This is a genomic window from Micromonospora maris AB-18-032 (assembly GCF_000204155.1).
Taxonomy (GTDB): domain Bacteria; phylum Actinomycetota; class Actinomycetes; order Mycobacteriales; family Micromonosporaceae; genus Micromonospora; species Micromonospora gifhornensis.
Genome location: NC_015434.1, coordinates 2,059,874 through 2,117,378, shown reverse-complemented (window position 1 = coordinate 2,117,378; position 57,505 = coordinate 2,059,874). Strand labels below are relative to the sequence as shown.

Annotated in this window: 50 protein-coding genes and 1 pseudogene (2 of these 51 cut by a window edge); 29 read left to right on the top strand and 22 right to left on the bottom strand. The window is 70.9% G+C overall.

Going from position 1 to position 57,505, the window contains the following annotated elements:
* Positions 1-381 carry the beginning of an NAD(P)/FAD-dependent oxidoreductase gene (locus tag VAB18032_RS09705; RefSeq protein ID WP_013732631.1) on the bottom strand. 579 nt of this gene lie to the left of the window's left edge, so 381 of the gene's 960 nt are visible here — the first part of the coding sequence; its start codon is at positions 379-381; its stop codon lies off the left edge, out of view.
* Between the two features lie 184 nt (positions 382-565).
* On the opposite strand from VAB18032_RS09705, the gene VAB18032_RS09700 reads away from it, so the two are divergent.
* Together VAB18032_RS09700 and VAB18032_RS09695 are read left to right on the top strand one after the other, a co-directional pair.
* Positions 566-1,939, top strand: a complete 1,374-nt coding sequence (locus VAB18032_RS09700) for a glycoside hydrolase family 6 protein (RefSeq protein WP_013732630.1) — start codon at positions 566-568, stop codon at positions 1,937-1,939.
* Between the two features lie 202 nt (positions 1,940-2,141).
* Positions 2,142-2,729 carry a general stress protein gene (locus VAB18032_RS09695; protein ID WP_013732629.1) on the top strand — a complete coding sequence of 196 codons (588 nt, stop codon included), beginning with the start codon at positions 2,142-2,144 and terminating at the stop codon, positions 2,727-2,729.
* Between the two features lie 67 nt (positions 2,730-2,796).
* Here the strand turns inward: VAB18032_RS09695 and VAB18032_RS09690 are convergent, their stop codons facing one another.
* Positions 2,797-3,321: a GNAT family N-acetyltransferase gene (locus VAB18032_RS09690; protein ID WP_013732628.1), complete on the bottom strand. Its 525-nt coding sequence runs from the start codon at positions 3,319-3,321 to the stop codon at positions 2,797-2,799.
* Positions 3,322-3,489: 168 nt separating this feature from the next.
* Here VAB18032_RS09690 and VAB18032_RS09685 point away from each other — a divergent pair, with 168 nt between their 5' ends.
* Positions 3,490-3,966 carry a MarR family winged helix-turn-helix transcriptional regulator gene (locus VAB18032_RS09685; protein WP_013732627.1) on the top strand — a complete coding sequence of 159 codons (477 nt, stop codon included), beginning with the start codon at positions 3,490-3,492 and terminating at the stop codon, positions 3,964-3,966.
* Between the two features lie 11 nt (positions 3,967-3,977).
* Positions 3,978-4,967: a pirin family protein gene (locus VAB18032_RS09680; RefSeq protein WP_013732626.1), complete on the top strand. Its 990-nt coding sequence runs from the start codon at positions 3,978-3,980 to the stop codon at positions 4,965-4,967.
* 217 nt (positions 4,968-5,184) lie between these two features.
* On the opposite strand, the gene VAB18032_RS09675 is transcribed toward VAB18032_RS09680, so the two are convergent.
* A complete protein-coding gene (locus VAB18032_RS09675; RefSeq protein WP_198408927.1) occupies positions 5,185-5,814 on the bottom strand; it encodes a LysE family translocator in 630 nt (209 codons plus the stop codon).
* A gap of 34 nt (positions 5,815-5,848) precedes the next feature.
* Entirely contained in the window at positions 5,849-8,851 is a 3,003-nt protein-coding gene (locus VAB18032_RS09670; protein ID WP_013732623.1) for a non-ribosomal peptide synthetase, read from the bottom strand.
* Positions 8,852-9,188: 337 nt separating this feature from the next.
* Between VAB18032_RS09670 and VAB18032_RS09665 the strand changes: the two genes are divergently transcribed.
* From VAB18032_RS09665 to VAB18032_RS09655, 3 genes are all read left to right on the top strand, one after another.
* The gene (locus tag VAB18032_RS09665) at positions 9,189-10,391 is read left to right on the top strand and encodes an argininosuccinate synthase domain-containing protein (protein WP_081476067.1); all 1,203 of its coding nucleotides are present in this window, start codon (positions 9,189-9,191) and stop codon (positions 10,389-10,391) included.
* 70 nt (positions 10,392-10,461) lie between these two features.
* The gene (locus tag VAB18032_RS09660) at positions 10,462-11,445 is read left to right on the top strand and encodes an aldo/keto reductase (RefSeq protein ID WP_013732621.1); all 984 of its coding nucleotides are present in this window, start codon (positions 10,462-10,464) and stop codon (positions 11,443-11,445) included.
* Entirely contained in the window at positions 11,442-12,176 is a 735-nt protein-coding gene (locus VAB18032_RS09655) for a sulfotransferase-like domain-containing protein (RefSeq protein ID WP_013732620.1), read from the top strand. Before VAB18032_RS09660 ends, VAB18032_RS09655 begins: the two co-directional genes overlap by 4 nt.
* Before the next feature lie 143 nt (positions 12,177-12,319).
* Here VAB18032_RS09655 and VAB18032_RS33170 read toward each other — a convergent pair whose 3' ends face one another.
* Together VAB18032_RS33170 and VAB18032_RS09650 are read right to left on the bottom strand one after the other, a co-directional pair.
* Positions 12,320-12,448, bottom strand: coding sequence for a hypothetical protein (locus VAB18032_RS33170; RefSeq protein WP_013732619.1), 129 nt, complete (start codon positions 12,446-12,448; stop codon positions 12,320-12,322).
* Between the two features lie 47 nt (positions 12,449-12,495).
* Positions 12,496-13,218, bottom strand: a complete 723-nt coding sequence (locus VAB18032_RS09650; RefSeq protein ID WP_013732618.1) for an acetoacetate decarboxylase family protein — start codon at positions 13,216-13,218, stop codon at positions 12,496-12,498.
* A gap of 271 nt (positions 13,219-13,489) precedes the next feature.
* Here VAB18032_RS09650 and VAB18032_RS09645 point away from each other — a divergent pair, with 271 nt between their 5' ends.
* A complete protein-coding gene (locus tag VAB18032_RS09645) occupies positions 13,490-14,311 on the top strand; it encodes a SigB/SigF/SigG family RNA polymerase sigma factor (protein WP_013732617.1) in 822 nt (273 codons plus the stop codon).
* A gap of 55 nt (positions 14,312-14,366) precedes the next feature.
* Here VAB18032_RS09645 and VAB18032_RS09640 read toward each other — a convergent pair whose 3' ends face one another.
* Genes VAB18032_RS09640 through VAB18032_RS09630 form a run of 3 tightly spaced genes read right to left on the bottom strand, consistent with a single transcriptional unit; the run spans position 14,367 to position 17,159 of the window.
* Entirely contained in the window at positions 14,367-14,966 is a 600-nt protein-coding gene (locus tag VAB18032_RS09640; protein ID WP_013732616.1) for a GNAT family N-acetyltransferase, read from the bottom strand.
* A complete protein-coding gene (locus tag VAB18032_RS09635) occupies positions 14,966-16,492 on the bottom strand; it encodes an APC family permease (RefSeq protein WP_043720233.1) in 1,527 nt (508 codons plus the stop codon). Before VAB18032_RS09635 ends, VAB18032_RS09640 begins: the two co-directional genes overlap by 1 nt.
* A gap of 40 nt (positions 16,493-16,532) precedes the next feature.
* The gene (locus VAB18032_RS09630; RefSeq protein WP_013732614.1) at positions 16,533-17,159 is read right to left on the bottom strand and encodes a GOLPH3/VPS74 family protein; all 627 of its coding nucleotides are present in this window, start codon (positions 17,157-17,159) and stop codon (positions 16,533-16,535) included.
* Between the two features lie 145 nt (positions 17,160-17,304).
* Here VAB18032_RS09630 and VAB18032_RS09625 point away from each other — a divergent pair, with 145 nt between their 5' ends.
* Positions 17,305-18,147 carry a helix-turn-helix domain-containing protein gene (locus VAB18032_RS09625; RefSeq protein ID WP_043720230.1) on the top strand — a complete coding sequence of 281 codons (843 nt, stop codon included), beginning with the start codon at positions 17,305-17,307 and terminating at the stop codon, positions 18,145-18,147.
* A 43-nt stretch (positions 18,148-18,190) separates the two neighbouring features.
* The gene (locus tag VAB18032_RS09620) at positions 18,191-18,391 is read left to right on the top strand and encodes a DUF397 domain-containing protein (protein WP_013732612.1); all 201 of its coding nucleotides are present in this window, start codon (positions 18,191-18,193) and stop codon (positions 18,389-18,391) included.
* 160 nt (positions 18,392-18,551) lie between these two features.
* Here VAB18032_RS09620 and VAB18032_RS09615 read toward each other — a convergent pair whose 3' ends face one another.
* The gene (locus VAB18032_RS09615) at positions 18,552-19,778 is read right to left on the bottom strand and encodes an epoxide hydrolase family protein (RefSeq protein ID WP_013732611.1); all 1,227 of its coding nucleotides are present in this window, start codon (positions 19,776-19,778) and stop codon (positions 18,552-18,554) included.
* A gap of 242 nt (positions 19,779-20,020) precedes the next feature.
* The gene (locus VAB18032_RS09610) at positions 20,021-20,749 is read right to left on the bottom strand and encodes a PP2C family protein-serine/threonine phosphatase (RefSeq protein WP_013732610.1); all 729 of its coding nucleotides are present in this window, start codon (positions 20,747-20,749) and stop codon (positions 20,021-20,023) included.
* Between the two features lie 219 nt (positions 20,750-20,968).
* On the opposite strand from VAB18032_RS09610, the gene VAB18032_RS09605 reads away from it, so the two are divergent.
* On the top strand, positions 20,969-23,581 hold the full coding sequence (locus VAB18032_RS09605; RefSeq protein WP_013732609.1) for a glycoside hydrolase family 9 protein: 2,613 nt from the start codon (positions 20,969-20,971) through the stop codon (positions 23,579-23,581).
* Positions 23,582-23,766: 185 nt separating this feature from the next.
* Positions 23,767-24,288: a GNAT family N-acetyltransferase gene (locus VAB18032_RS09600; protein ID WP_086011276.1), complete on the top strand. Its 522-nt coding sequence runs from the start codon at positions 23,767-23,769 to the stop codon at positions 24,286-24,288.
* An 8-nt stretch (positions 24,289-24,296) separates the two neighbouring features.
* Here VAB18032_RS09600 and VAB18032_RS09595 read toward each other — a convergent pair whose 3' ends face one another.
* Genes VAB18032_RS09595 through VAB18032_RS09585 form a run of 3 tightly spaced genes read right to left on the bottom strand, consistent with a single transcriptional unit; the run spans position 24,297 to position 26,993 of the window.
* Positions 24,297-25,259: a TIGR03885 family FMN-dependent LLM class oxidoreductase gene (locus tag VAB18032_RS09595; protein ID WP_013732607.1), complete on the bottom strand. Its 963-nt coding sequence runs from the start codon at positions 25,257-25,259 to the stop codon at positions 24,297-24,299.
* Between the two features lie 41 nt (positions 25,260-25,300).
* Complete coding sequence (locus VAB18032_RS09590; protein WP_013732606.1) at positions 25,301-26,713, bottom strand: NADP-dependent succinic semialdehyde dehydrogenase; 1,413 nt, start codon at positions 26,711-26,713, stop codon at positions 25,301-25,303.
* Between the two features lie 16 nt (positions 26,714-26,729).
* Positions 26,730-26,993, bottom strand: a complete 264-nt coding sequence (locus tag VAB18032_RS09585; RefSeq protein WP_013732605.1) for a DUF6343 family protein — start codon at positions 26,991-26,993, stop codon at positions 26,730-26,732.
* A gap of 180 nt (positions 26,994-27,173) precedes the next feature.
* Here VAB18032_RS09585 and VAB18032_RS09580 point away from each other — a divergent pair, with 180 nt between their 5' ends.
* On the top strand, positions 27,174-28,022 hold the full coding sequence (locus tag VAB18032_RS09580) for a GDSL-type esterase/lipase family protein (RefSeq protein WP_043720226.1): 849 nt from the start codon (positions 27,174-27,176) through the stop codon (positions 28,020-28,022).
* On the opposite strand, the gene VAB18032_RS09575 is transcribed toward VAB18032_RS09580, so the two are convergent.
* On the bottom strand, positions 28,010-28,795 hold the full coding sequence (locus tag VAB18032_RS09575) for an EcsC family protein (RefSeq protein ID WP_013732603.1): 786 nt from the start codon (positions 28,793-28,795) through the stop codon (positions 28,010-28,012). The two genes, VAB18032_RS09580 and VAB18032_RS09575, sit on opposite strands and share 13 nt — an antisense overlap.
* A gap of 191 nt (positions 28,796-28,986) precedes the next feature.
* On the opposite strand from VAB18032_RS09575, the gene VAB18032_RS09570 reads away from it, so the two are divergent.
* From VAB18032_RS09570 to VAB18032_RS09560, 3 genes are all read left to right on the top strand, one after another.
* Complete coding sequence (locus VAB18032_RS09570; protein ID WP_013732602.1) at positions 28,987-29,898, top strand: proteasome assembly chaperone family protein; 912 nt, start codon at positions 28,987-28,989, stop codon at positions 29,896-29,898.
* Between the two features lie 110 nt (positions 29,899-30,008).
* Entirely contained in the window at positions 30,009-30,806 is a 798-nt protein-coding gene (locus VAB18032_RS09565) for an exodeoxyribonuclease III (protein ID WP_013732601.1), read from the top strand.
* Positions 30,807-30,864: 58 nt separating this feature from the next.
* Positions 30,865-31,176, top strand: a complete 312-nt coding sequence (locus VAB18032_RS09560) for an antibiotic biosynthesis monooxygenase family protein (protein WP_043720221.1) — start codon at positions 30,865-30,867, stop codon at positions 31,174-31,176.
* 13 nt (positions 31,177-31,189) lie between these two features.
* Here the strand turns inward: VAB18032_RS09560 and VAB18032_RS09555 are convergent, their stop codons facing one another.
* Together VAB18032_RS09555 and VAB18032_RS09550 are read right to left on the bottom strand one after the other, a co-directional pair.
* Complete coding sequence (locus tag VAB18032_RS09555) at positions 31,190-31,870, bottom strand: class F sortase (RefSeq protein WP_043723628.1); 681 nt, start codon at positions 31,868-31,870, stop codon at positions 31,190-31,192.
* A 303-nt stretch (positions 31,871-32,173) separates the two neighbouring features.
* The gene (locus tag VAB18032_RS09550; RefSeq protein ID WP_126712605.1) at positions 32,174-32,767 is read right to left on the bottom strand and encodes a hypothetical protein; all 594 of its coding nucleotides are present in this window, start codon (positions 32,765-32,767) and stop codon (positions 32,174-32,176) included.
* A gap of 216 nt (positions 32,768-32,983) precedes the next feature.
* Between VAB18032_RS09550 and trmB the strand changes: the two genes are divergently transcribed.
* Both trmB and VAB18032_RS09540 read left to right on the top strand, forming a co-directional pair.
* A complete protein-coding gene (gene trmB / locus VAB18032_RS09545) occupies positions 32,984-33,625 on the top strand; it encodes a tRNA (guanosine(46)-N7)-methyltransferase TrmB (protein WP_223165746.1) in 642 nt (213 codons plus the stop codon).
* Between the two features lie 125 nt (positions 33,626-33,750).
* On the top strand, positions 33,751-36,255 hold the full coding sequence (locus VAB18032_RS09540) for a DEAD/DEAH box helicase (protein ID WP_013732596.1): 2,505 nt from the start codon (positions 33,751-33,753) through the stop codon (positions 36,253-36,255).
* Positions 36,256-36,424: 169 nt separating this feature from the next.
* Here the strand turns inward: VAB18032_RS09540 and VAB18032_RS09535 are convergent, their stop codons facing one another.
* On the bottom strand, positions 36,425-38,038 hold the full coding sequence (locus tag VAB18032_RS09535) for a COG1361 family protein (RefSeq protein WP_043720218.1): 1,614 nt from the start codon (positions 38,036-38,038) through the stop codon (positions 36,425-36,427).
* A gap of 178 nt (positions 38,039-38,216) precedes the next feature.
* Between VAB18032_RS09535 and VAB18032_RS09530 the strand changes: the two genes are divergently transcribed.
* A complete protein-coding gene (locus tag VAB18032_RS09530; protein WP_013732594.1) occupies positions 38,217-38,861 on the top strand; it encodes a hypothetical protein in 645 nt (214 codons plus the stop codon).
* Between the two features lie 221 nt (positions 38,862-39,082).
* A complete protein-coding gene (locus tag VAB18032_RS09525; protein WP_043720215.1) occupies positions 39,083-39,976 on the top strand; it encodes a hypothetical protein in 894 nt (297 codons plus the stop codon).
* Positions 39,977-40,235: 259 nt separating this feature from the next.
* Here the strand turns inward: VAB18032_RS09525 and VAB18032_RS09520 are convergent, their stop codons facing one another.
* Positions 40,236-40,616, bottom strand: a complete 381-nt coding sequence (locus tag VAB18032_RS09520) for a cytidine/deoxycytidylate deaminase family protein (protein ID WP_013732592.1) — start codon at positions 40,614-40,616, stop codon at positions 40,236-40,238.
* A gap of 378 nt (positions 40,617-40,994) precedes the next feature.
* Between VAB18032_RS09520 and hrpA the strand changes: the two genes are divergently transcribed.
* Positions 40,995-45,053: an ATP-dependent RNA helicase HrpA gene (gene hrpA / locus VAB18032_RS09515; RefSeq protein ID WP_013732591.1), complete on the top strand. Its 4,059-nt coding sequence runs from the start codon at positions 40,995-40,997 to the stop codon at positions 45,051-45,053.
* On the opposite strand, the gene VAB18032_RS09510 is transcribed toward hrpA, so the two are convergent.
* Positions 45,020-46,366 carry an FAD-dependent oxidoreductase gene (locus tag VAB18032_RS09510; RefSeq protein ID WP_013732590.1) on the bottom strand — a complete coding sequence of 449 codons (1,347 nt, stop codon included), beginning with the start codon at positions 46,364-46,366 and terminating at the stop codon, positions 45,020-45,022. The two genes, hrpA and VAB18032_RS09510, sit on opposite strands and share 34 nt — an antisense overlap.
* A 65-nt stretch (positions 46,367-46,431) precedes the next feature.
* Positions 46,432-47,370, bottom strand: coding sequence for a LysR family transcriptional regulator (locus VAB18032_RS09505; RefSeq protein WP_043720212.1), 939 nt, complete (start codon positions 47,368-47,370; stop codon positions 46,432-46,434).
* A gap of 71 nt (positions 47,371-47,441) precedes the next feature.
* Here VAB18032_RS09505 and VAB18032_RS09500 point away from each other — a divergent pair, with 71 nt between their 5' ends.
* The 7 genes from VAB18032_RS09500 to VAB18032_RS09470 all read left to right on the top strand — a co-directional run bounded on the left by VAB18032_RS09500 (position 47,442) and on the right by VAB18032_RS09470 (position 55,341).
* Positions 47,442-48,134 carry a succinate dehydrogenase cytochrome b subunit gene (locus VAB18032_RS09500; protein WP_269764246.1) on the top strand — a complete coding sequence of 231 codons (693 nt, stop codon included), beginning with the start codon at positions 47,442-47,444 and terminating at the stop codon, positions 48,132-48,134.
* A gap of 2 nt (positions 48,135-48,136) precedes the next feature.
* Entirely contained in the window at positions 48,137-50,074 is a 1,938-nt protein-coding gene (locus VAB18032_RS09495; RefSeq protein WP_013732587.1) for a fumarate reductase/succinate dehydrogenase flavoprotein subunit, read from the top strand.
* A complete protein-coding gene (locus VAB18032_RS09490; RefSeq protein WP_013732586.1) occupies positions 50,071-50,829 on the top strand; it encodes a succinate dehydrogenase/fumarate reductase iron-sulfur subunit in 759 nt (252 codons plus the stop codon). The genes VAB18032_RS09495 and VAB18032_RS09490 overlap by 4 nt, the downstream gene beginning before the upstream one ends.
* 161 nt (positions 50,830-50,990) lie before the next feature.
* Entirely contained in the window at positions 50,991-52,175 is a 1,185-nt protein-coding gene (locus tag VAB18032_RS09485) for a zinc-dependent alcohol dehydrogenase (protein ID WP_013732585.1), read from the top strand.
* Positions 52,176-52,256: 81 nt separating this feature from the next.
* Entirely contained in the window at positions 52,257-53,321 is a 1,065-nt protein-coding gene (locus VAB18032_RS09480; RefSeq protein ID WP_148272228.1) for a serine hydrolase, read from the top strand.
* Between the two features lie 51 nt (positions 53,322-53,372).
* Positions 53,373-54,512: an MBL fold metallo-hydrolase gene (locus VAB18032_RS09475; RefSeq protein ID WP_013732583.1), complete on the top strand. Its 1,140-nt coding sequence runs from the start codon at positions 53,373-53,375 to the stop codon at positions 54,510-54,512.
* Positions 54,513-54,657: 145 nt separating this feature from the next.
* Positions 54,658-55,341, top strand: a complete 684-nt coding sequence (locus tag VAB18032_RS09470; RefSeq protein ID WP_013732582.1) for a NeuD/PglB/VioB family sugar acetyltransferase — start codon at positions 54,658-54,660, stop codon at positions 55,339-55,341.
* A 10-nt stretch (positions 55,342-55,351) separates the two neighbouring features.
* Here VAB18032_RS09470 and VAB18032_RS09465 read toward each other — a convergent pair whose 3' ends face one another.
* The gene (locus VAB18032_RS09465; RefSeq protein ID WP_043723613.1) at positions 55,352-56,863 is read right to left on the bottom strand and encodes a deoxyguanosinetriphosphate triphosphohydrolase family protein; all 1,512 of its coding nucleotides are present in this window, start codon (positions 56,861-56,863) and stop codon (positions 55,352-55,354) included.
* Between VAB18032_RS09465 and VAB18032_RS09460 the strand changes: the two are divergent.
* Positions 56,862-57,505: pseudogene (locus VAB18032_RS09460) on the top strand (Tex family protein) (it continues 1,820 nt past the right edge of the window). The gene VAB18032_RS09465 and the pseudogene VAB18032_RS09460 sit on opposite strands and share 2 nt — an antisense overlap.

Here is a 57,505-nt window from a genome sequence, read left to right as displayed (position 1 = left end):
GTTCACCAGCACCGGCAGGTCCTGCGACAGGTGCTCGACAAGTGAACGGAGTCCGCCCGGCGCCGCCCACCGCATCGGGCCACGGACCTCGTGCCGCCCCTGCGCGCCGTACGCGACGAAGGTGTCCGTCCACTCCCGGACCAGCCCGGCGGCCTGCCACTGCGCCACCACCTCGGCGAAGTCCGGATCGCTGACGGTGAAGTAGGCCGCGCCCAGGTCGGCCGGACGCCCGTCGAACCGTTTGCTGGCCATCCGGCCACCGGCCACCTGGGCACGTTCCCTGAGCTGGACGGGCACGCCGGCCCGTTGCAGCTGCACCGCGCACGCCACACCGGCGATGCCGGCACCGACCACCACGACGCCGGTCCGCTCCGTAGTCACCCGGTGATCTTACGTACCGGTCCCTGCTGGCTCCGTCGTACCTGGCCGCTGGCCGGGCCGTCAAACATACCTAAAGCCATCGATGCTTCCGGAAGGTCTTCACAATCTCGCAACGGGTGCGTACCTTGACGGACATGTGGGAGCGCTTCCACGCAACTTGCTCGATATATCCGAGGAGCAGACCATGAGAACCCGACGCACGTCCGCCGTGGTCGGCGCGGTGACGGCACTCACCGTCGCCGCCACCGTCGGCGTGGGCGCGCTGCTGGCGGCGCCCGCCGCGGCTGCCGATTCCGCCTTCTACGTGGACCCGCAGACCAGCGCCGCCCGCTGGGTGGCGGCCAACCCGGGCGACTCCCGGGCCGCCGTGATCCGGGACCGGATCGCCAACGTGCCGCAGCCCCGCTGGTACACCACCACCAACACCTCGACCGTGCAGGGCGAGGTGAGCCAGTTCGTCGGCGCCGCCGCGGCAGCGGGCAAGATCCCGATCCTGGTGGTCTACAACATCCCCAACCGCGACTGCAGCAACCACAGCGGTGGCGGCGCGCCCAACCACAGCGCCTACCGTCAGTGGGTGGACCAGGTGGCGGCCGGCCTGCAGGGTCGACCGGCCACCATCATCCTGGAGCCCGACGTGCTCCCCATCATGACCAGCTGCATGGACGGCAACCAGCAGGCCGAGGTCCGGGCCTCGATGGCGTACGCCGGTAAGGCCCTCAAGCGCGGCTCGTCGGCGGCGAAGGTCTACTACGACATCGGCCACGGCGGCTGGCTCTCGGCCGGCGAGGCCGCCAACCGGCTGCTCGCCGCGGACATCGCCAACAGCGCCGACGGCATCTCGGTGAACGTGTCGAACTACCGCAGCACCGCCGGTGAGGTCTCCTACGCCAAGTCGATCATCGCGGCGACCGGGATCTCCCGCCTGAAGGCGGTCATCGACACCAGCCGTAACGGCAACGGTCCCGCCGGCTCGGAGTGGTGCGACCCGCCGGGACGGGCGATCGGCACGCCGAGCACCACCAACACCGGCGACTCGGCGATCGACGCCTTCCTCTGGGTCAAGCTGCCCGGCGAGGCCGACGGCTGCATCGCCGCCGCCGGTCAGTTCGTGCCGCAGCGGGCGTACGACCTGGCCATCGCGGCCGGGCCGCTGCCCACCACGCCGGCCCCCACCACCCCGGGGCCCACCACTCCCCCGCCGCCCACCACTCCTCCGCCGCCCAGCACCCCGCCGCCCGGTGGCGCCGGTTGCACGGTGACGTTCACCCCGAACACCTGGACCGGTGGCTTCACCGCCGAGATCCGGGTGACCAACCGCGGCAGCTCGGTGAACGGCTGGACCCTGGCCTTCACGGCCGGCTCCGGGGTACGGCTGAGCAACGGCTGGAACGGCGTCTGGAGCCAGTCCGGCGACCGGATCTCGGTCCGTAACGCCGACTGGAACGGCAGCCTGCCCAGCGGTGGCACCCTCAGCACCGGCTTCCAGGGCACCTACAGCGGCAGCAGCCTGCCGGCACCGAGCGGTTTCACCCTCAACGGCACCAACTGCACCTGATCGCACCTGCCTGGGCCCCTCGCCACCGCCTTCGGGCATCGGCGAGGGGCTCACGCCTGCGTCACCCTTGTCGGCTGATTCTCCGTCGGCTGTCGCCTCCGTCGGCTTCAGCGCCGGTGGCCGACGTCCGGTTCGCCGGCCCGGCCGACGCGTTACCGCTGCCCTCGGGCGGGAACGCGTGGAGCGACGAAGGAGGAGACCCATGACCACACAGTCGAATCCCCCGGCCTGGCAGCCGGGCGTGACCGGTGGCGGCACCCTCCCGTCGGGGCCGGGTGGCCGTACCGCGGCGCCCAGCGGCGACGGGCACGGTCCGCAACTCGGCCCGCCGACCGTGACGATCGGGGCCTACCCGGACTATCCCTCCGCCCAACGGGTGGTGGACCACCTGGCCGACAACCGGTTCCCGGTGGAACGCAGCGCGATCGTGGGCACCGATCTGACCCTGGTGGAGACCGTGCTGGGTCGGATGACGACCGCTCGTGCCGGTCTGATCGGCGCCGGCACCGGTGCCTGGTTCGGTCTGTTCATCGGCCTGTTGTTCGGCATCTTCACCGTCGGCAACTGGCTCGCGGTGATCCTGGCCGGCCTGGTCATCGGCGCGATCTGGGGCGCGGTGTTCGGCGCGGTCGCCCACGCCATGACGGGCGGCAAGCGCGACTTCACCTCGGCCAGTTCGCTGCGCGCCAACCAGTACGCCGTCATCGTCGACGCGGACGTCGCCGAACAGGCCCGTCAACTGCTGGGCCGACTGCACCTGGGTGGGCGCGCCCCGCAGACCGCAGGTTGACCTCAACCGGGCACGATTCCCACCGCCCCCGACCGGTACGGTCGGGGGCGGATCGTGCCCGCGACGGTCAGTCGGTGGCCAGGCGGGCGTGCAGATGCTCGTCGTGGCGCCGGCCGTCGCCGTAGCGGTGCGACTGCCGCAGGGTGCCTTCGGCCAGGTAGCCGGCCCGTTCGGCGACTCGGCAGGAGGCCGGGTTGCCCACCGCGTGACACAACTCGATGCGGTGCAGTCCGAGTTCGGCGAAGGCCCAGGCGGTGACGCGGGCGACCGCGGCCGAGGCGAGCCCTCGTCCGCGGGCCGCTGGCACCACCCAGTAGCCGATCGAGGCGTCCCCGTCGTGGATGCGGTGCAGCGACACCGAGCCGAGCAGCACGGCCGGATCGGTCGGATCGGCCAGCGCCAGCGCCACGTTCGTGCCGTTCGACCAGTCGGCGCGCCGCCGTACCCACTGTCGGGCGGCGTCCAGGTCGAGACCGTCGCCCTGGGGGTTCCACAGAGCGATCTCCGGGTCACCGAAGGCGTCGAGGGCGGCAGGGGCGTCGCCCTCCTGCCAGGGACGTAGCAGCAGGCCAGGGCCGGTCAGGTTCACCACGTCGGGCAGTGTGGCACACGCTCCTCGCGTACCACCGCTGGAATACGGTCACCGGTCCAAGGCTGTAATTCAAACCTTCAATATCTTCTCCCATGAGCCCTGCTGCCCGCTTTCCGGGCAGCAGTTCAGCGAGATAGTTCAAATTTTAGTTTGTGCTACCGTGGGGGCATGACCGAGAGCCTGAGCCCCGACCGCCTCGCCGCCTGGCGGGGGTACATCGAGGCCAGCCAGCGGTTGCTCACCCGGCTGGAGGAGGATCTGCGCGCCACCAGCAACCTGAGCCTCGCCGACTACCACGTGCTCGTGCTGCTCAGCGAGGTCCCCGGGCAGCGACTGCGGATGGGCGAGCTGGCCGAACGGCTGGTCTTCTCACCCAGCCGCCTGACGTACCAGATCTCCTCGATGCAACGGCGCGGCCTGGTGGCGCGGCAGCCGTGTGCACAGGACGGGCGGGGCAGCGAGGCGGTGCTCACCGCCGCCGGCCTGCTGGCCCTGCGCGAGGCCGCACCGCAGCACCTGCACTCGGTACGCACGCACCTGATGGACGACCTCGACGACGCCGAGATCGCCTGCCTGACCAGGATTTTCACCCGACTCGGCCAGCGGCTGCAGGCCACCGCCAGCCCCGCTCACAGCGACAGTTGAAGGAGCCTCCGATGCCCGCGATCACCGTCGACAACGTCCTCGTCCTGCCCCGACTGCCCCGGCTCGACGAGTCCACCACCACCATCCGCCCGGTCCGCCGGCTGACCACCGCGCCGAGCGGCTTCGAGGGCGAGGGCTTCCCGGTGCGCCGGGCCTTCGCCGGGGTACCGACCAGCGAACTGGACCCGTTCCTGCACCTGGACCAGATGGGCGAGGTCGAGTACGCCCCGGGCGAGCCGAAGGGCACCAGCTGGCACCCGCACCGGGGCTTCGAGACCGTCACCTACATCATCGACGGAATCTTCGAGCACCAGGACACGCACGGCGGTGGCGGCACCATCACCAACGGCGACACTCAATGGATGACGGCCGGCAGTGGCCTGCTGCACATCGAGGCGCCGCCGGAGCACCTGGTGGTCAGCGGCGGCCTGTTCCACGGCACCCAGCTCTGGGTCAACCTGCCCAAGGTGGCGAAGATGAGCCCACCGAAATACCAGGACATCCGGGGCAACCAGGCCGCTCTGCTCACCACGCCGGACGGCGGCGCGCTGATCCGGGTGATCGCCGGTGAGATCGCCGGACACCAGGGACCGGGCTCGACGTACACCCCGATCACCGTGACCCACGTGACGGTGGAGCCGGGGGCGCAGGTCGACCTGCCCTGGCGGCCCGACTTCAACGCCCTGGTCTACGTGCTGGGCGGGCGCGGCACGATCGGCGCCAACGGCCGTGGCGTACGCACCGGGCAGCTCGCGGTGCACGGCCCCGGTGACGCGCTGCGGTTGCGGGCCAACGCCCGGCAGGACAGCCGCACGCCGACGCTGGATCTGTACATCATGGGCGGTCAGCCGATCCGCGAGCCGGTCGCCCAGTACGGCCCGTTCGTAATGAACAGCCGTGACGAGTTGATCCAGGCCTTCGAGGACTACCAGGCCGGCCGGCTCGGGGTGATCCCGGCCGAGCGGCTGGCGCACACCGACGGCCAGGGTTCGCGACCCTGACCCGGTGACGACAGATGGGGGCGCCCGATGCGACCGGGGCGCCCCCGCTGGTCAGGAAACGGCGAATATCCCGGCCACACCGAGCACCACCATCACCAGTACGGCCAACAGCGCTCCCCGCTCCCCCTCCACCGCCTGCTCACGGTGTTCGGTCACAGCGCGCTCCGCCGGGCGCACCCGTACCGTGAGGGCGAGGCCATGCGGTACCGGTGGAGGATCAGAGAAAGACCAGGCGGGCGGCGAGGGCCACGAAGACCGTGCCGGCGATCCGGTTGAGCAGCGTGTCGACCCGGTGCCGCCGGTGCAGCCACTCCCCCAGCCGACCGGCGGCGAGCGCGATCACCGAGTCGACCAGCAGCCCCACCAGCACGAAGAGCAGCCCCAGCACCAGCAGTTGCACACCCGCGCCCCCGGCGTCGGCATCGACGAACTGCGGCAGGAAGGCCAGGTAGAACAGGACGATCTTGGGGTTGAGCAGGTTCGTCATGGTGGCACGCCAGAGCACCGTACGCAGCGGCACTACCGCACGCTCCTGGACCTCCGACGCCGACGAGGAGTCCAACCAGGCCCGGACACCGATGTAGACCAGGTAGGCGGCACCGACGTACTTGATCACGTCGAAGAGCACCGGCACCGCAGCCATCAGTGCCGCCAGGCCGAGCGAGACCAGCACGGTGTGCACCAGCATGCCCAGGGACATGCCGACCGACGCCACCAACCCGGCCCGGATGCCCTGGCTGACCGAGGTGGCCAGGATGTAGAGCATGTCCGGGCCGGGCGTCACGCAGATGACCAGCACCGCGACGAGGAAGACGGCCAACAGGCCAGGATCGATCAGCACAGACACCAACCACAGTGAACGGAGGTTCCGAAGAAAGGCACTACCTTGCCACATCCAACCGATCAAGAAACGCCGCCAGGTCCGCCAACGGGGAACCGGCCGCGAACGCCTGCCCAGCCAGCTCACAGGAGGTGAAGTGCGCGGAGCTATCGGTGAAGAGACGGTCGAAGCTGGCCGGGGCGACCGGGTCGGCGCCCTGCGGTGCCGGCAACAGCATCGCCACCCGGACCAGCCGCTCGTCCGCGTCGCCGGACGCCGCCAGCGCGCTCAGCCGGGACCGGAACTCGGCGTAGCCGAGGTGTTCGGCGCCGGCCTCGGCCAGCCGGGCAAAGATCTCCGCGTACCCGAGACCACCGGGTCGGAGCAGGTGCACCGTGCCGCCGGCCGCAGGTGCCGCACCGAGGACCGCGTCGGCCAGACAGCCGGCCAGCAGATCCACCGGCAGGTGGTCGGTGCGCGCCCCGGTCGGAAAGACCACCCCGGTACGCGCCGCCGCGTAGACCACCGAGTGCGCCAGTGACGCCCGGTTCGGCAGCCCGATCCGACGGTGCGGCCAGATCTCGCCGAGCCGGTAGACCACCGCGTCGACCCCGAAGCCGCGGGCCCGCTCCAGCAGGTGCTCGGCGACCAGCTTGGACTGGTCGTACCCGCCCGGCGGGAGCGGCTCGTCCAGTCCGGGCAACCGGTCCGGGCCGATCGGTGTCCCGGACGTGCCGCGCGCCGCGGCGGACAAGACGCTGAACGTGGAGAGCACGTGCAGCCGGCAGCCGGATCCGGCGGCGGCGAGCCGGACCAGCTCACCGGTGCCGAACACGTTGGGGCGCCGGTGGGCGCCGTAGTCGCGCAGAAAGTTGACCAGTGCACCGGCATGCACCACCGCGTCCACCGCGCCGGCCAGGGCCCGGAAGGCAGTGTCGTCGAGGCCGAGCAGCGGTGCGCCCAGGTCACCGGTGACCACCCGGACCCGCCCCTGCACCAGGGCGTGCTCCAGGGCGGTGAGCGCGTCGGTCAGCCCGTACGCCCGCAGCACCGCCACCAGCCGGGCCGCTCCGGCAGCCGGATCGGCCGCCCGGACCAGGCAGTGCAGCTCGACCTCCGGCCGGGTCACCAACTCGGCCAGTACGTGCGCGCCGACGAAACCGGTGACCCCGGTCAGCAGCAGCTGTCGGGCCACCGTCGGTGCCGGCGGCACGCCGGCACCGACCAGGTCGCTCGGGTCGGCGTCGCGGGCCAGCAGCCCGAGATCCACCGCTGCGCCGGTGTCGCTCTGCCCGCTACCCAGCAGCCGGGCCTGGGCCCGTACGGTGTCGGCCGCCAGCAGGTGGGCCAGGGACACCGGACCGGCCTGGCGCAGGCCGAGCAGTGCGGCGAGCTGGTGGGTGAGCAGCGAGGTGCCGCCGTAGTCGGCGAAGGGCACGCTGACCGAGACCTCGGCGCGGCCGAGCACCTCACACCAGGCCGAGGCGACCAGCTCCTCCGCCGGGCTGCCGGGCGCCTCCACCGGAGCACTGCCGGCGGCCGTCCGGGCCACCTGCTCCAGGGCGCGCCGGTCGAGTTTGCCGTGTGGGGTCAGCGGAATCTCGTCCACCACGGTCACCGCCCGGGGCACGGTCTCCGGGGGCAGCGACGCCCGCAGCCAGTCGACCAGGGTGGCCGGGGTGACGGTGTGGGACTCGTCGGACCGCAGACTCACGAAGGCTGCCAGGGACCGGGCGTCGCCCTCGCCCCGGACGATCACCGCGGCGCCACGTACCGCCGGGTGCGCGGCGAGGACCCGCTCCACCTCGGCCAGTTCGATGCGGACCCCGCCGACCTTGACCTGGTCGTCGCGGCGGCCGTCGAACATCAGCAGCCCGTCCGGGGTGTGGTGACCCAGGTCCCCGGTGCGGTAGAGCAGGTCACCGGCGATCTCGGGGAACGGGTTGGGCACGAAGGCCCGGGCCGTGCGCTCCGGATCACCGAGATAGCCGGCGCCGACGCAGAGGCCACCGATGTAGATCTCGCCGACGGTCTCCGGGGGCACTGGGCGACGTGCGTCGTCGAGCACCACGGCGGCGGTGTTGCCGATGGCGGTGCCGAGGGGGATTCGGCCGGTGACCTCGGTGATCTCGTGGAAGACGGAGCCGATCGAGCACTCGGTCGGGCCGAAGGTGTTGGTCACCCTCAGGTCGGGCAGGAGCTTCCAGAGGCGGTCGAGCACCGCACCGTTGGCTTCCTCGCCACCGATCAGCATCCGGCGCAGACCGGCCAGTTCGGCGCAGAGGTCGGCCCGGAGTTCGAGGAGGCTGACCAGTGCGCCGAGCACCGAGGGGACGAAGTCGGTGATGGTCACCGCGTACCGGCCGAGGATGTGGCAGGTCTGCTCCAGGTCCAGGATGCCCTGCCGGTCGGGCAGGACCACCTGGCCGCCGGTGGTCAACGGCCAGAGCAGTTGCCACATCGAGGAGTCGAAGGTCGGCTTGCTGTTCTGCAACACGATTTGCTCGGCGCCGTCACCGAAGTGGTGTGACATTGCCGCGAGCCGGTTGACCAGACCCCGATGTCTGTTCAGTGCGCATTTGGGAGTGCCGGTGGAGCCGGAGGTGAAATACCCGTAAATCAGGTCGTCCGGGCCGGGGCGTGGGCCGGTCGGAGTTCCGCTCACCAATTGTGTGCGGTCAATTATCAGAACATGGTCGGCGGTGCCGAGGCCGACCAGTGCCGGTGCAGTGGCGGCCACGGCGAGGACGACCCGGGGCGAGAGTTGACGGAAGAGTTCGGCCAACCGGGACGCCGGCCAGCCCGGGTCGACCGGCACGAAGGGGGCACCGACCTTCATCGCCGCCAGCAGACCGATCGGAAACTCGACGCCCTCGGCGATGACCAGCGGGACGAAGTCACCGACGCCCACCCCGCGCTCGACCAGACTCTCGGCCAGCGCCTCGGCATGCTGGTTGAGCTTGCGAAACGTGAGGGTCTGGTCGCGGAAGCGGACGGCCGGCCGGTCCGGGGTCCGTGCCACCGTGGCCTCGAAGAGGTCGATGACCGAGCTTTCGGCCGGCACCGGCAGGATGGGCCCGAGACCAGCCCGGAGCGTAGAGGCGGGTCGTGGTGCGGATGATCGGGCGTCCAACGCTCGTCCCTTCTGCCGTGCCGCCGGCAGGTGTCGCCAGCGCGCACGGTCGAGGACCGGCGATTCACTGGGAATCGTCAGGCCATAGTGGATCTTGGTGTGATATGACCGAAATAATGGTTGCCGATCGTCGGCGAGGATTCGATTTACGCAAATCGAGTTACGTTTTAACATAGACCCGCTTGTCGCGACAGTCCTTGATGAGTGACGGATCAGGTTGCTAGGGTGTGCCGGCCCTGCCAGGAGCCCTTTCGGGCAGTGCTGCCCCATGACGAGAGGCACCGAACACATGCGACACGGGGACCTCGCCGACCAACGCGTCGGCGTCTTCCAGGCCGGTGGCCTCTCCAGTCTGGCCCTCGGTGTGTGGCTGCGGGAGCAGGGCGTGGCCAGTCACCACTACGTCGCCGACCTGGGACAGAGCGACCCGGACGAGATCGCCGACCTGGTCGCCTCGCTGCGCGACGCCGGCCTGCCGGCCAGCGTCGTCGACCTGCGCCCCCGGATGGCCGAGATCGGTCTCGACCTGCTGCGTTACCAGGCGCGACATGACGGCGGTTACTGGAACACCACCGGTGCGGCCCGGCTCGTCCTCGTCGAGCAACTGACCCCGGTGCTGCGGGCCGACGGCTGCACGGTGCTCGCGCACGGCTGCGTGGGCGGCGGCAACGACCAGCGTCGCTTCGCCGCGTACGCTCGGGAGTTCGCCCCCGACCTTCGGGTCTACGCCCCCTGGACCGACCCGGACGCCCTCGAGCGCTTCGCCGCCGGCCGGGGCGCCATGCTCAACGCGGTCAAAGACGCCGGCTTCTTCCTCGACCGGGGCAGCGACGCCGACCGCTCCACCGACGCCTGCCTCGCCGGCGCGTCGCACGAGTCCTCCGCCCTGGAGGATCTGGCCACCCCGGTCGACGCCGGCAGCCTGACACCTCGCTGGAGCGTCTATCCGAGCGAGGCACCGGCACAGGCCGAGACGGTCGCGGTCAGCTTCGACGCCGGCCGGGTCACCGATGTCGACGGCAGCGGTCCCGACCCGGTCGACGTGCTGCGTACCGCCCGGGATCTCGGCGCCCGGCACGGCGTCTGGTTGCGCGACGTGGTGGAACGCCGGATCATCGGCACCCGGTGCCGGGGCGTCTACGAGGCACCCGGGCTGGAGATCCTCGACACCGCCTGGCAGCGGGTGCTGGAGGTCTGCCTCGATCCGCACGCCCGAGGGCTCTACCAGTCGCTCGGGCCGGTGCTCGGCGCGGCGGTCTACGAGGCCCGCTACGCCAGTCCGGTCGCGGCGGCCGCCCGCGCGGCGATCGACGAGCTGGTCCGCCCGGCCACCGCCACGGTTCGGCTGGTCCTGCACCGGGGCACCGCCCGGGTCGCCGGCATCGACGCCCCCGGGGTCGGCCACGACCAGCAGACCCGCTTCGGCACCGGCGGCAACCGGTGGCGCGAGCCGATCGTCGGCCTGCGCTGACGGCATGTCACCGGCGCCTCGGCCCGGTCCCGCACCACCATCGAAGGCAGCGACAGGACAGGAGAGGTCCGTGCAGTACCGCAGGTTCGGTCGGTTGGGCTGGTCGGTAAGTGACGTCGGTTACGGCATGTGGGGCATCGCCGGTGGCGAGGGGGGTTGGAGCGGCGCCGACGACGCCACCGGCCACGCCGCCCTCGACGCGGCGGTCGAGGGGGGTTGCAACTTCTTCGACACCGCCTGGATCTACGGCCGCGGCCACAGCGAGGTGCTCCTCGGTGAGCTGCTGCGCCGGCATCCGGACCGCCGGCTCTACGTGGCCACCAAGATCCCGCCGAAGGACCGTAACTGGCCGTCCACCCGGGAGTCGAGGCTCGAGGACGTCTTCCCGGCCGACCACGTCCGGGAGTACCTGCACAAGAGCCTGGAGAACCTCGGCGTCGAGCGGATCGACCTGTTGCAGTTCCACGTCTGGGAGGACTCCTGGGCCGAGGATCCACGCTGGCAGGACATGGTGCGGGAGCTGCGCGAGTCGGGGTTGGTCACCGGGATCGGGCTCAGCCTCAACCGCTGGGAACCGTGGAACGGCATGGCCGCGATGCGTACCGGCCTGGTGGACGCCGTCCAGGTGATCTACAACATCTTCGACCAGGCCCCGGAGGACGAACTCTTCGGTCTCTGCCAGGAGCTGGACGTGGCGGTGATCGCCCGGGTGCCCTTCGACGAGGGGACGCTGACCGGCACCCTGACCATGGAGAGCACCTGGCCCGAGGGTGACTGGCGCAACAGCTACTTCGTGCCGGAGAACCTCGCCGCCAGCGTGGCGCGGGCCGAGGCGCTGGCCAAGGACGTACCGGACGGGATGACCATGCCGGAGCTGGCGCTGCGGTTCATCCTCGCGCACCCGACGGTCAGCACGGTCATCCCCGGCATGCGCAAGATCCATCATGTGCAGGCGAACCTGGCCACCAGTGACGCGCCCCCGCTGGAGGAGTCGGTACTGGCCCGGCTGCGCGAGCACCGCTGGGACCGCCAACCCACCGCCTGGTCCCAGTGAGCGGCACCCCGGTGATCGCCCTCTGGGCGGTGCCGCGCTCCCGCTCCACGGCGTTCCTGCGGATGCTGATCGAGCGCGGTGACCTGGCCGTCGTGCACGAACCCTTCTCCAACCTGGCGGCCGTGGGGCACTTCGACATCGACGGCGAGCGCGCCGCCAGCATCGGTGAACTCTTCGACCTGCTGCTCGCCCTCGGCCGGCGCAGCGGACAGCGGGTCTTCCTCAAGGAGACCACCGACTACCCCTACGACGAGATCCTGCGCGACCGGCGGCTCTACACCGACGTCACCAACACCTTCATGATCCGGGACCCGGCCGCCGTGGTCGCCTCGCACTACGCGATGAACCAGTCGGTCGAACGCGACGAGATCGGCTTCGAGCGACTGCACGGCATGGTCGAGGCGGTCCGCGCGGTCACCGGGGAGGTCCCGCTGGTGCTCGACGGCGACGAGGTGGCCGCCATACCGGAGGCGGCCACCGAGCGGTTCTGCCAGGTGACCGGGCTCCCGTACCGCCCGGAGGCGCTGCGCTGGCAGCCCGGCGAGCAGCAGGCCTTCGCGCGCACCCGGGCGTGGCACCGGGACGTGGAGGCGAGCAGCGGCTTCACCACCCGGACCACCCGCCACGAGGTACGCCCCGACAACGACCCCTGGCTGGCCGCGCTGGAGGCGTACCACCGGCCGTTCTACCAGGCGCTGCACGCGCTGCGGTTCTCGCCGCACCCGGCCTGAACAGCGCCCGGACTGCAGTCCCGACGACCTTCCACGGCCGGTGCCGGGTCACTCCTCGCTGGCGGCATGCAGGGCGTTCGCGGCCCTGACCCGACTGTGACGACAGATGGGGGCGCCCGATGCGACCGGGGCGCCCCCGCTGGTCAGGAAACGGCGAATATCCCGGCCACGCCGAGCACCACCATCACCAGTACGGCCAACAGCGCTCCCCGCTCCCCCTCCACCGCCTGCTCACGGTGTTCGGTCACAGCGCTTGTCGTCTCGCCGGGCATGGTGCGGCCTCCTCGAGGTAGGGGTGAATGCCGATCCAGCCCCTGGGTTACCCGAATGGGCCTGCGGAAACCCCCGTCGCGCCACTGGACAGCTCCAGTTCGCCCCACACCGTCAGCCCGCCCGGGTAGGCGAACGACGACCGGGGGGCGTAATAGCCCCAGGCGATGGTGAGCGGATTCTCCGGACGCAGCGCGTAGACCGGATGCTCCGGTTCGAGGAACTCCACCGACTCGATCTCGAACCCGCCTACCGGTTCGGAGATCACCGGATAGGTGCTGCTGACCACCTGCCCGTCCAGGGCGGTGAGGTAGCGGTGGTGGCCGTTGTGTGTGGTGGTGCCCGTTTCGCCGACGCGGGCCTGGGCCCGGATCACCGGTACCCCGCCGATCTCCGTCTCGGCCACCACCTTGTCGTGGTCCGACCTGATGGTGGTGCTGCCGGCCAGGGCGGGAGCGCCGCGGGCGAGGGCGTAGTCGCGGACCTGGTCGCTGGAGGCCACGTAATGGGTCCACCAGCCGCCCGGGGTCACCCCGTCCGGAGCGGGCACGTCGGCCAGGGTCACGCCGAGATAGGCAAGTGAGTACGAGCCGAACCCGGAGGTCTGGACGGGGTCGTCCACCACGTACTGGTTCATGAACACCTGCCGGTCCGGATGCGGTCGCAGGCCGGCCGGAACGAGCGCGGCCACCGCGTCGGGATCCGCCGGCAGCCAGCTGAAGTAGAGCGCGCGGCTGTTGACCACGAGGTGGGGAACGGCAGGATCGAGCACGGTGCCTCCGGACAGGGGATGTACCGCGACGCTACGGCTAGTCCCGTGGACGGGACAAGGGCGAAAACTCGACAGTCACCATCTTTCGCCATCCAAACCACCAACCTGTGTCCGATTCATGTCGTTAAGCGACCTAAAATCACTTAAAGACATCGTCCGTTCGGCTAGATTTCCGCTGCCCTATCAGGCTATGGTGACTCCCGAACGTACGAACAGCGCCTAACCGAAGCGTCACGTCTTTATCCGCGGACGAGGTGCAGGGAGGACCACCATGACCGCGCCAACGATCACCGAGCCGGCGACCGCGCCGACGACCGCGACGAAGCTCGACCCGCGAGCGCTCACCGACAGCGCCACCGACCTGCTCAACGCGATGGCCGCGCTACCCGCCGGGCACCCGTCCCGTGCCGCGCTGCGCGACCGGGCCATCGAGGCATGGCTGCCGCTGGCGAACCACCTCGCCCACCGCTACAGCGGCCGGGGCGAGCCGACCGACGACCTGGCCCAGACGGCGGCGGTCGGCCTGATCAAGGCCATCGACAAGTTCGACCCCACGCGCGGCGTCGACTTCGCCGGCTACGCGATCCCCACCATCATCGGCGAGCTCAAGCGCCACTTCCGCGACCGCACCTGGGACATCCGGGTCCCCCGGCGGCTGCAGGAGCTGCGCCTGGCCATCTCGGACGCGAACAGCTCGCTGCTGCAGACCCTGGGCCGCTCGCCGACGGTGGCGGACATCGCCGCCCACCTCAAGCTCACCGAGGAAGAGGTGCTGGAGGGCCTGGAGGGTGCCCGCGCCTACAACGCGGTGTCGCTGTCCACGCCCACCGGCGACGGCGACCGGGCGACCGAGCTCGGCGACATGCTCGGCGGCGAGGACAGCGAGTTCGAGCTGGCCGAGCTGCGGGTGGCGTTGGGACCGGCGCTGGCCACGCTTGACGAGCGCGAGCAGAAGATCCTGACGCTGCGCTTCTACGGAAACCTGACGCAGTCGCAGATCGCCGAGCAGATCGGCGTCTCGCAGATGCACGTGTCCCGGCTGCTGGCTCGGGCGCTGACGAAGCTGCGGGGGCAGCTCGACGGTACGTACTAGGAGGGGGTGGCGACGATGGCCGGGCCGGCGGGCCCGGCCATCGTCGTGTTCACGATCAGGCCGGCTGGCTGCCCGGTTCCCGCCACATCGGCCAGAACGGCGTGCCGTCCGGCAGCCGGAACGGCTCGGCGACCCGGTAACCGTGCCGGGCGTACAGATCCCGGCTGGTCTCGCTGCTCGCCTCCAGATAGGCCGGTACGCCGTTGGCGTCCAGCCAGGCATGGTGGTGCCGCAGCAACGCACTCCCGACACCCGTGCCCTGCCGGTCCGGCCGCACGGCCAGCATCGCCAGATGGTGGTGGTCGGCATGCGGGTGGTTCGCCGCGAACAACTCGTCGAGGTGGGCGAAGCGGGGCGTCCACTCCCCGCACGCGGCGGCCAGCCGGGCGTCGTAGTCCTCCGGCTCGGGCAGCGGATCGCCGACCGACGGCAGCCAGACGGCCACGCCGACCCGGTCCGCGGTGCCGAAGACCAGCCCGTGCCGCAGCGCGTGCGACACGACGATCTCGAACTGGGCGGCCAGCACCGCTTCCCGCTTGGCCTCGTCCGGCACCAGCCACCGGGTCGCGTCCAGCACCAGGAATGCCTCGGCGATCCGTTCGGCCACCCACCGGGCGTCAGCGGGGCCGAGACGATCGATGTCCGCCTGTGTCATCACCGCACCCCCGTCGTGGGCTGCACCGGATCGGTGCCCGCCGGCGGCAGCCCGACTACCGCGGCGGTGCTTTCCGCGCCCAGCCCGATCCGGGCGTACGTGTCGGGTCGGGTGCGCCGCAGCACCACGCCCCACAGCACACCGAGCGCGGCGGCGACCGGGTACGCCGCCGGGAAGAGCCAGCGCAGCGGCGAGTCGGGCTCCACGCCGAGCAGGTTGGCGAAGTTCTGCACCGCCAGCACGATGATCGCGAACAGCGCGATCGCGGCGATGCCGGGCGCGATCAGCCGCCGCCACAGGGTCTCCTGCTCACCGCTGCGCGCGAAGTACACGATGATCGCGATGGCGGTCGTCGCGATCAACAGCAGCACACCGAAGCCGCCACTGGTGCCCAGCCAGAAGAACAGTTGGAGCACCGGGTCCCAGCCGTTGACGGCGTACAGCAGGATCACCGCCAGGCCGAGCGTGCTCTGCGCCAGCGAGGCGGCCCGGGGCGCGCCGGTGACCGGCGAGGTCCGCCCGAACGCCGCCGGCAACACCCGCTCCCGGCCCAGCGCGAAGGCGTACCGGGCGGTCGTGTTGTGGAACGAGATCATGGCGGCCAGCACCGAGGTCAGGAAGAGCGCCTGGCCGATGGTGAGCACGGTGTCGCCCAGGTGCGCCCCGGCAAGGTTGAAGATCAGGTCGATGCTCTGGGCGCCGGCCTCCTCGACGATGCGGTCCGGCCCCACGGCGACCGTCATGCTCCACGAGGAGAGCGCGTAGACCACGCCGATGATCGCCACGGACAGGTAGGTCGCCATCGGCACGGTCCGCTTCGGGTCCTTGCTCTCCTCGCTGAACACCACCGCGGCCTCGAAGCCGACGAAACCCAGGATCGCCAGCACCAGGACCGCGCCGACCCCCGGCACGAAGAAGTTGTCAGGCGAGAAGGCCGCAAAGGTCGCGCCCCCGGCGGCCGGGTTGCTCAGCTGGCCCAGGTCGAACAGCACGATGATGGCGATCTCGGCGCAGAGCAGCGCGGCCAGCACCATGCCGTTGATGTCCACCCGGAGCAGGCCGAGGACCCCCACCAGCGCCCAGGCCATCAGCGCCACGATCCACCACTGCGGGGTGATGCCGAAGAGCCGGTCCAGCACCGGCGTGGCCGCCGCGCCGATGGTGCCGTAGAGCCCGACCTGCAACGCGTTGTAGGCCAGCAGCGCGACCCAGGCCGTACCCACCCCGGCGGGGCGGCCCAGGCCACGCGCGACGTAGGCGTAGAAGGCGCCGGCGTTGGCCATCCGACGGGCCATCGCCACGTAGCCGGCGGAGAAGATGGCCAGCACGGCGGCGACCGCCAGGAAGGCCAGCGGGATGCCGAGCACGCCGATGACCCCGTAGCCGGTGGTGACCACCCCGGCGACCACGGTCAGCGGCGCCGCCGCGGACAGGACGAAGAAGACCACGGAGGGTACGCCGAGGCGGCCACGGGCCAACGCCTCGGAGACGTTGCTTGGTCGCTGCGATGTCACTGTGGAGGACATGGGAGCTCCGGTGTGAGAGTGAGGGGTAGGGGGTGCCGGCTCAGGGAATGCCGCGCAGCACGGCCGCGCCCACAGCGGCCTCGGTGTGCGCCACGAGTTCCTTCAGCGGCGCCGGCAACGCGGGGATGATCAGATTGAGCCGGTGGTGTGCGCGGGGGCCGGCGCTCCACAGCACCTCCCGGGTCAACCCGGCGGAGGCGACGAGGCCGAGCAGCAGCGCGTCGGGCACGCTTGGCGGATCGGGGCGTTCCAGCACCGCGCGCAGCCGGGTGGCCGGCCAGGCGGCCACATTGGGGTCGATCGGTACGTAGCTGACGGTGGTGCGCAGCAGCCGGCGGCTCTCCTGCCGGCGTAGCGCGCCGGCTCGGGCGAGCCGCTCCCCCACCGCGGTCACCGCGGTCTGGGCGAGGAAGCTGAGCCAGGTGCGCACCGACTGGTGCTGGGCCTCACCGATCAGCTGGTCGAGCACGGTGTGCGCCAACGCGTCGGCGGGTGGACGGCGGTCGATCACGCCGACCTGGCCGTTGGCGACGGTGATGTGTCCGTAGAGGATCAGCTCACCGAGCAGGCCACCGGCCAGACCGAGGCCGGTGGCCGCCGGATGCAGCTTCGCCCTGCCCCGGATGTCGTTGTGCGCGATCAGGAAGAACTCGTCGGCGATGAGCACCGGTCCTCCCCCGAATCGCCGTCCATTGTGATCGCTAGCTCGGGGGCAAGCATGCACGTCGGACCCATTCAATGCAACTCCCGTTTTCGACAGTTGCACTCCGTGCTGATGCGACCTGCAGGTTTTCCCGTGACAGACTCGGAGGGTGACTGCGAGCCCCACTGTCCGACGCCGCCGCATCGCCCGGGAACTACGTCAATTGCGCGAACGCGCGGGAATGACCCTGGATGTCGCCGCCCGGCAACTGGACATGTCCAAGAGCAACCTGTCCCGCATCGAGAACGCCCAGATCGGCATCAAGCCGCGCGACGTCCGTGCCGCGCTGGCGCTGTACCAGGTGACCGGAAGCGACGCCGAGGCACTCATCGAGATCGCCCGTGGTGCCCAGCAACGCGGCTGGTGGCAGCACTACAGCGACGTACTGCCGGAGTGGTTCGAGTTCTACGTCGGCCTGGAGGCCGAGGCCGCCACCCTGCGCACGTACGAGGCCGAGGCGGTGCCCGGCCTGCTGCAGACCGAGGCGTACGCCCGGGAGGTCTATCGCCTGACCGCCGGCGAGGAGGACCTCGACCGCAAGGTCGCCGCCCGACTACGCCGACAGAACGTGCTGCGCGGCGATCAGCCGGTCGACCTGTCGGTGGTGTTGAACGAGTCCGTGTTGTTACGCCCGGTTAGCGATCGAGGCGTGATGGCGGGGCAACTGTCTCATTTGGAGGATGTCGCTCAGTTACCGAACGTCACTATCCAGGTACTGCCGTTCGAGGCCGGTGGTCATCCCGCGCTGAACTCCCCGTACGTGATCCTCACGTTCCCCGACGCCGCCGACGCCGCCGTGGTCTACCTGGAAAATCTCACGACAGGCCTGGCACTGGAGGAGGCTGCGCAGGTGCGCTCGTATAGCCTTGTGCACGAGAGGCTGCGCCAACTGGCGCTGGATCCGGCGGCATCCCTGGTCCGCCTCAAAGAGGCCTCTCGCTACTTTACGTGATCGCGTCGCCGCGATCACCCTGAGTATCGATGAAGGGATCGCGATGACCGCGCTCGACCTGTCCCGAGCGAAGTGGCGCACCAGCACCCGCAGTGTGGGCAACGGCAACTGCGTGGAGGTCGCCACACTCGACGGTCATGTCGCGGTGCGGGACAGCAAGGACCGCGGCGGACCGGTGCTGACGTTCCCACCGTCGGCCTGGACCGCCTTCGTCGGCGGCCTCCACGACGCCGACGGCCGCTGACCCGGCCCGCGCCGAGAGACGCACACCGACGTCGGACAGCGGCAGCCCTCACCGAGGGGTACTGCCGCTGTCCGACGTCGACCGTGAGCCACGTCGACGGCGTTTCACTCGGGCGGCGCACGGATCTCTCGCCGCGATGCCGCCGACACTCAGGACATCACTAGCGCAGCGACCGGAAACCGGCGCGCAGTTCCTCGGCGAAGACCTCCGGCTGCTCCCAGGCGGCGAAGTGCCCGCCCTTGTCCAGCCGGTGGTAGTAGACGAGATTCGGATACGCACGCTCGACCCAGCTGCGCGGGGCCTGGTACAGCTCGTCGGGGAAGGCGCTCACCGCAGCCGGTACGGAGACCCCCTTGGTGGCGAAGAAGGAGAGCGGGTTCTCCGCGTACAGGCGCGACGCGGAGACCGCCGTGTTCGTCAGCCAGTAGAGCGTGATGTTGTCCAGGACGTCGTCGCGGGTGAGGCCGACCTGACGCCCGGCGAACGCCTGCGAGATCAGATCCAGGCTACGGGCGTCGTGGTCGAGCAGGAACGCCGCCAGGCCCACAGGTGAATCCGCCAGCGCGGTGAGCGTCTGCGGCCGGGTCGCCATCATCAGGGCGTACGCGACGTGCTTCCACACGAAGTCCAACTGCTCGCTGGCGTGCCTCTCCTCGGCACTGAGACCGGCCGGCAGGGAGCCGAGCGCGTTGGTCGCCCCGGAGATGTCGGACTGGAACAACGCGTCGAGGTCTGGTGGCACCGCGCCGGGCATGTTGGTGTGGATGCCGAGCAGCTCCGCCGGCGCCTGCACCCCCATCAGGTCGGTGATGATCGCGCCCCAGTCGCCGCCCTGGGCGACGAACCGGGTGTAGCCGAGCCGCCTCATCAGTTCCGTCCAGGCGCGGGCGACATGCTCGGGTCCCCACCCCGGCACCGACGGCTTGCCGGAGAAGCCGTGGCCGGGCAACGACGGGATCACCAGGTGGAAGGCGTCGGACTCGGATGCGCCGTACGCCGTCGGATCGGTGAGCGGCCCGATGATCTTCAGCTGCTCGATCACGGACCCGGGCCAGCCGTGCGTGACGATCAGCGGTAGCGCATCCTCGTGCCGGGACCGGACGTGGATGAAGTGGATGTCCAGGCCGTCGATCTCGGTCAGGAACTGCGGCAGGTCGTTCAGTCTCGCCTCGACCTTGCGCCAGTCGTACTCGTTCTCCCAGTAACGCGCGAGTGCCTGGATGGTGGCCAGCGGCACGCCCTGCGACTGGTCGTCGACGGTCTCCTTCTCCGGCCAGCGGGTGGCCGCGATGCGCCTGCGCAACGCGTCGAGCTCCGCCTCGGGAATCTGCACCGTGAACGGCCGGATCTGCTCGGTGCGTACCGGCGCTTCGATCTTGACAGCCATGCAGGCCTCCTGTCCCCGTCGATCAGGATCACGCAGGTGGGATCGCCGACCGTCGCCCTTCGCCGGCGCGCATCCCGCAGACGGCGGCTGTCTCGGCCAGGCCGGTTGTCGAGAACCAGACCGCCTCAGCCCAACACTAGGTCTCACCGCCGTGACGGCGAGCGCCCTCGGAGCAACGTCCCGTCCGTGCCCGCTCACGGTGTTCGGCGGGATGCCGCAAGCGGTACCGCCCTGTGGGCGGCTCAGCCCTCGTCGATCACGTCCGCGACGACGACAGTGACGTTGTCCGGTCCACCGGCCCGCAACGCGAGGTCGATCAGCCGGCGCGCGCACTGCTGACGGTCCGGATATTCGGCCAGCACCTCGGCCAGGGTCTCGGCGCTCACGACGTTTGACAACCCGTCGCTGCACAGCAGCCAGCGGTCGCCGGCCCAGGGCAGCATGGTCGCGTACGTCGGTGAGACCTCCTCGCCCTGCAACGCCTGGGTGACCACGGCCCGGCGGGGGTGGCTGCCGGCCTGGTCGGGGGTGATCAGGCCCTGGTCGACGAGCATCTGCACGAAGGTGTCGTCCCGGGTGATCTGCTTGAGCACGCCCTCGCGGAACAGGTAGGCCCGGGAGTCGCCCACGTGCGCCAACGCCAGGCAGCTGCCGGTACGCGCGAACAGCAGCGCGGTCAGTGTGGTGCCCATCCCCTGCCGCTGCGGATCCTCGGCGACCGCCTGGCGGATCCGGTTGGTGGCCAACTGGATGCCGCTCTGCAACGCGGCGACCAACGCGTGCTCGGGAGTCTCCACGTCCAGCGGTGCCATCGCCTCGATGGCGATCGAACTGGCCAGGTCGCCAGCGGCCATGCCGCCCATGCCGTCGGCGACCGCGACCAGCCAGGCACCGGCGTGCAGGGCGTCCTGGTTACCGCTGCGGATCAGCCCACAGTCGCTCGTTCCGGCAGAACGTAGCTTCAGGGTCATGGGACGCAGCCTGCCAGGCGAAGGGCGCGGTTGTCTCTAGGAGATCGGGACGACCGGGCGTGGCGCGGCGAATCTCACTGGCGAGCGCCCCTGAAGAAGATCGGGTGCGATCGATTGACACGGTCGGCTGTGCCTGGAAACATGCCCGATACCTGGGAGCGCTCCCAGCTTCTTCTTCGCCACCATTCGCCCGTCCCCCGTTCGTCGGAAGGATCCCCCGTGACGCCACCCCGACGTCGTCTCGCGGTACTCGCCGCGGCAACCGCCGTGGCGCTGGCCGGCACCACCGCCGGCACCGCGTACGCCGACCCCCCGGCAGACGCCCCCGAACAGATCAACAACGGCGACTTCAGCAACGGATCGTCGCCCTGGTTCTCCTATGGCACCGGCCCGCTCGGCGTGGTCGACGGCGAGCTGTGCACCACCGTCGCCGGCGGCCTGGCCAACACCTGGGACGCCGGCATCGGCCACGACGGCGTCCCGCTGATCGCCGGCGCCGAATACACCCTCGGCTTCGACGTGCACGCCACCCCGGGCACCTCGGTGACCGCCGTGCTGCAACTCGGCAGCGCGCCCTACACCGGCTACTACTCGGTCACCGCGGCCGCCACGCCCACCCTGCAGCGTGTCGAGCGGACCTTCGTCGCCTCGACCGACGACAGCCGCGCCCAGCTGATCTTCCAGGTCGGCGGCGCCGCCCAGGAGCAGACCGTCTGCCTGGACAACGTCTCGCTGCGCGGCGGCAACCCGCCCGAGCCGTACGAGCCGGACACCGGCCCCCGGGTCCGCGTCAACCAGGTCGGCTACCTGCCGCACGGGCCGAAGAACGCGACAGTGGTCACCGACGCCACCGAGGCGCTGCCCTGGCAGCTGAAGTCCGCCTCCGGCGCGGTGCTGGCCAGCGGCACCACCACCCCGCGCGGTGTCGACCCGGCGTCGGCCCAGAACGTCCACTCGGTCGACTTCTCGTCGTACCGCACCCCCGGGCAGGACGTGACGCTGACCGTGGACGGCGAGGTCAGCCACCCGTTCGACATCTCCGGCACGATCTACGAGCAACTGCGCTCGGACGCGCTGCAGTTCTTCTACATCCAGCGCAGCGGCATCGCCATCGACGGTGACCTGGTCGGCGAGGAGTACGCCCGCCCGGCCGGCCACCTGGGCGTCGCCCCCAACCAGGGTGACACCGACGTGCCCTGCCAGCCCGGCGTCTGCGACTACCGGCTCGACGTGCGCGGCGGCTGGTACGACGCGGGCGACCACGGCAAGTACGTGGTCAACGGCGGCATCGCCACCTACCAGCTGCTGAGCGCCTTCGAGCGGACCAAGAACGCGGCCACCGCCGGATTCGGCGCCGCCCTCGGCGACGGCACGCTGCGACTGCCCGAGCGGGACAACGGGGTACCGGACATCCTCGACGAGGCCCGCTGGGAGCTGGAGTTCCTGCTGCGCATGCAGGTGCCGGCCGGAAAGCCGCTGGCCGGGATGGCCCACCACAAGATCCACGACGAGAACTGGACCGGCCTGCCGTTGCAGCCCGAGGACGACCCGGAGCTGCGTGAGCTGCACCCGCCGTCGACCGCCGCCACGCTGAACCTGGCCGCCGTCGCGGCCCAGTGCGCCCGACTGTTCGCCCCGTACGACGCGGCGTTCGCGCAGCGCTGCGGCACCGCGGCGAAGACCGCCTACGCCGCGGCGAAGGCCAACCCGACCCGGTACGCCAGCCCGACCGACGGCAACGGCGGTGGCGCGTACGACGACAGCAACGTCACCGACGAGTTCTACTGGGCGGCGGCCGAGCTGTACCTGACCACCGGTGAGACCAGCTACCTGGCCGACCTGACCGCCTCGCCGCACCACACCGGCGACGTGTTCGACGCCCGTGGCTTCGGCTGGCAGAGCGTGGCTGCGCTGGGCCGCCTCGACCTGGCCACTGTGCCCAGTGGGCTGCCGACCGCCGAGGTGACCCGCATCCGGGCGTCGGTCACCGACGCCGCCGACCGCTACCTCGCCGAGATCGCCCGGCAGGCGTACGGGCTGCCGATGCCCGGTGAGGCCAGCAGCTACTTCTGGGGCGGCAACAGCAACGTGATCAACAACGCGATCGTGCTGGCCACCGCCTTCGACCTGACCGGGCAGGCGAAGTACCGCGACGGCGCGGTGCAGACGATGGACTACATCTTCGGACGCAACGCCCTGAACATCTCGTACGTGACCGGTTGGGGCGAGCACGCCGCGGAGAACCAGCACAGCCGCATCTTCGGCTACCAGCTCGACCCGAGCATGCCGAAGCCGCCCGCCGGCTCGCTGGCCGGTGGTCCCAACGCCGACCTGCAGGACCCGTTCGTGGAGCAACTGCTCGCCGGCTGCGCCCCGATGTTCTGCTACGTCGACGACATCGCCTCCTACTCGACGAACGAGGTGGCGATCAACTGGAACTCGGCGCTGTCCTGGATCGCCTCGTTCCTCGCCGACCAGGGCGACTCGGCGGCGGTGCCGGCACCGAGCTGCTCGGTGACGTACACCAACTACGGCTCCTGGCAGGGCGGCACCGGCTTCACCGGCCAGCTGACCATCCGCAACACCGGCAGCACCACGCTGAACGGCTGGACCGCCAAGTTCGCCTTCACCGGTGACGCCAAGGTGCGCGAGGCGTGGATGGCCGACGTGAAGCAGTCCGGTGCCACGGTGACCGCGAAGAACGAGTCGTACAACGGCAAGATCGCCCCCGGCGGCACGGCGATGTTCGGCTTCAACGCCACCACCGGCAAGGGCGCCAACCCCGCCCCCAACCTGATCACGGTCAACGGCGCTCCCTGCACCGTCTCCTGATCCCCGGGTGGGGTGCCGTCGGCGACCGGCACCCCACCCGGCCCCACCCCCGTCTTCCCCCACCACCACCCCACCAGGGCCCGGTTGATCAAGAGGTTTTGGTCTGGATTCCGCATCCAGGCGACCAGAACCTCTTGATCACCGGGCCCTCGTGGGTGGTGGGGGTGGGGTGGAGGATGGGGGGGATGGTGGATGTAATGGTGCGGGCGGGCGGGCCGGGGGATGCACAGGCGGTGCTGCGGCTGCTTGATGGCGCTACGGCGTGGTTGGTGGAGCAGGGGCGTACGGGGCAGTGGGGTACGGAGCCGGCTTCTGCCGACCCGCGTCGTGTTGCGCAGGCTGATGGGTGGGCCAAGGGGGGCGGTCTGTGGTTGGCGCAGGTGGGGGAACAGCCGGTCGGGGCGCTGGTGGTGGGTAGCGCCTATGACTACGTGCCACCGGCCACCGAACCGGAGCTGTACGTGAACCTGCTGGTCACCGACCGCGCGTACACCGGTGCCGGCATCGGCGGTCGACTGCTGGCGCACGCCGCCGACCTGGCTCGGGAGCGCGGCGTCGAGCTGCTCCGTGTGGACTGTTACGCCGGTGACGACGGCGCCCTGGTGCGCTGGTACGAACGTCAGGGCTTCACCCGCACGACCGGCTTCACCGTGGAACGTCCCGGCCGACCCCCCTGGCCCGGCCAACTCCTCACCCGCCGCCTCTGACCCCGGGGTCAGGGGTGGGCGAGTTTGGGGAGGACCTGGGTGCCGAAGGCGTCCAGGAAGGGGCGTTGGTCCTGGCCCACGTGGTGCAGGGCGATCTGGTCGAAGCCCAGCTCGATGTAGTCCTCCAGCCAGCCGGTGTGCCGACCGAGGTCGGCGGAGATGTTCACGACCTCGGCCAGCCGGGCCATCGGCACCTGCGCGGAGACCACGTCGAAGTGTTCGGGGGTGGCCAGGTCCCAGCAGACCGGTGGGGCGAAGACGTTGCTGCGCCACTGGTCGTACGCGATGGCTTCGGCCTCGGCCTGGGTGTTCGCCCAGCTCAGATGCACCTGGAGGTGCACCGGGCCGCGACCGCCGGCCTCCCGGTAGGCGTCGATCATGCGGCGGAGGTGTTCGGTCGGCGCGTTCACGGTGATCAGCCCGTCCGCCCACTCGGCGCACCAGCGGGCGGTCTCGACGCTGACCGCGGCCCCGACCAGCGCCGGCGGCTGCTCGGGGCGGGTCCAGAGCCGGGCCCGGTCGACCCGGACCAGGCCGTCGTGGCTGACCTCGTCACCGGCCAGCAGCGCCCGGATGATGTCCACGCACTCGCGCAGTCGCGCGTTACGCACGTCCTTGCGGGGCCAGGCATCGCCGGTGACGTGTTCGTTGGCGGCCTCGCCGGAGCCCAGCGCGGCCCAGAACCGGCCCGGGTACATCGCGGCCAGGGTGCCGATCGCCTGCGCGATGATCGCCGGGTGGTACCGCTGGCCCGGCGCGTTGACCACACCGAACGACAGCCCGGTGGCCTGTAGCGCGGCACCCAGCCACGACCAGGCGAACCCCGAGTGCCCCTGCCGCTCGCTCCACGGTGCGAAGTGGTCGGAGCACATGGCGGCGTCGAAGCCGACCTGCTCGGCGTGGCACACCGCCTCCAGCAGGGCACGCGGATGGATCTGCTCGTGGGAAGCGTGGAACGCGATCGCCGTCATGCCGGCCATCCCTACCCAGGCCGGCAGGAAAGTAAGCCGGACTACTCGGCGTGGGCGCCGGCACCGACACCGGCCGTTCCCTCCCCGATCCACACCGTCTTGACGTTGCAGAACTCGTGCATGCCCTGAGCGGACAACTCCCGGCCGTACCCGGAGTTCTTCACCCCACCGAAGGGCAGTTCGGGGTACGACGTGGTCATGCCGTTGATGAAGACGGCCCCGGCCACCAGATCGGTGGCGAAACGCTCCTGCTCCTGCGGGTCCCGGGTCCACGCGTTCGCGCCGAGCCCGAAGGCGGTGCCGTTGGCCACCTCGATCGCCTCGTCGTACGACGACACCCGGTACAACCCGGCGACCGGCCCGAACACCTCCTCGGCCCACATCCGCATGCTTTGGTCCAGGTCGGTCACGACCGTCGGCGGGTAGAACCAGCCCTCGCCGGTGGGCTTCTCCCCGCCGCAGAGCACGGTGGCGCCCTTGTCGACCGCGTCGCGGACCTGGGCGTCGACCTCGTCGCGGCCCCGCTCGCTGGCCAACGGCCCGACGTCGGTGTCGGCGTCCATCGGGTCGCCGACGCGCAGCGCCGACATCCGGTGCGCGAACGCCTCGGCGAAGGCCTCGTACACGTCGGTGTGCACGATGAACCGCTTGGCCGCGATGCAGGACTGGCCGTTGTTCTGGCACCGCGCCGTGGTGGCCACCTCGGCGGCCAGTTCCACGTCGGCCGAGGGCATCACCACGAACGGGTCGCTGCCGCCCAGTTCCAGCACCGTCTTCTTCAGCTCGCGGCCGGCGATCTGGGCGATGGAGCGGCCGGCGGGCTCGCTTCCGGTGAGGGTGGCGGCGCGTACCCGCGGGTCGGCCAGGATCTGCTCGACCGCGTCGGAGCTGACCAGCAGGGTGGTGAAGGCGCCCTCGGGGAAGCCGGCGCGGCGGATCACGTCCTCCAGCAGCAGCGCGGTCTGCGGCACGTTGGAGGCGTGCTTGAGCAGCCCGGTGTTGCCGGCCATCAGCGCCGGCGCGGCGAAGCGCACCACCTGCCAGAGCGGAAAGTTCCAGGGCATCACCGCGAGCACCGGCCCGATCGGCTGGTAGCGGACGAACGCCCGGGTGGCGGAGACCGCCGCCGCGTCGGCCGGGGCGTCGGCGAGGAACTCGGCGGCGCGGGCGGCGTAGAAGCGGCAGGCGGCGGCGCACTTGCTGACCTCGGCCTTGGCGGCGGCGTACGTCTTGCCCATCTCGGTGGTCATCAGCCGGCCGATGTCGTCGCGTTCCGCCTCCATCAGGTCCGCTGCCGCGGTCAACCACTGCCCGCGCTGCTCGATCGTGGTGCCACGCAACTGCTGGTACGCCAGGTCGGCCCGTTCGATCGCACCGCGCAGCTGCTCGTCCGACATCGGCTCGTACGTCTTGAGCACCTGGCCGGTGAGGGGGTTCGTGGTGGCGATGGTCATCAGGGCATTTCTCCCGTCACTCGAAGAGCGAGTGCCGTGCGCCGGGCTCCTCACGGCGGCGGGCGGCACGGCGGCGTTGGATGACGGCCAGGTCGACGACCGCGACCACCGCGAAGATCACGCAGGCGACGCCGAGCCAGGCCAGTTCGGCGCGGAACGCCAGCACCGCGAAGACGACCATGGTGACGAGCCCGAAGCTGGCCAGCACGAGCCGCAGGTTGAGCGCACTGTTCGCGTGGCCGACCGTGCCGCGGGCACGCCGTGGCTGTGATCTCGTCATCACTCCCACCTACCCGACAGCGCCCGAACTAACCGTCGGCACCGGATCCGGTGCCACTTAACACGCTCACCGCCCCGGCGACAGGGCTCTGCCACATCTCCGACAAGGCGGCACGAACACCACCCGCCCCACGCGTACAGTCACCATGCCATTGCTGCGCGCTACGAGGCTGGGGAAGTCATGCCGGGACGCTGGACAACGGCCGCCGTCTGCCTGCTCGCGTTTGTCGCTTTGGCCTGCGAGGCCGGTTCAGAGGTGACACCAAGGCCGACCGGCAGCGCCCCGCCCGGCTCCCCCAAGGTGGTCGCGGCCCTCGGTGACTCCATCACCACCGGTTTCGGCTCCTGCCTCGTGCTCACCTCCTGCGAACGCAACTCCTGGTCGACCGGGTCAGGGCTGCGGGTCGACAGCCACTACCGGCGGCTGCTCGACCGCAACCCGGGCCTGCGTGACAAGGCGTACAACCACGCCCGGCCGGGCGCCCGGGCCGCCGCGCTGGCCGGCCAGGCGGAGGCGGCGGTACGCGACCGGGCCGACTACGTGACGGTGCTGATCGGGGCCAACGACGCCTGCCGGGGCACGATCGAGGCGATGACCCCGGTGGCCGAGTTCCGGGCCGAGGTGGACCGGGGCCTGCGGGTGCTGCGCGACGGCCGCCCCAAGGCGCGGGTGCTGGTGGTCAGCATCCCCAACCTGTACCGGCTCTGGGAGGTCGGGCACGACGACTCCCGGGCGGCCCGGGCCTGGCGACGCGGCGTCTGTCCGGCGCTGCTGGCCGATCCGACGTCGACGGCACCGGCCGACCGGGCCCGCCGGGCGGCGTTCAAGGAGCGGGTCGCCGCCTACAACAGGCAACTGTCGGCCGCCTGCCGTGCCTACGGCTCCCGCTGCCGGTACGACGGCGGCGCGGTGCACCGGGTCAAGTTCGACCTGGACCTGGTCAACCCGTTGGACTACTTCCACCCGAACACGGCCGGCCAGTCCCGGCTGGCCGAGGTGACCTGGCGGTCCTCCGGCTACGCCGACTGATCGTCGTCCTCGGGAGAACGGCGGGGCTGGGGAATGTGCGGGTTGCCGTGCCGGCGGTAGTGGACACGCGAGCGTTCGGCGAGGTTCTTGGTGGCCGAGGAGTTCGCCCAGGTGCCCAGGATGATGGCGGCACCCGGCACGATCTTGGCGAAGACCCGTTTCGCAGCCCGCACCCCGGCCATCTGGGCCAGCCGGACACCCAGCCGCAGCATCGCCCGGCCGAGTGTCGTCTGGCCGAGTGTCGTCTGGCCGCCACCGCCGAACAGCGCCCCGGCCCGTTCCCGGCCCGCCGCCACCCCCAGGGCCAGCCGGGCACTCGACGTCACCTTGTGCACCTTCTGCAGGACCAGCAGGTCGGCGGCGCGGTCCGGGTGCGCCGGGTCGGCGCCGTACGCGGCGGCGATGTGCAGCACCATGCGGGCCTGCGTCCAGGCGAGCACGCCGACGTCGAGCACCGCGCCGGGCAGCCCGGCGGCGCCCGAGACGGCACCGGAGAGCCGGGCCTGGTTGACGAACCGACGTACCGCCTGCTCGGCGAGGGCTTCGGCGGTGACCTCGGGCCGCTGGGCACGGGCCTGCCGGACCCAACCGGCGGCCTCCGGGCCGAGCCGGCGCACCGCCTCCAACGCGAGATGCTCCGGGGCGTACTGCGGGTCCTGGCGCATCCGGTCCCAGAGGGTGACCGGTGGCGTCTCGGGGGCGTCGCCGGCGGGCCGGGGTCCCGAAGTTGCCGGGGTACCGGGCTGTCCGTCGGCCGCAGCCGGGTCGCTCATCGACTCTCCCTTCCGTGGTGCCGACTCATATGTACCCCGGCCCCGCAACGCCTTATTCGGGCAGGGTCGGGTCGAATCCGGGCCGCGCGGACCGGCGCGGCAGGAATGCGCCAGGATGGCGGGTACGTTCTGGCGATCGGGGAGCCGTGAACGAAGGTGACCCGTTACGCGCAACCAGGGAGGCCGCACCGGTGCTCGATCCACACGAGCTCTACGAACTCACCGACGATCTGCCCGACCTCGGGCAACCGGTCCTGATCCAGGCACTCACCGGTTTCGTCGACGCCGGCAATGCCAGCCGGCTGGCCCGCGAGCAGTTGCTGACCTCGCTGGAGTCCCGTCCGATCGCCCGCTTCGACCTGGACCAACTCTTCGACTACCGTTCCCGCCGCCCGGTGATGACCTTCGTGGAGGATCACTGGGAGAGCTACGACACGCCGGAGTTGGAGCTGCACCTGCTGCACGACGACGACGAGACCCCGTTCCTGCTGCTCACCGGGCCGGAGCCGGACCTGCAGTGGGAGCGGTTCGTGGCCGCCGTCGCCGGGCTCGCCACCCGGCTGGACGTACGCCTCACCGTCGGGCTCAACGCGATCCCGATGGCGGTGCCGCACACCCGGCCCGCCGGAGTGACCGCGCACGCCACCCGCCGCGAGCTGATCGTCGGTTACGAGCCGTGGCTGCAGCGGGTCCAGGTGCCCGGCAGCGTGGGCCACCTGCTGGAGTTCCGCCTCGGTGAGGCCGGCCGGGACGCGCTGGGCTTCGCCGCGCACGTGCCGCACTACGTGGCGCAGGCCGAATACCCGGCCGCCGCCGAGGTGCTGCTCGCCTCGGTGTCCCGCAGCACCGGGCTGCTGCTGCCCCGCGACGGGCTGCGCTCGGCCGCCGAGGCGGTCCGGGTGGAGATCGACCGCCAGGTGGCACAGAGCGAGGAGGCGGCCACCCTGGTCCAGGCGCTGGAGGAGCAGTACGACGCGTACGCCCGGGGTCGGGAAGGCAAGAACCTGCTGGCGGCGGAGAACGGTCCCCTGCCCACCGCGGAGGAGCTCGGCGCCGAACTGGAGCGTTTCCTCGCCGAGCAGACCCGCCCCAACAACGAATGAGGTGTAAGGAAGGGCCCCTTGTTAACGCCTGGTGCAGAGCAGGGGCCCCCTGTTAACAACCTCAGGGGTGGCGGCGCGCGGAGCCGCCCCCGATACGGCAGGCTGACACCATGCGCCTGGCGACCTGGAACGTGAACTCGGTGAAGGCCCGCCTGCCCCGGCTGCTGGACTGGCTCGCCGGCACCGAGCCGGACGTGGTCTGCCTCCAGGAGACCAAGTGCCCCGACGGCGCCTTCCCGGTCGCCGAGGTGGGCGACCTGGGCTACACCGTGGCCAGCCACAGCGACGGCCGGTGGAACGGGGTGGCCATCCTGTCCCGGATCGGCCTGTCCGACGTCACGGTCGGCTTTCCCGGCGAGCCCGGCTTCCCCGAGCCCGAGGCCCGAGCCATCGCCGCCACCTGCGACGGGGTACGCGTCTGGTCGGTGTACGTGCCGAACGGGCGCACCCCCGACGACCCGCACTACGCCTACAAGCTGGCCTGGCTGGCGGCGCTGCGGGACGCGCTGGACGCCGAACTGACCGACGGTAGAGCCCTGGCGGTCTGCGGCGACTTCAACGTGGCCCCGACCGACGACGACGTGTGGGACCCGGCGCTGTTCGCCACGTCGACCCACGTCACGCCGGCCGAACGGGCCGCCCTGGCGGCGTTGCGTGACCTCGGCCTCGTCGACGTGGTGCCCACCCCGATGAAGGGGCCGCACCCGTTCACCTACTGGGACTACCGGGCCGGGATGTTCCACCAGAACAAGGGCATGCGCATCGACCTGGTGTACGCCTCGGCGCCGTTCGCCCGTACGGTCAGCTCGGCGTACGTGGACCGGGAGGCCCGCAAGGGCAGGTCGCCCTCCGACCATGCCCCGATCGTCGTCGACGCCAGCCCCACCCCGAGCGTCGAGACGTTCTGACCGGGGCGAAGGACAACTCTGCGCCGTGGCAGGCGCGGAGCGCGTCTAGGGTGAGGGCATGGCAGTCGTGAAGATCAACGCAATCGACGTACCGCCGGGGGCCGGCGAGGAGTTGGAGAAGCGGTTCGCCGCGCGGGCGCACGCCGTGCAGAACTCGCCCGGCTTCCTCGGTTTCGAGCTGCTGCGCCCGGTCGCCGGGGAGAGCCGCTACTTCGTGTACACCCGCTGGGAGAGCGAGCAGGCCTATCAGGACTGGGCCGCCGGGCCCGCTCGGGCCGCGCACGCCGCCCCGCCCGGCGCCGAGCAGCGCCCGCCGGTGGCCACCGGCACCAACCTGCTCGAATTCGAGGTCGTCCAGCAGGTCCCTTGAGCCGAGACGGACGCTAGGCGGGGCGGGTCGTGGTGTGGGTGGCGAAGGCGATGACGTTGTCGGCGTATCCGGTCGGGCCACCGACCCACTGACCGCCGCAGGTGATCAGCCGCAGGCTCGGCGGGCCGTCGTGGCCGTAGATCCGGTCGGCCGGCAGTTCGTCCTTGGGGAAGCGTTCGACGGAGTTGACGGTGAACACCGCCACCGAGCCGTCCTCCCGCTTCACCTCGATCGTGTCGCCGACGCGCAGCTTGTGCAGGTCGTAGAAGACCGACGGGCCGGTCTTGGTGTCGACGTGGCCGACGATGACGGCGGGACCTGGCTCGCCGGGCACCGGTCCCCGGTCGTACCAGCCGGTCTCCTCGTGCCGGCTCAACGGCGGCACGTCGATGGTGCCGTCCGGAGCGTCGCCGACCGGCTTCACCGCGGCGGAGATGTCGACCGCCGCGACGGTGAGGCTCACCGGTCGGGGTGCGGTGGGCGCGGCGGGCACGCCCCGGGTCGACGTCTCGCCACCGGCAGCGGTCACCCACTGCAGTGGATCGCCCACGCTGCGCCCCAGCCCGGCGCCGGTGGCGAAGACACCGAGCAGGACGAGCACCACGGCCAGCGGCAGTGACCAGGGGCTACGGCCTGATCGGGTGTCCCGTCGGGCCGGCTTGGTGGTCGCGGACTTTCCGGCGTAACCGGTCAGCCGGGGCGGTCTGGCAGAGCCACGCGCCGGGTGACCGGTCGGCGCCGGACGCTCGGGGGTCGGTGGTGCCGGGCGCTCGGGGGTCGGTGGCTGCGGCACGAAGAGGTCGGGGTGGGGGCCGGTCGACCGCCGCGCCGGATCGCCGGCGGGCGGCACGAACATCTCGGGTCGGGGTACGGGGCTCGGTCGGCTACCCGGCGCACGGCCGGTGCGTACGCTCCCGGTGCCTCGCACCGCGCCCAGCGGCCGTGAGCCACGGGCGGAGTTGGTGGGGCGGGATGCCCGTGCGGCGGCCATGGCGGGTCACCGGCCGGTCTGGCGACGCCGGGCGGCCACGACCCAGAGGATCGTGCCGCTGACGGTCAACGCGAGCCCGCCGGGCAGCAGCAGACCGGAGGTGCCCCCGGCCCCGCCACCGAATCCGGTGGCCGGTCCCCGGCTGGGTTTGACGGCGCGGACCACCTGGAGCATCGTCGAGGCGCTCTCCCCGCCCCGGCACTCCAGCTTGACCCGGTAGTTGCCGGGCAGCACCCGGTCCTTCACCTGGGCAGTGCCGGTCAGCAGCCCGCGTTGCGGCTGCACGGCGACCCGGCCGAAGGCGTCCGACACCGCGATGGCGCCGACGGAGTTGTCCTGGCAACTGGCCCGCAGGCCGACCAGATGTCCCGGTTCCACGGTGCTCGGGCTGACCTCGATGAACACGTTCGGGCCCGGCGGCTGCGGGGCGGCGACCGGCTGCCCCACGACGTGGGCGGCGGCCGGACCGGCGGCCCGGGCGGGCGTCGGGGCCCCGACCAGGGCCATGGCGAGCAGTGGGGCGACGGTGATGAGGGTGAGCACCGGGGCCGCGAAGGTGGCGGCCGACAACGCTGGGCGAGTACGGGTCACTGACACGATGCCCCCTCCCGGCGCGACGGAGCAGTCGCCGGGCGCCGCCGGACACCCGGTCTGCCGTACGGGATGATGGTCTCACCCCCGGTCGTACATCACATCCGATCCGGCACCGTGCTCGCGTAAGCTCGGTTCGCTGTGACCTCCACCGAACCGATCTCCGCAGGCACCGCGCCGCATCCGGCGCGGGCGATCCGCACCTTCCACCCGCGGCGCGGCCGCATGAGCGACCGGCAGACGACGGCGCTGCAACAGCTCTGGCCGGTGTACGGCCTGCGCGTCTGCGATGCCGTGTCGTCCGATCCTGCCGTGCCGTTCGATGCTGCCGGGCTCTTCGGCCGCCGGGCTCCGCTGGTGGTGGAGATCGGGTCCGGCATGGGTGACACGACGGTCGAGATGGCCGCCGCCGACCCGGATCGAGACTATCTGGCGGTCGAGGTGCACACGCCCGGAATTGCCAACCTGCTGGACCTGGTACACCGGCGTGAGCTGCGCAATGTCCGCGTCGCCGAGGGCGACGCGGTGGAGTTGCTGCGGGCGATGCCGGCGGACTCGCTGGACGCGGTGCACGTCTTCTTCCCGGACCCGTGGCCCAAGTCCCGGCACCACAAGCGGCGGCTGATCCAGCCGACACACGTGGCGTTGCTGCGCTCCCGGCTGGCCGTCGGCGGCACGCTGCACTGCGCCACCGACTGGGCGGAGTACGCCGAGGCGATGCGGGTCACCCTGGACGCCGACCCGGGCCTGGTCAACCTGCACGACGGGTACGCGCCGCGGCCCGCCCACCGGCCGGTGACCCGGTTCGAACGGCGGGCGCTGCGCGCCGGCCGCCCGATCGCCGACCTGATCTACCGCCGCCGCTGAGAGGTAAGGAAGGGCCCCTTTTCAACGCCTCGTGCGGTAAAGGGGGCCCCTGTTAACAGCCGGCCCGGCGAAACCGGTCACCCGGTTGGCGTCGGAGGGCATGATCCAGGCACCATGGACCGGCCATGACTCTCACCGCCGCGCTGCCCAAGACCGCCGACCCCGACACTCTCTACGACGCGTTCGCCGGCTGGGCCTCCGCGCGCGGCCTCAACCTCTATCCCCACCAGGAGGAGGCGGTCATCGAGATCGTCTCCGGCGCCAACGTGATCATGAATACGCCGACCGGCTCGGGCAAGAGCCTGGTCGCGATCGCGGCGCACTTCGCCGCGCTGGCCGACGACCGGACGACCTTCTACACCGCGCCGATCAAGGCCCTGGTGTCGGAGAAGTTCTTCGCGCTCTGCGAGGTCTTCGGCGCGGAGAACGTCGGCATGCTCACCGGCGACGCGAGCGTCAACGCCGACGCGCCGATCATCTGCTGCACGGCGGAGATCCTGGCCAACCTGGCGCTGCGGGAGGGCGCCCGGGCCGACGTCGGCCAGGTGATCATGGACGAGTTCCACTTCTACGCCGAACCGGACCGAGGCTGGGCCTGGCAGGTACCGCTTATCGAACTGCCCCAGGCGCAGTTCGTCCTGATGTCCGCCACGCTGGGCGACACCACCCGGTTCGTCGACGATCTGGCCCGGCGTACCGGCCGCTCCACCGCCGTCGTCCGCTCGGCCGAGCGGCCGGTCCCGCTGATCTTCACGTACGCGATGACGCCGCTGCACGAGACGCTCGAGGAGTTGCTGGAAACCAAGCAGGCCCCGATCTACGTCGTGCACTTCACCCAGGCCGCCGCCCTGGAACGCGCCCAGGCGCTGATGAGCGTCAACGTCTGCACCCGCGCCGAGAAGGACATGATCGCCCAGGCGATCGGCAGCTTCCGGTTCACCTCCGGCTTCGGCAAGACGCTGTCCCGGCTGGTCCGCCACGGCATCGGCGTGCACCACGCCGGCATGCTGCCCAAGTACCGCCGGCTGGTGGAGACCCTCGCCCAGGCCGGACTACTCAAGGTCATCTGCGGTACGGACACCCTCGGCGTCGGCATCAACGTGCCGATCCGTACGGTGTTGTTCACCGGCCTGTCCAAGTACGACGGGGTGCGTACCCGGCTGCTCAAGGCCCGTGAGTTCCACCAGATCGCCGGGCGGGCCGGCCGGGCCGGCTTCGACACCCTCGGCCGGGTCGTGGTGCAGGCCCCCGAACACGTCATCGAGAACGTCAAGGCGCTGGCCAAGGCCGGTGACGACCCGAAGAAGCGCCGCAAGGTGGTGAAGAAGAAGCCGCCGGAGGGCTCGATCGGCTGGGGTGAGCCGACGTTCCAGCGGCTGGTCGAGGCCGAGCCGGAACCCTTGACCTCCAGCTTCCAGGTCAGCCACTCGATGCTGCTCAACGTCATCGGCCGCCCCGGTGACGCCTTCGCCGCCATGCGGCACCTGCTCACCGACAACCACGAGGATCCCGCCGCCCAGCGCCGGCACATCCGCCGAGCCATCGCCATCTACCGGGCGCTGAAAGCCGGTGGGGTGGTCGAGGAGCTGCCCGAGCCGGACGAGACCGGCCGACGGGTCCGGCTCACCGTCGACCTGCAACTCGACTTCGCACTCAACCAACCGCTGTCACCGCTGGCCCTGGCGACCATCGAACTGCTGGACAGCGAGTCCCCCTCGTACGCCCTCGACGTGCTGAGCGTGATCGAGTCGATCCTCGACGACCCCCGCCAGGTGCTCTCCGCGCAACAGTTCAAGGCCCGCGGTGAAGCGGTCGCCGCGATGAAGGCCGAGGGCATCGAGTACGAGGCCCGCCTCGAACTGCTCGACGAGGTGACCTGGCCCAAGCCGCTGGCCGAACTGCTGAACAACGCGTACGAGATGTACCGGCAGGGCCACCCGTGGGTCGCCGACCACCAGCTCTCCCCCAAGTCGGTGGTCCGCGACATGTACGAGCGGGCGATGACCTTCACCGAGTTCGTGCAGTTCTACGGGCTGTCCCGCTCGGAGGGCCTGGTGCTGCGCTACCTGGCCGACGCGTACAAGACGCTGCGGCAGACTGTGCCCGAGGAAGCCAAGACCGACGAGCTGATCGACCTGATCGAGTGGCTCGGCGAACTGGTCCGCCAGGTCGACTCCAGCCTCATCGACGAGTGGGAGCGGCTGCGCAACCCCACCGACCTGCCGGACGTCGCCGCCGCCCTGGACGACCGCCCCACGGCGGTCACCCGCAACGCCCGCGCCTTCCGGGTCCTCGTCCGCAACGCCCTGTTCCGCCGGGTCGAGCTGGCGGCGCTACGCCACTGGGACGCTCTCGGCGAACTGGACGCCTCCGCCGGCTGGGACGCCGACGCCTGGGCCGACGCGCTGGAGCCCTACTTCGACACGTACGACGAGATCGGCACCGGCCCGAACGCCCGCGGCCCGGCGCTGCTCATGATCGAACAAGGTCGCGAACGCTGGAGCGTACGGCAGATCCTCGACGACCCCGACGGCGACCACGACTGGGGCATCAGCGCCGAGGTCGACCTAGCCGCCTCCGACGAAGCCGGCACGGCGATCATCCGCATCACCAACGTCGGCCAACTCTGACCCACCCAAGCAACCGGCCGCGTGTCTCGGCCGGCACGGCTTGTTGACCAAGAGGTTTGCGTCAGGATCCGGCGATCGCCGACGCAAACCTCTTGATTAACCGTGCGTCACCGATGCCGCAGGGGTGGGAGCGGAGGACCGGCCCACCCCTGCGGTCGACAGGCGTCGGTCAGTCGCGTGGGGCTTGGAATGCCAGGCGGCGACGACGGAACATCACGAAGAGGACCACGCCGAGCGCCAGCACGGCGGCACCCACGCCGGCCACGGCGGCGGCCGGAGCGCCGGTCACCGGCAGGCCACCGCCGGAACCGCCGTCGCCGTCACCGTTGTCGATGACGATGCGGGCGGTGTTGTTCTCCGGCTTCGACTCGGTGGAGTACATGGCACCGTCGACCACGATGGTGCCGTCCGTACCCGGCGTTGACTTGATCTTCAGCTGGACGGTCGCCTTGATCCGACCATAGCCGGACGCGATGCTCGGGAACTCGCTCTCGAAGTTGCAGCGCAGCTTCTTCGACTCGGGCAGCGTCCCGCCCGGCTCGCCGTCGGTGTAGCACCACTCGGCGGGCAGCAGCACCGTGCCGCTCGGCGCGGTGATGAGCACGCCCGGGCCACCCCCGTCGGAGGGACCGTGGTTGACGACCTCGTAGGTGAGGTCGACCGTCTCACCCACGGCGCCCTTGACGGCCGGGGCGGTGACAGCGACGTCGATGGTGTTCTTCTTGCTCCAGAACCGGAAGTCCGCGTAGTTGTCCGACTCGTCGAGCTCCCACTTGGTGCTGGACTGGCGGGCGACCTTGGCATCCGCAGCCTTGACCTGCAGGGCCTTGACGGCGTCGGCGAAGGACGGGCCCGTACCCTTGCTGCCCGCGACCTTCTTCGCCGCTCGCGACTCCCCCGCCAGGGCGACGCTGACGAAACCGTAGTGCTCGCCGGGACCGGGCAGGTTGCGACCGAAGGTGATGTTGAAGACCGACTCGCCGGTCTCGTCGTCGAACAGCAGCAGCCCCTCACCCGGTTCGAGGGTCAGCGGCAGGACGCAGGTGACCTCGCTGGGTCCGTACACATAGGGCGCCCCGACATCGTCGGGGTAGTAGTCGGCGTACGTGCAGTCGCTGTAGCGCTCGACGAAGGTGGCGCCGGTGGTCAGGCTGACGGTGAACGTGAAGTCCGTGGCGGCAGTGTCGCCCTCGTTGAACACGCCACTGTAGAGCGGCACCGTGTCACCGGGGCCGACCCGGTCGGACTTGTCGTTGAGGTCCGCGGCGGCGGCCACCAGATCGGGCCCGGAAGCGACCACCGTGACCGGGAAGGTCGTGATGTCGTCGTCGGGATTCGCGTCGCCCTCCGTGCTGGCGATGGTCACCGTGACCGAGCCGGCATCGCCGGGCTTGGCACCCTGACGGCTGGCCAACGACACCGGGTAGAGGGTGTCGACCTGCCCAGCGACGAGCACGCCGACGTCGCAGGTGATCTTCTTGTCGGCGAGCTTGCAGTTGTCGACCCAGTCCGGCACGGTCGCGACGACCGCGTCGGAGAGCTTGCTCAGGTCGATGGTGACGGTCACCGCGTTCGCGTCCGCCTCGCCGTAGTTGTACACGTACATGCCGACGGTGGTGCCGCTGTTGTCGACCTCCGCGACCGGCTCTCGGGTGAACGAGACGGACAGGTCGGGAAGCGCGTCCGCGGCGTGTGCCACGGGGACGGGACCGAGAAGCGCCGTCGTCGCCAGCACCGCCGCGCCGACGGCAAGGCGGGGCCAACGGGCCGTAAGGGATGTCATGTGTGCTCCGAAAGAGGAATGAGGAAAGCCCGGACTGTAATCGATCTTCGAGCGGCGCGCTGTCCCGTCCGGCAGGGCTCGTACCGGCATCGGCCGGCCCGTTTTCTCCCCTGGGCGATGTCAGACCCGTCGATTAGAATGTATGTACTAATCGAGTTCCTGACCTGGGAGGATGCTCGTGACCGCGCCCATCTCCGCCCCCCTCACGCCGTACGCCACCCTCCTCGGCTTCACCCGCTACGTCGACCGCACCGGGCCGACCAAAGCCAGCTTCGTCGGCGGCCTGCGTCGACAGCGGGCCAGCCGCTCGGGTTTCAACCCGCACGGCCAGTTCGTCAAGGCGCTCAAGGCCGACATCGCCTTCCACACCGGCGGCACCCACCTGGCGCAGGTGGTCGACGTGGTCAAGCCCCGGTGGCGCCCCCTCTACCAGGCACTGGTGCCGGGCGCCACGGCCTGGCTGCACTCCCTGGGCGAGCCGCGCGAGGTGGACCTGGCCCAGACCCGTGACGCCCTCGCCCTGCTCGGCGACCTACCCGTCAAGATCAACCCCCATTTCGGCGTACGCCATTGCGACGGCCGCGCCGAAGCCGTCCGGCTGTACTTCGACGAGACCCCGCCCAGCGAGGAGGCCGCGCTCGCCACCCTGCACCTGATGGCCCGGCACATGGACGCCGTCCTGCCGCACGCCGAGCCGATCCTGGTCGACGTACGCCGGGGCGTAACCCACCGCATGCCCGAGAGCGCCAAGTCCGACGAGATCGAACGCTGGCTCGCCGGCGAAGCCGCCGCCTTCCGCGCCATCTGGTCCGCCGCCGCGTAACCCCACTCCGCACCCCGCGCCCTCCCCCGCGCCCCCCGCACCCCGCACCCCGCGCCCCGCGCCCCCGGCCCGTGCAACTTCGGGGAAGGTGCTGCCTCTGCCAGCACCGAGGCGACACCTTCCCCGAAGTTGCATTAGCGTCTCGTCGGCGTTGGCGTTGCGGTGCAGGAGTTATCCACAGGGGGTGTCGAGAGTGGGTCGGCTCGTCCAGAGTGGATGTCATGCCGACATCCGCGCGGCGCCCGCCGCAGCTACGCGGACGCGTCTTCCGAGGGTCCCGTGCCGTGGCCCGAGGGCTGCTGACCCGGGGTGAGCTGCGCAGTAAGGCATGGCGGGCGATCTTCCGAGACGTGTACGCCGACGCCCAGCTCACGGTCTCGCACCGCACCCGGTGTCGGGCCGCGGCGCGGTGGCTGCTCCCACCCGGTGCGGCGATCGCCGGACGCAGCGCCGCGGCACTGTTCGGTGCCGGATTCGTCGCCGACGCCGAACCGCTCGACGTGCTGGTTCCCGCCGGGCAACGCTTCGGGCCTGTCGCCGGTCTCGCCGTGCACACCGTCGAGGTCGACCCGTTCGAGGTGCAGCCGCACGACGGGATGTCGGTCACCACGCCGCTGCGGACCTGCTGGGATCTGGCCCAGTGGCTCGATCTGGAAGAAGCCGTGGTCGTGGTGGACCGACTGCTCAACCGCCGGCTGGTGCGCTGCGAACAGCTGCGGGACCTGGCGCACAACCGTCGCGGTGCGCAGGGCTGGAAACGCATGCTGCGGCTGGCGGAGTTGGCCGATGCCGGCGCGGAGTCGGCACAGGAGTCACGGCTTCGGGTGCGGATCGTGCTGGCCGGCGTCCCACAGCCGGTCACTCAGTTCGTGGTACAGCGAGACGGTCGATTCATCGCCCGAGTCGACCTCGCCTGGCCGCACCTGCGGATCGCGGTCGAATACGACGGCCTCTGGCACGACGACCCGGAGCAGTTGCACCGCGACCGCCGCCGTCTCAACCGCCTGCTCGGCGAGGACTGGATCGTCTTGCACGTGACAGCCCGACGCCTCCGCGAAGACTTCGACGGCTTCCTCACCGAACTCCGCCAAGCAATCCACACCCGCGCCCGCTAACCCACCCGCCCCACCCCCCTGCACCCCTGCTCCTGCATCGGCCCATCACCTCCCCGCCCGCCTCCACCGCCCTGCACCTGCGCGACCGCCCTGCACCCACCTGCACCCGCACCCGCACCTGCACCCGCACCTGCAACTTCGGGGAAGATGCTGCCTCCGCACGCGCCGAGGCGACATCTTCCCCGAAGTTGCACACCACCTTGACTGCGGCGGGCAGGCGGCGGGGCCGGGGGTGGGGTGCAGTGGGGTCGTCGGAAGGTCAGTGGGGGGTGGCTGGGGGGAGGTCGGTGATCGGTACGACCCGGGGGGTGTCGAGGGGGCCGATGATCACGCGCAGCGATGGGAAGAGGTCGCCCAGGAGTTGGCGGCAGGCGTCGCATGGGGTGACCAGGGACCGGCCGCGGTCACCGACCGTGACGATGGTTTCCAGTTCGCCCACGCCCTGGGTCACTGCGGTACCGATCGCAACGACCTCGGGGCAGGCTCCGCCGGTCGCGTGCACCACGTTCACGGCGGAGACGACCCGACCATCGGCGGTACGGGCCACCGTGGCGAGAGTGTGGGCTGCGCTGCGGCAGCGCAGCTTCGCCACCGCGCTGGCGGCCTGCACCAAGGCCCGATCGGTGTCACGCATCGTCATCGGCTTCCCCGTGTTCCGTCCCCCGCTCGACGCACAACGATAGACCGCCACCCCCGCACCCCCGCACCCCCGCACCCCCGCACCCCCGCACCCCCGCACCCCCGCACCCAACAGTGCACTGCGGTTGGTGGACGAGGCCGTGTCACGTCAGCGCCCTTTGCTCTGCTTCACCCCACGCACCGATTGGCGACGACATCCATTGCGCCGGTTGAAGCAGAGCAAAGGGGTGCTGCGGTCTACCTGCCACCGCTCGGGCGGCCAGGTCCGGGGTCGATTGGGCCCGGGACGACCGACTCCGGGACGGCACGGTTCGGGACGGTCAGGCTCGGGGTAACCCGGAGGCGGGGCGGCGGCGGGCTGCCTATCCTTGGGCACGACATGCAGAATCCAGTCTCACCTGCCGCGACCGATCCGATCCGCGCGTTGCAGCGTCGCCTTCCCCCGTTGATGTTCCGTGACCAGCGTCAGCTGCGCCGGCGGCTGGACGGGGTACGCAGGCTGCGCGACCCGCAGCGGCGGGAGTCGGCGCTGGCCGAGATCGCGGCCGAGGTGGCCGTGGCGGAGGGCCGGTTGGAACGACGCCGGGCCGCGCTGCCGAAGATCACCTATCCGCCGGCGTTGCCGGTCAGCGAGCGTAAGGACGATATTGCCGAGGCGATCCGCGATCACCAGGTGGTGATCGTGGCCGGTGAGACCGGGTCGGGGAAGACCACCCAGCTTCCGAAGATCTGCCTGGAGTTGGGGCGTGGGATCAGCGGGCTGATCGGGCACACGCAGCCTCGTCGGCTGGCTGCGCGTACGGTGGCTGATCGGATCGCCGAGGAGTTGGGCACCGAGCTGGGTGACGTGGTCGGTTACAAGGTGCGCTTCACCGACCAGGTCAGTGAGCAGAGCCTGGTCAAGTTGATGACCGACGGCATTCTGCTGGCCGAGTTGCAGAACGACCGGATGCTGCGCCAGTACGACACGCTGATCATCGACGAGGCGCACGAGCGCAGTCTCAACATCGATTTTATTCTGGGCTATCTCAAGCAGCTGCTTCCCCGTCGACCCGACCTCAAGGTGATCATCACCTCGGCGACGATCGAGACCGACCGGTTCGCCCGGCACTTCGCGGGGCCGCCGACCGAGGAGCATCCCGAGGGCGTACCGGCGCCGGTGGTCGAGGTGTCCGGGAGGACGTACCCGGTCGAGGTGCGCTACCGGCCGCTGGTCGAGGTGGCGGACACCGACGAGGAGGAGGCGGACGAGGAGAACGTCCGCGATCAGATCCAGGCCATCGGTGACGCGGTCGAGGAACTGGCCGCTGAGGGGCCCGGTGACATCCTGGTCTTCCTCAGCGGGGAGCGGGAGATCCGGGACACCGCGGACGCGCTGGGCAAGCTGGTGCAGAACAAGCGGTCGCTGCTCGGCACCGAGATCCTGCCGCTGTACGCCCGGCTGAGCGTCGCCGAGCAGCACCGGGTCTTCGCCCCGCACAGCGGACGGCGGGTGGTGCTGGCGACGAATGTCGCGGAGACCTCGCTGACCGTGCCCGGCATCAAGTACGTGGTGGACCCGGGTACCGCCCGGATCTCCCGCTATTCGCAGCGGCTGAAGGTGCAGCGGCTGCCCATTGAGCCGGTCTCGCAGGCCAGCGCCAACCAGCGTAAGGGCCGCTGTGGGCGTACCTCGGACGGTATCTGCATCCGGCTCTACGACGAGCAGGACTTCCTGTCGCGGCCCGAGTTCACCGACCCGGAGATCCTGCGGACCAACCTGGCCTCGGTCATCCTGCAGATGACCGCCATCGGTCTGGGCGACATCGCCGCCTTCCCGTTCATCGACCCGCCGGATCGACGCAACATCGCCGACGGGGTCAACCTGCTGCACGAGTTGGGTGCCCTGGACCCGACCGAGACCGACCTGGATCGGCGACTCACCGCGCTCGGGCGGCGGCTGGCTCAACTGCCGGTCGACCCCCGGCTCGCGCGGATGGTGCTCGAAGGGGAGCGCAACGGCTGCGCCACCGAGGTGATGGTGATCGCCGCGGCGTTGTCGATCCAGGATCCGCGTGAGCGGCCGGCCGACAAGCAGGCACAGGCCGACCAGGCGCACGCCCGGTTCGCCGACAAAGAGTCGGACTTCGTGGCGTTTCTGAACCTGTGGCGGTATCTGCGCGAGCAGCAGAAGGACCTGTCCTCCAGCGCGTTCCGCCGGATGTGCAAGGCCGAGTACCTCAACTACCTGCGGGTACGCGAGTGGCAGGACATCGTCAGCCAGTTGCGCCAGGTGCTGCGTACCGCCGATTCGGAGGGCCGGGGGCGCGGACGGCGAGGCGCCGACGACGACGCCCCGCGCGGAGGCGGGCGACGCCAGTCCGGCGCGGACCTGCCGGAGGAGATCGACACCCCGAAGGTGCACCAGTCGCTGCTGCCCGGCCTGCTGTCGCACGTCGGGCTCAAGGACGCCCAGAAGAACGAGTACCTGGGGGCCCGGGGGGCGAAGTTCGGGCTGTTCCCCGGCTCGGCGCTGTTCCGCAAGCCACCGCGCTGGGTGATGGCCGCCGAGTTGGTGGAGACCTCCCGGTTGTGGGGTCGGGTGAACGGGCGGATCGAACCCGAGTGGGTCGAACCGCTGGCCCAGCACCTGGTCAAACGCAGCTACAGCGAGCCGCACTGGGAGAAGAAGCAGGCGGCCGTGATGGCGTACGAGAAGGTGACGCTGTACGGCGTACCGCTTGTCACTTCTCGCAAGGTCAACTTCGGTCGGATCGATCCGGTGCTGAGCCGGGAGTTGTTCATCCGGCACGCGCTGGTCGAGGGCGACTGGTCCACCCACCACCAGTTCTGGCGGGACAACGAGCGGCTGCGTACCGAGTTGGAGGAGTTGGAGAGCCGGGCCCGGCGGCGCGACATCCTGGTCGACGACGAGACGATCTTCCAGTTCTACGACGAGCGGATCCCCGCCGACGTGGTCTCCGGGCGGCACTTCGACACCTGGTGGAAGAAGACCCGCCGGGAGCGCCCGGACCTGCTCACCTTCACCCGTGAGCTGCTGGTCAACGCGGGTCGGGGCGGCGTGGACGAGGCGGACTTCCCCGACCGGTGGCACACCGAGGGTGTCGAGTTGCCGTTGACGTACACGTTCGAGCCCGGGTCCCCGGCCGACGGGGTGACCGTCGACATCCCGCTGCCGCTGCTCAACCAGGTGCCGGCGGAGAGCTTCGACTGGCAGGTGCCGGGTCTGCGGGAGGAACTGGTCATCGCGTTGATCCGTTCGCTGCCCAAGCCGGTGCGGCGCAACTTCGTACCGGTGCCGGACTTCGCCCGCGCCGCGCTGGCCGCGATCACCCCCGGCGAGGAGCCGCTGCTGGACGCGCTGACCCGGCAGCTGCGCCGGATGACCGGGGTGACCGTGCCCCGCGAGGCCTGGGATCTCGGCAAGTTGCCGGCACACCTGCGGGTCACCTTCCGGGTGCGCGGCGACGACGACAAGCCGGTCGCCGAGGGCAAGGATCTGCCGGCCCTGCAACGCCAGCTCAAGGCCGAGGTACGCCAGGTGGTGGCCGCCGCCGCGCCGGACGTGGCGCGTACCGGGCTGACCGGCTGGGAGATCGGCACCCTGCCGCGCACCATCGAGCAGATCCGGGCGGGGTACGCGGTGACCGCGTACCCGGCGCTGGTGGACGAGGGCGCCACGGTCGGGGTACGGGTCTTCGACTCGCCGGGCGAGCAGGAGGCCGCGCACTGGGCGGGTACCCGTCGGCTGCTGCGGCTGACCGTGCCGTCACCGGCCAAGTTCCTCCAGGGCCGGCTCTCCAACGAGGCGAAGCTGGCGTTGTCGCGCAATCCGCACGGCGGGGTGCAGGCGCTGATCGAGGACGCCACCGGCGCGGCGATCGACAAGCTGATCGGCGACGCCGGCGGGCCGGTCTGGGACGCCGAGGGTTTCACCGCGCTGCGGGACAAGGTTCGCGCCGATCTGGTGGACACCGTGGTGGAGGTGATGGAGCGGGTCCGGGCGGTGCTCGCCGCCGCGTACGCGGTGCAGCAGCGGCTCGGCGCGACGAGGAACCTGGCCGTGGTGGCCGCCCTGGCCGACATCCGTAACCAGCTCACCGGGCTGGTGCACGCCGGTTTCATCACCGAGGTCGGTTACGCCCGGCTGTCCGATCTGCTGCGCTACCTGACTGCCATCGAGCGGCGGCTGGATCGGTTGCCCGGCAATCCGCCCCGGGACAAGCAGTTGCAGGACCGGATCGCGGTGGTCCAGCGGGAGTACGACGAGATGCTCGCCGTACTCCCGCCGGCCCGACGTGACTCCGTCGCCGTACGGCAGATCCGCTGGATGATCGAGGAACTGCGGGTGAGCGTCTTCGCCCAGGCCCTCGGCACTCCGTACCCGATCTCGGAGCAACGCATCTACCGGGCCATGGACGACGCCGAAGGGCGCTGACGTGCGCCGAGGAGTACCCGGAGCATCACCCCCGGGCCGAGCAACCGGGCCGGCGGATCGATCAGGTTTATCACCCGCAGGAAGGCGGCGCCGAGCGCCACGTCGTGCGCGGCCGCCGCGTGCAGTCGGGCCAGGTAGGCGTTGACGAACCGGACCTTGCGGGTACGGTGCCCGGTGACTCCCGGAAAGCGCAGGTCGGTGCCGACGGCGATGGACCAGGGCGCGTCGATCACACGCGCCGCCCGCCGGAAGAAGCGCCGGGCCAGCCGGTGACGCCCGCCGCGGGCGAGTAGCCGGCGTAGCAGCAACGCCTGTACGGCGGCGACGGTGATGCCCTGCCCGTAGACCGGGTTGAGGCTGCACAGCGCGTCGGCGAAGACCAGGTGGCCGTCCGGGAAGCGGGGCAGCCGTTCGTAGCGACGTCGGACGCTGGCCGGGAAGCGCATCAGCACCGGCTCGTCCAGCGGTTGGGCGTGCCGGACCAGTTCGCCGACCTGCGGGGCGGCCAGTGAGGTCGCGTACCTGACGAATCCGGCCTCGTCGACCGGGGGTTCCTCGCCCAGGATGCCCGCCATGGTGACCGCGAACCGCCCACCCTCCTGCGGTGCGACGACGCCGTAGCGGGGACAGCCCGGCATCGCGTTGGACAGGACGCCGAGCTTGTCCTCCAGTTGGCCGGCCTCGCGCCGGTATCGGCGGGTCACGTAGGTGACCCCGACCTCGACCCGTTCCTGTTCCACCGTCGGGTAGCCGAGCTCGGTCAGCCAGATCGGGCTGCGGCTGGCCCGGCCACCGGCGTCGACCACGAGATCGGCGGTCAGGGTCGACGGTCGGCCGTCGCGCGGAGCGAGTCGTACTCCGGTGACCCGGCGGTGGTCGTCGGTCGCGAGCAGGCCGGTCACCTCGCAGTCGGGCACCACGGTCACCCCGGGAAGCGCGACGGTGCGCTGCCTGACCACCTGTTCGAGCAACGGTCGGCTCATGCCGAAGGCGGTCAGGTCGGAGCGGGCCGGCAGCATCCGGTGCCCGTCGTTGTACCAGTGCACCTGACCGTGCAGGTCGACCGGAGTGGCGCCGAGGCGGTACAGCTCGGCGCCGAGTTCGGGGAAGAGACTCTCCAGGGCTTGGCGGCCCCGGTCGAGCAGGACGTGGACGTGACGGCCCTGCGGTACGCCCCGGCGGTGCACCGGCTCGTCCGGCGGGGTGTCCCGGTCCAGCAGGATCACCTCGGCGAAGCTCTCCGCCAACGCCCGGGCGGCGAGCAGTCCGCCCAGACTGGCTCCGATGACGACGGCGCGACCGGAGGCTGCCATGCGGGGCAGCCTATGCGCGCGCCACGACCCCTGGCTGCTTCGATCGTGCTCGATGCCGTGCGGTCTCAGGTCAGCGGCTCGACCCCGGGCGGAAGCTCGTCGTCGGCGGTGGCGGTGTGCACGTAGTCGAGCAGGATGCGGCGCAGTTCGCGGCCGGCGTGGGTGGGCACCACGTCGCGGCGGCGGGCCACCGCGATCGTGCGGCGTACCCCGGGCGGGGCCAGTCGGGTGACCCGGATGCCGGGCCGGCGGGCCACCACGATGCCGGGGACCAGGGCGATGCCCAGGCCGGCCTCGACGAAGCTGAGCACCGCGTCCATCTCGCCGCCGTCGACCGACAGGGTCGGTTCGAAGCCGGCGGCCCGGCATGCCTGCAGGGTGGCGTCGCGCAGGTCGTAGCCCTCGCGGAACATCACCAACGGCTGGTCGCGCAGGTCGGTGATCTGCAGGTCGGCTCCGGGGTACGCGGTCGGCAGCGGATCGACCGAGGCGACCACCAGGCTCTCGGTCAGGATCGGATCGGCGCGCAGCCCCGGGTCGATGCCCTGCGCCGGCATGATGATCAAGGCTAGGTCGAGGTCGCCGCGGAGCAGGTGGCGGACCAGGTCCTGTGAGCCGCCCTCCTCCACCCGCAGGTCGACGGTGGGGTGGACGTCGCGGAAGCGGCGCAGCACCGGCGGCGCGAGGGAGGTGGCCAGGCTCGGGGTGGCACCGAGGCGGACCCGCCCGCGCCGCAGACCGACCAGTTCCTGCACCTCGCGGGTGGCGGTCTCCACGTCGGCGAGGATCCGCTTGGCCAGGGGCAGCAGCACCTCACCGGCCGCGGTCAGGGTGATGTTGCCCCTTACCCGCTCGAACAACGGGGCGCCGAGGGTGTCCTCCAAGGCGTGAATTTGCTTACTCAGCGACGGCTGGGTTATCCCGACGACATCGGCCGCCTGGGTGAAATGTCGTACTTCGGCTACTGCAATGAAGTACTTGAGCTGATGGAGCTGCATCTGGATAGCCTATGGCTATCCAGACTGCGGTGTCGATGCATTGGACGACTGATCGAAGTGCTCCTAGCGTCGGGCACGTGGTAGTCACGACTCGAACTCGGTCGCCCATCCGCTCCAACGTCGGCCTCAAGGCCGTCATGGCGGTGACGGGCATCTTCCTGGTGTTCTTCCTCATCGCACACATGCTGGGCAACCTGAAGGTCTTCTCGGGCGACTCCTCGTTCAACGGGTACGCGCACTGGCTGCGCGAGGTCGGCAAGCCGCTGCTGCCGGGCGTCTGGTTCCTCTGGTTCATGCGCATCGGCCTCGTCGTCGCGGCCGTCGGGCACATCTGGGCCGCCACCGTGCTGGCCCTGCGCGCCCGTGCCGCCCGCCCGGTGCGCTACGCCCACCGCAAGAAGGTCCAGGGCAGCTACGCCGCCCGCACCATGCGCTGGGGCGGCGTGATCATCCTGTTCTTCGTGATCTATCACCTGCTCGACCTGACCACCGGGCACCTGAACCCGGTCGGCGACCCGTCCCGGCCGTACGCCAACGTCGTCGCCACCTTCGCGCCGCAACGGTGGTACGTCACGCTCTTCTACACCCTGGCGGTGGTCACGCTCGGCTTCCACCTGCGCCACGGTGTCTTCAGCGCACTGCGCAGCCTGGGCCAGCAGACCCCGCGCGGCGAGCAGCGGGCCAAGGCGGTGGCGCTGGTCTTCTCCGCCGCGCTCGTCGCCGGCTACCTCGTGGTCCCGTTCGCCGTACTCACCGGATTGGTGTCCTGACCATGGATCTGTACATCGAGGGCGACCCGGTCGCCGACACCCGGGCCCCCGACGGCCCGATCGAGAGCCGCTGGGAACGCCGCCGGTTCGAGGCCAAGCTGGTCAACCCGGCCAACCGACGCAAGATGACGGTGATCGTGGTCGGCACCGGCCTGGCCGGCGGCTCGGCCGCGGCCACGCTGGCCGAGCAGGGCTACCAGGTCAAGTCGTACTGCTACCAGGACAGCCCGCGCCGGGCACACTCGATCGCCGCGCAGGGCGGCATCAACGCCGCCAAGAACTACCGCAACGACGGCGACTCGGTGCACCGCCTCTTCTACGACACCGTCAAGGGTGGCGACTTCCGCTCCCGCGAGTCCAACGTGCACCGGCTGGCCGAGGTCTCGGTCAACATCATCGACCAGTGCGTCGCCCAGGGTGTGCCGTTCGCCCGCGAGTACGGCGGCCTGCTCGACACCCGCTCGTTCGGTGGCGCCCAGGTGCAGCGCACCTTCTACGCCCGGGGCCAGACGGGCCAGCAGCTGCTGCTCGGGGCGTACCAGGCGTTGGAGCGGCAGATCGGCCTGGGCAACGTGGAGATGAACGCCCGGCACGAGATGCTGGAGCTGATCGTCGTCGACGGCAAGGCCCGGGGCATTGTGGTCCGGGACCTGGTCACCGGTGAGATCACCAGCGAGTTCGCCGACGCGGTGGTGCTCGCCTCCGGCGGCTACGGCAACGTGTTCTACCTGTCGACGAACGCCAAGGGCTGCAACGTCACCGCCACCTGGCGGGCCCACCGCAAGGGCGCGTACTTCGCCAACCCGTGCTACACCCAGATCCACCCGACCTGCATCCCGGTCTCCGGCGACCACCAGTCGAAGCTGACCCTGATGAGCGAGTCGCTGCGCAACGACGGCCGGGTGTGGGTGCCCAAGGCCAAGGGCGACGACCGGGCCCCCCGCGACATCCCCGAGGACGAGCGGGACTACTACCTGGAGCGGATCTACCCGTCCTTTGGCAACCTGGTGCCCCGGGACATCGCCTCCCGGGCCGCGAAGAACGTCTGCGACGAGGGCCGAGGGGTGGGCCCGACCAAGCTCGGCGTCTACCTGGACTTCGCCGACGCCATCGACCGGCTCGGCCGCAAGGCCATCGAGGCCAAGTACGGCAACCTGTTCGAGATGTACGAGCGGATCACCGGCGAGGACCCGTACGAGGTCCCGATGCGGATCTACCCGGCCGTGCACTACACGATGGGTGGCCTCTGGGTCGACTACGACCTGCAGTCCACCATCCCCGGCCTGTTCGTGATCGGCGAGGCGAACTTCTCCGACCACGGCGCGAACCGGCTCGGCGCCTCGGCGCTGATGCAGGGGTTGGCCGACGGCTACTTCGTCCTGCCCAACACGATCGCCAACTACCTGGCCGCCGGCCCGTTCGAGAAGATCGACGGCAGCCACCCGGCCGCGATCGAGGCCCGCCGCAACGTGGAGGATCGCCTGCAGCGGCTGCTCGCCGTCAACGGCGACCGCACGGTGGACTCGTTCCACCGGGAACTCGGCCAGATCATGTGGGAACACTGCGGCATGGAGCGGTCCGAGGCCGGGCTGCGCAAGGCGATCGACGAGATCCGCGCGCTGCGCGAGGAGTTCTGGCAGCGGGTCCGCATCGTCGGTGACGCCGACGGGCTCAACCAGTCGTTGGAGAAGGCCGGCCGGGTGGCCGACTTCTTCGAGCTGGCCGAGCTGATGTGCATCGACGCCCTGCACCGGGAGGAGTCCTGCGGCGGCCACTTCCGGGCCGAGCACCAGACCCCCGACGGCGAGGCGCAGCGCGACGACGACAACTTCGCCTACGTCGCCGCCTGGGAGTTCACCGCCACCGGTGAGCCCTCGGTGCTGCACAAGGAAGACCTGAAGTTCGAATACGTCCACCCCACGCAGCGGAGCTACAAGTGAACCTGACCCTGCGCATCTGGCGCCAATCCGGCCCCGCGGACAAGGGTCGGATGGTGACCTACCAGGTCGAGGACGTCTCCCCGGACATGTCGTTCCTGGAGATGCTCGACGTGCTCAACGAGCGGCTCATCCTCGCCGGCGAGGAACCGGTCGCCTTCGACCACGACTGCCGTGAGGGCATCTGCGGCATGTGCGGTCTGATGATCAACGGCAACGCGCACGGGCCGCAGCGCGGCACCACCGCCTGCCAGCTGCACATGCGACAGTTCAAAGACGGCGACACCATCGACATCGAGCCGTGGCGGGCCCGCGCCTTCCCGGTCATCAAGGACCTGGTGGTCAACCGCAACGCGTTCGACAAGATCATCGCGGCTGGTGGGTACATCACCGCGCCGACCGGCAGCGCGCCGGAGGCGCACTCGGTGCCGGTGGCCAAGGCCAACGCCGACGCCGCCTTCGAGTCCGCCGCCTGCATCGGCTGCGGCGCCTGCGTGGCGGCCTGCCCGAACGGCTCCGGCATGCTGTTCACCGCCGCCAAGGTCACCCAGCTGGGCCTGCTGCCCCAGGGCCAGCCGGAGCGGTACACCCGGGTCATCGGCATGCTCGACGCCCACGACGAGGCCGGCTTCGGTGGCTGCACCAACGCCGGCGAGTGCACCGCCGTCTGCCCCAAGGGCATCCCGCTGACCACCATCGGCCGCCTCAACCGCGACTACCTCGCCGCCACCACCACCAAACGCCCCGACACCCCCTAACTCCGCACCCCCACCCCACCCTTTCGATGTTGATCAAGAGGTTTGCGTCGGCGATCGCCGGAATCCTGACGCAAACCTCTTGATCAACGTGCACAGAGGGGTTGGTTGAAGGGCGCCTTGTCGGGTAGCAGGCCAGCTACATCGACGACTAGGAGGCGGGTATGCGGGCGTTGACGTGGCAGGGCAAGCGGGACGTACGGGTCGAAGAGGTGCCGGACCCGCGGATCGAGGAGCCGACCGACGCGATCGTACGGATCACCTCCACCGCGATCTGCGGGTCGGACCTGCATCTGTACGAGGTTCTCGGGCCGTACCTCAAGCCGGGCGACGTGCTCGGGCACGAGCCGATGGGGATCGTCGAGGAGGTCGGCGCGGGGGTGACCCGGCTCAAGCCCGGCGACCGGGTGGTGGTGCCGTTCAACATCGCCTGCGGCTCCTGCTGGATGTGCTCCCGCCAGTTGTACGCGCAGTGCGAGACCACCCAGGTCACCTCCGAGGGCAAGGGCGCGGCCCTGTTCGGCTACACCTCCCTGTACGGCTCGGTGCCCGGCGGTCAGGCCGAGTACCTGCGGGTGCCGCACGCCGAGTTCGGGCCGATCAAGGTACCGGAGACCGGTCCGGACGAGCAGTGGCTCTACCTCTCCGACATCCTGCCGACGGCCTGGCAGGCGGTGAAGTACGCCGACACCCCGCGCGGCGGCACCCTGGCCGTCTTCGGCCTCGGCCCGGTGGGTCAGTTCTGCGCCCGGGTCGGTCGGCACCTCGGCGCGGAACGGGTGATCGGCCTCGACGTGGTGCCGGAGCGGCTGGAGATGGCTCGCCGGCACGGCGTCGAGGTCCTCGACGTCAGCCAGATCGACGACGTGCCCGGCACGTTGATCGACCTGGTGGACGGGCGTGGACCGGACGCGGTGATCGACGCGGTCGGCATGGAGGCGCACGGCGCGCCACTGGGCAAGATCGCTCAGACCGCCGCCGGGCTGCTCCCCGACAAGCTGGCCGGGCAGATGATCGACAAGGCCGGGGTGGACCGGCTCGTCGTGCTCAAGGCCGCGTTGAAGGCCGTACGGCGCGGCGGCACCGTCTCCATCTCCGGCGTGTACGGCGGCGAGGTCGATCCGCTGCCGCTGATGGAGATGTTCGACCGGGGCATCCAGATGCGGATGGGCCAGTGTCACGTCCGCCGCTGGACCGACGAGATCATCCCGCTGCTCGCCGACGACAGCGACCCGCTCGGCGTGACGGACCTGCGTACCCACCGGATGCCGCTGGCGCAGGCCCCGCAGGCGTACGAGATGTTCCAGCGCAAGGAGGACGGCTGCGTCAAGGTCGTGCTCGCCCCGTGAGCGCATCGACGGGCACACACGCGTCGATGCGTCGGCCTAAGGTGTCCCGAGGACACGATCGGGCACCGACGGGAGAGACGATTGACCATCCGAGTGAACCGCAGGACCGCGCTCGGCCTGGGCACCGTGGCCACGGCCGGCACCGTGTTCGGCCCCAGCGTGCCGGCCGCCGCTGAGCCTGGCCCGGCCGCGACGACCTCCGCAGAGCCGGGCCAGGCTGGGACGACCGCCGCGCAGCCGGGCCCGAGCGCCGAGCGCAGGAGTGCCGTGGCGCGCGTCGCTGCCGCGTACCGGCGGGAGACCGGCCGGGCCGGTGGGAACTGGCAGGCGTACGTCAGCCTCACCAGCCCGACCGGCGGTGACCCGCTGGTCGCGGTGGCCGAGTCGGCGGACCGCCGGATCGAGGCGTACAGCGTCAACAAGATCGCTGTGGCGGTCGCCGTGCTGGACAAGGTCGACCGGGGTCTGCTCACCCTCGACCAGCGGGTCGAGGTGAGCGCCGCCATCGTGGTGCCCGGCGGCGATGGCATCTTCAGCCTCGACGGTGCCTACCCCAGCCAGGTGACCCTGGGACACGTGCTGGCCAACCTGCTGACCGTCTCCGACGACACCGCGGTACGGCTCTGCGGGCTGGTCTGCCCGGCCGCCGAGCTCAACCAGATCCTGCAGGCCAAGGGCTTCCCCAACACCCAGGTGCAGCCGGTGGCCAACCCGAACCGGTTCTTCCTCGGCACCAGCACCCCCCGGGAAACCCACGACCTGCTCCAGGCCCTGGTCGGCGGCACCCTGCTCACACCGTCCTCGACCGATGTCGTGTTGCGGCTGCTGCGCGCACCGGTGGCGTTCACCGACGGCATCCGTCGCGAGATGTCCTCGGCGCAGCGGGCCCGCATCGCCACCAAGGCGGGCTGGTTCGCCGACGCCCGGCACGAGGCAGGTGTCATCTTCGACGCCGCCGGGGCGCCGGTGCTGACGTACGCGCTCTTCGCCGACGGCCAGCCGGGCGCGGACGACTACGGCGCCACCCACCCCGCCGTGGCGGCCCGGGCCAGGCTGGGGCGGTGGTTCCTGGACGCCACCGACCGGGTCGGCGGCAGCGGGACCCGACACCGCGCCCACCCGCACCGACCCAGCAACGGCGGCTGACCGAGCCGACGGCGGTTAACGTGGACTCCGGGCCGCGACGGAGGGGGAACCATGCGTGCGTCGAAGAAGGTGACCGGGCGACGGATCAGCGGCTCGATGGCGGGGCTCGCGGCCCTGGCCGGGTTGGCCGGTCTGGCCTGGGCGGCCCGGGACGTCCCGGCCGCGCTCGGTGGTCGGCTCGCCGGGGCCCGGGCGGACCGGGCGGCCCGGTCGCCGCAGTTCCGCGACGGCGTCTTCCACAACCGACCGGGCACCCCGATCACCGCCCCGGCCCCGGACCGCAACCTGCTCCGAGAGTTGCTCTTCGGTAAGCAGAAACGCCGTCCGAGCGCTCCGGTGCCGCTGGTCCGCCCGGTCGCGGCGACGCCGGTCGACCCGGCCCGCGAACTGAACGTCATCTGGTACGGCCACGCCACCACGCTTGTCGAGATCGAGGGACGGCGGGTGCTGCTCGACCCGGTGTGGAGCGAGCGGTGCTCACCGTCGGCCACGCTCGGCCCGCGCCGGCTGCACGAGCCGCCGGTACGCCTCGACGAACTGCCCCACCTCGACGCCATCCTGATCTCCCACGACCACTACGACCACCTCGACATGGCCACGGTCCGGGAGTTGACGGCCCGGCAGTCGGCGCCGTTCCTGGTGCCGCTGGGCGTCGGCGCTCACCTCGACCGGTGGGGCGTGCCGGCCGACCGGATCATCGAACTGGACTGGACGCAGACCCACCGGGTGGCCGAACTGGAGATCACCTGCGCCGCCGCACAGCACTTCTCGGGGCGCGGGCTGCGCCGCAACGGCACCCTCTGGAGTTCCTGGGTGGTGGCCGGGCGGCAGCGCCGCGTCTACTACACCGGAGACTCCGGCTACTTCGCCGGCTACGCCGAGATCGGCGCGGCGTACGGCCCGTTCGACGTGACGCTCATCCAGATCGGCGCGTACGACCACGCCTGGGCGAGCATCCACATGTTCCCGGAGGAGGCGGTCGCCGCCCACGTCGACCTGCGCGGTGGACTGCTCGTACCGGTGCACTGGGCGACCTTCAACCTGGCGCTGCACGACTGGTCGGAGCCGGTGGACCGGCTCTGGGCCGAGGCCAAGGCGCGCGACGTCCGGCTGGCCGTGCCGCGCCCGGGTGAGCGGGTGACGGTCGACGATCCGCCCTCGGTCGACGGCTGGTGGCAGGCGATCGCCTGAGACGTCGGCCGGACGGGTCGCGGACACCGATGACTCGCCGGGGCCGGCGGATGACTGCGCCTACTGCGACAAACTGGCTAATCTGCTCGCGGATCGGTCAGCGGTCAGTGGTCATCGGTCAGTTGTCAGTGGTCGGAGGAGACGCATGCAGGTTCGCCGCCACCAGGAGACCACCCTCCCGCAGGCGAGTCTCGACCTCGTCATCGTCGGTTGCGGCGGCCACGGTCGGGAGATCGCCCAACTGGTGGCGGCGGCCAACGAGGCGGCCGGCCGCGTGGTCTGGCAGCCGGTTGGTTTCGTTGACGACGCCCCGTCGGACGTGAACCGTAAACGGGCGGAGGCGACCGGTCTGCCGTACCTCGGCACCCTCGCCGTACTCGGGCAGTTGCCCCCGCAGACCCACGTCACGCTCGCCCTGGGCGACCCGAGGGTCCGCCGGACGGTCGCCGCCCGCGTCGACTCCTTCGGCCTGCCGGTGGCCAGCCTGGTGCACCCGGACGCCACCGTCGGCACCGACCTGGTCTGCGCCGAAGGGCTGGTGGTGTTCGCCGGTGCCCGGATCACCACGAACGTCACCGCCGGACGGCACCTGCACGTCAACCAGAACGCCACCCTCGCCCACGACTGCGTGGTCGGCGACCATGTCTCGCTGCACCCGCTCGCGGCCGTCTCCGGCGACTGTCGTCTGGACACTGCCGCGCTGATCGGCGCGGGTGCCGTGGTGCTGCCCAGGCTGCGCGTCGGTGCCGGCGCTATCGTCGGCGCGGGGGCCTGCGTGGTACGCGACGTGCCGCCGGACACCGTGGTCAAGGGCGTGCCGGCCCGTTGAGCCGCGCCGCTCAGAGCACGAACGCGTCGGTCCAGAGAGCGCCGGAGCGGCCGGACAGGGAATCGAGCATCGCCACCGCCTGCCCGTCGGTCAGTTGCGCGACGAAATCGACGATGGCCCGGCCGCGGGCCTTGCCGATCCGGTCCGGGGTACGCGGATGCAGCTCCGCCTCGGCCAACTCGACCAGGTCGTGCAGGCGGCGAGGCAGCCGGGACTCCTCCTCCGGGTCGAGCAGCCATTCCAGCAGCGCCTCGACCAGGGTGCCGAGCAGCCGGGCCTGACCACGCTGGTGCAACGCCAGGTCCGGACGGGCCAGCACGAACCGGTGGTGGACGAACTTGAGCACCTGCACCTCGTGCCACTGCGGTGGGGCCAGCAGCACGTGCCCGGAGCGCAGCGACGGCTTCTCGGTGATGGTGATCGCGTCGACCAGCCGGGTGGTCCACCGGGCGGAGAAGCGGGCCACGTACTGTTCCGCCTCGATCGAACCGTCGAAGGGCATGGCGAGCAGCCCGTCGACAAGTTCCTCGCGGACGTGTTCGACCGCCGAGGCGAAGGCGTCGTCGTCGGCGACCCAGCCGTCCTTGCGGTGCAGCTGGCGACGCAGCCGCTCGATCGCCGCGCCGGGGCGGCGTGCCGAGGTGGCCAGCGCCGCGTCGGTGATGGCCCGCAGGTGCCCGCCCTCGCGCTGCCAGGCCATCAGCTCGGCGGCCACCGCGCCCTGCTGGAGCACCCCGACCCGGTAGAAGTCCTCCACGTCGTGGATGGCGTACGCGATGTCGTCGGCGATGTCCATCACCGACGCCTCAACGGTCTGCTGCCAGTCGGCGATCCGCCCGACGAACGGTGCCCGGGCCTGCCGCAGATCATCTACCTCGGTGCGGTACGCCCCGAACTTGGCCGAGCCGCTGTCCGGGTCGTCCGGCGGCGGGCTCGCCCCGCGCGGCGGCGGGTCCAACAGGCGCGGATGCGGATCGGGGTGGTCGAGCCGGGTCCACGGGTACTTCAGCATCGCGGCCCGCACCGCCGCGGTCAGGTCCAGGCCGGTGGTGGCCGCGCCCCGGATCTCCGTCGAGGTGACGATCCGGTACGACTGGGCGTTGCCCTCGAACCCGTCGGGCAGGCCGAGCCGGTGCCGGGCCAGCCGGTCCAGCACTCGCTCCCCCAGGTGCCCGAAGGGCGGGTGGCCGAGGTCGTGGGCGAGCGCGGCGGCCTCCACCACGTCCGGATCGCAGCCGCCCAACTTCTCCGCCAGGTCACGCTGCCAGCCGTCGGCGGTGAGGCGTTCGGCGATCGCCCGGGCCACCTGGGCGACCTTGAGGCTGTGGGTGAGCCGGTTGTGCACCAGCAGCCCGGACCCGCCGGGACTCACCACCTGGGTGACCCCGCCGAGCCGGGCGAAGAACGGCGAGCCCACGATGCGGTCCCGGTCGGTGCGGAACGGGCTGGTCGCAAGGTCGCCGAGAGCACGCGCGCTGCCACCGAACAGCCGCCGCGCCCGAGGCTCCACAGGTGCTTCCATGATCGCCACGGTAGCCCGGCAGAATGCACGACGGAACCCACACCAGAAGGCGGAGCGACATCGTGACCCTCTCTGTTCATCAGCGCATCGCCGGCGAGCTCGGCGTCGCCGAGCACCAGGTACGCGCGGCCGTTGAGCTGCTCGACGGCGGTGCCACGGTGCCGTTCATCGCGCGGTACCGCAAGGAGGCCACCGGGCTGCTCGACGACACCCAGCTACGCACCCTGGAGGAGCGGCTGCGGTACCTGCGCGAGCTGGACGAGCGGCGGGCCGCGGTGCTGGAGTCGATCCGCAGCCAGGGCAAGCTCGACGAGGCCCTCGAAGCACAAATCATGGCCGCCGACTCGAAGTCCCGGCTGGAGGACATCTACCTGCCGTACAAGCCCAAGCGGCGGACCCGGGCCCAGATCGCCCGCGAGGCCGGGCTGGAGCCGCTGGCCGACACGCTGCTCGGCAACCCCACGCAGGACCCGAAGACGGTGGCGGCCGGGTTCGTCGACGCCGACAAGGGCGTGGCGGACGCCGCCGCCGCGCTGGACGGGGCCCGGGCCATCCTGATCGAGCGGTTCGCCGAGGACGCCGACCTGATCGGCACGCTGCGCGAGCAGATGTGGTCGCGGGGCCGGCTGGTGTCGCGGGTAC

Coding starts and splice junctions, on each gene's coding strand:
- hrpA (WP_013732591.1), top strand. CDS start 40,995: ATGCAGAATCCAGTCTCACCTGCCGCGACCGATCCGATCCGCGCGTTG.
- VAB18032_RS09680 (WP_013732626.1), top strand. CDS start 3,978: ATGCCCGCGATCACCGTCGACAACGTCCTCGTCCTGCCCCGACTGCCC.
- VAB18032_RS09590 (WP_013732606.1), bottom strand. CDS start 26,713: ATGACCATCGCCACCACGAACCCCCTCACCGGCCAGGTGCTCAAGACG.
- VAB18032_RS09580 (WP_043720226.1), top strand. CDS start 27,174: ATGCCGGGACGCTGGACAACGGCCGCCGTCTGCCTGCTCGCGTTTGTC.
- VAB18032_RS09615 (WP_013732611.1), bottom strand. CDS start 19,778: ATGGCTGTCAAGATCGAAGCGCCGGTACGCACCGAGCAGATCCGGCCG.
- VAB18032_RS09565 (WP_013732601.1), top strand. CDS start 30,009: ATGCGCCTGGCGACCTGGAACGTGAACTCGGTGAAGGCCCGCCTGCCC.
- VAB18032_RS09700 (WP_013732630.1), top strand. CDS start 566: ATGAGAACCCGACGCACGTCCGCCGTGGTCGGCGCGGTGACGGCACTC.
- VAB18032_RS09640 (WP_013732616.1), bottom strand. CDS start 14,966: ATGACACAGGCGGACATCGATCGTCTCGGCCCCGCTGACGCCCGGTGG.
- VAB18032_RS09695 (WP_013732629.1), top strand. CDS start 2,142: ATGACCACACAGTCGAATCCCCCGGCCTGGCAGCCGGGCGTGACCGGT.
- VAB18032_RS09485 (WP_013732585.1), top strand. CDS start 50,991: ATGCGGGCGTTGACGTGGCAGGGCAAGCGGGACGTACGGGTCGAAGAG.
- VAB18032_RS09585 (WP_013732605.1), bottom strand. CDS start 26,993: ATGACGAGATCACAGCCACGGCGTGCCCGCGGCACGGTCGGCCACGCG.
- VAB18032_RS09600 (WP_086011276.1), top strand. CDS start 23,767: ATGGTGGATGTAATGGTGCGGGCGGGCGGGCCGGGGGATGCACAGGCG.
- VAB18032_RS09560 (WP_043720221.1), top strand. CDS start 30,865: ATGGCAGTCGTGAAGATCAACGCAATCGACGTACCGCCGGGGGCCGGC.
- VAB18032_RS09535 (WP_043720218.1), bottom strand. CDS start 38,038: ATGACATCCCTTACGGCCCGTTGGCCCCGCCTTGCCGTCGGCGCGGCG.
- VAB18032_RS09610 (WP_013732610.1), bottom strand. CDS start 20,749: ATGACCCTGAAGCTACGTTCTGCCGGAACGAGCGACTGTGGGCTGATC.
- VAB18032_RS09665 (WP_081476067.1), top strand. CDS start 9,189: ATGACGAGAGGCACCGAACACATGCGACACGGGGACCTCGCCGACCAA.
- VAB18032_RS09520 (WP_013732592.1), bottom strand. CDS start 40,616: ATGACGATGCGTGACACCGATCGGGCCTTGGTGCAGGCCGCCAGCGCG.
- VAB18032_RS09685 (WP_013732627.1), top strand. CDS start 3,490: ATGACCGAGAGCCTGAGCCCCGACCGCCTCGCCGCCTGGCGGGGGTAC.
- VAB18032_RS09495 (WP_013732587.1), top strand. CDS start 48,137: ATGGATCTGTACATCGAGGGCGACCCGGTCGCCGACACCCGGGCCCCC.
- VAB18032_RS09475 (WP_013732583.1), top strand. CDS start 53,373: ATGCGTGCGTCGAAGAAGGTGACCGGGCGACGGATCAGCGGCTCGATG.
- VAB18032_RS09575 (WP_013732603.1), bottom strand. CDS start 28,795: ATGAGCGACCCGGCTGCGGCCGACGGACAGCCCGGTACCCCGGCAACT.
- VAB18032_RS33170 (WP_013732619.1), bottom strand. CDS start 12,448: ATGCCCGGCGAGACGACAAGCGCTGTGACCGAACACCGTGAGCAGGCG.
- VAB18032_RS09525 (WP_043720215.1), top strand. CDS start 39,083: ATGCCGACATCCGCGCGGCGCCCGCCGCAGCTACGCGGACGCGTCTTC.
- VAB18032_RS09465 (WP_043723613.1), bottom strand. CDS start 56,863: ATGGAAGCACCTGTGGAGCCTCGGGCGCGGCGGCTGTTCGGTGGCAGC.
- VAB18032_RS09510 (WP_013732590.1), bottom strand. CDS start 46,366: ATGGCAGCCTCCGGTCGCGCCGTCGTCATCGGAGCCAGTCTGGGCGGA.
- VAB18032_RS09595 (WP_013732607.1), bottom strand. CDS start 25,259: ATGACGGCGATCGCGTTCCACGCTTCCCACGAGCAGATCCATCCGCGT.
- VAB18032_RS09470 (WP_013732582.1), top strand. CDS start 54,658: ATGCAGGTTCGCCGCCACCAGGAGACCACCCTCCCGCAGGCGAGTCTC.
- trmB (WP_223165746.1), top strand. CDS start 32,984: ATGAGCGACCGGCAGACGACGGCGCTGCAACAGCTCTGGCCGGTGTAC.
- VAB18032_RS09620 (WP_013732612.1), top strand. CDS start 18,191: ATGACCGCGCTCGACCTGTCCCGAGCGAAGTGGCGCACCAGCACCCGC.
- VAB18032_RS09635 (WP_043720233.1), bottom strand. CDS start 16,492: ATGTCCTCCACAGTGACATCGCAGCGACCAAGCAACGTCTCCGAGGCG.
- VAB18032_RS09540 (WP_013732596.1), top strand. CDS start 33,751: ATGACTCTCACCGCCGCGCTGCCCAAGACCGCCGACCCCGACACTCTC.
- VAB18032_RS09645 (WP_013732617.1), top strand. CDS start 13,490: ATGACCGCGCCAACGATCACCGAGCCGGCGACCGCGCCGACGACCGCG.